We start from the raw sequence: 56772 nt of genomic DNA on the forward strand, positions 1-56772 counted from the left end.
CGTCCAGCCGGCGGGCCAGGCCGGCGACCGTCGGGGCCTCGAACAGGTCCCGGACCGCCAGTTCCACCCCGAAGGCGGCGCGCACCCGGCTGGTCAGCCGCGTCGCGAGCAGCGAATGCCCGCCCAACGCGAAGAAGTCGTCGTCGGCCCCGGCCCGTTCGATGCCGAGGACCTCGGCGAAGATGCCGCACAGGATCTCTTCGCGTGCGGTACGCGGCTCCCGGGAGCCGGTGCTCGGCGCGCTGTCGGGGACCGGCAGCGCCGCCCGGTCGACCTTGCCGTTCGGGGTCAGCGGGAGAGCGTCCAGCACCACGAAGGCGGCGGGCAGCATGTACTCCGGCAGGAGGGTGGCCGCGTGGCGCCGCAGCGCGGCCGCCGCCGGTGCCTCGCAACCGCGGGCCGGCACCACGTACGCCACGATGCGCTGGTCGCCCGGCCGGTCCTCCCGGACCAGCGCCGTGACCTGCCCGACGGCCGGATGCCCGGCGACGGCCGACTCGATCTCACCCAGCTCGATACGGAAGCCACGGACCTTGACCTGGTGGTCGACGCGGCCGACGAACTCCAGCTGCCCGTCGGCGCGCCACCGCACCAGGTCACCGGTGCGGTACATCCGCGCGCCGGCGCCGCCGAACGGGTTCGCCACGAAACGCTCCGCCGTCACCGCGGGCCGTCCGCGGTAACCGCGCGCCAGGCCCCGCCCGGCGAGGTACAACTCGCCCGGCACTCCTACCGGCAGCGGCCGCAGCCGCGTGTCCAGCACATACGCCTGGGTATTGCCGATCGGCCGGCCGATGGGGGCACCGCCCTCGCCGGTGATGTCCGCGAGGGTCGACCAGATGGTCGTCTCCGTCGGGCCGTAGAGATTGGTCACGCTCGCGGCGTGGGTGGCGAGGGTGTGTGCCAGCGGGGTGGGCAGCGCCTCGCCGCCGACGAGGATCCGCAGCCCGTGCAGCGCCTCGGGGAACTGGTCCACCAGCCCCTGCCACAGGGAGGGGGTGGCCTGCATGAACGTCGCACCGGAGGAGGCCAGCAGCGCGGCCAGACGCGGAGTGTCGCGCACCTCCTCGGAGGTGGCGAGCCGGACGGACGCGCCGCAGATCAGCGGCAGGTACAACTCCAGTCCCGCGATGTCGAACGCGATGGTGGTGACGGCGAGCAGCCGGTCCGAGGGCTGCGGAGTGAACACCTGCCGCATCGCGCTGAGGAAGTTGACCAGGTTCCCGGCCGAGACTACGACGCCCTTGGGGCGGCCGGTCGACCCGGAGGTGTAGATCGCGTACGCCGGGCTGTCCGGTGTCGTCCCGGCCGGCCGCTCGGCCCCGGTGAGGCGGCCGTCCGGCAGGTCCGCCAGCACCGCCGTGGTGTCCGGCGCGTCGAGCACCACCAACCGCGCGTCGGTGGCGGGGAGTTGGCGCGCGAGGGCCCCGGTGGTCAGCACGCAGACCGGGGCCGCGTCGGCGAAGACGTAGGCGAGGCGGTCGGCGGGGTGGTCCGGGTCGACGGGAAGGTAGGCGGCGCCGGTCTTGGCGACGGCCAGCAGCGCGACGGGAAGGTCGGCGGACCGGGGCAGTGCGAGAGCCACATAACTCTCCGGACCGACGCCATGGGTGCGCAGCAGGCGCGCCAGCCGGTTGGCGCGGGCGTCGAGTACCGCATAGCTCAGGCACACGTCCTCGCAGCGCACCGCGTCGGCATCGGGTGTCCGGTCCGCCTGGGCCTCGAACAGCTCCCGCAGGCTCGCCGCCGGCGCCTCGTGATCCGTGGCGTTCCAGGTGACGAGCTGCTGGTGGCGCTCCTCCTCAGACAGCACCGCCAACTCCCCGACCGGCCGCGCCGGATGGGCGAGTGCCGCCCGCAGCAGCCGCTCCAGCCGCCGCACCATCAGCTCGGCGCTCGCCTTGTCGAACAGCTCCGTGGCGAACTCCACCTCGACGGCGATCCCCTCGGGTTCGCCCGCGGAACTCAGCCGCTCCTCCAGGTCGAAGGAGAGATCGAACTTCGCCACCCCGGTGTCGACACCGTCCAGCTCGGCCCGCAGCCCCGGGAACTCCGGCGCGGCCTTGGCGTTGTTCTGCAGGATCAGCATCACCTGGAACAGCGGATGCCGCGCCAGCGACCGGAGCGGATTGACGATCTCCACGAGCCGTTCGAAGGGCACGTCCTGGTGGGCGTAGGCCGCGAGATCGATCTCCCGTACCCGGTCGAGGAGTTCGGCGAAGGTCGGGTCGCCGGAGGTGTCGGTGCGCAGCACGAGGGTGTTGACGAAGCAGCCGACGAGGTCTTCCAGCGCCTCGTCGGTGCGCCCGGCGATCGGCGTACCGATGGGGATGTCGGTACCCGCACCGAGCCGGGTGAGCAGCGCGGCGAGGCCGGCCTGCAGCACCATGAACACACTGCATCCCCGGTCGTGCGCCACCCGCACCAGGTCCCGGTGCAGCCCGGCGTCCCAGGACAGCGCGACACTGTCGCCCCGGTAACTGGCCACGGCCGGCCGCGGCCGGTCGGTGGGCAGCTCCAACTGGTCGGGCAGCCTGTCCAGCGTCTTCTGCCAGAAGGCGACCTGCTCGCTGATCACACTGTCCGGGTCGTCCTCGTCCCCGAGGACCTCCCGCTGCCACAGCGTGTAATCGGCGTACTGCACCGGCAGTTCGTCCCACTGCGGCGCCGTGCCCGTACTGCGGGCGGTGTACGCCACCGACAGGTCCCTGGTCAGCGGGGCGAGTGATCCCCCGTCGGCGGCGATGTGATGCACCAGCAGCAGCAGGACGTGTTCGTCCGGTGCCGTCGCGTACAGCCACGCCCGTACCGGGATGTCCCGTGTCAGGTCGAAGGCGTGCGAGGCGGCCTCCCGCAGCAGCGCGGGCAGCCGCTCCGCGGCGGTGCGGACGGTCTCGACCGCCGGACGGGACGCGTCGGCGGCGAGTACCTGCTGGTGGGGGCTGCCGTCGCGGTCGGGGAAGACGGTCCGCAGGCTCTCGTGCCGCTGCACCACGTCATGGAGCGCGCCGTGCAGCGCCATGACGTCCAGGTCGCCGGTCAGCCGCAGCAGCAGCGGCAGGTTGTAGGTCGCGCTCGGTCCCTCGAACTGCTGGAGGAACCACAGTCGGCGTTGGGCGAATGACAGCGGAATCATGGCTACTTCCCAGACCTCGATATCGGCCGCAGCGCAGGCCGTGCTCTGCGTTTGGCACCTGTTACGCGTTCGGCGAGCGCCGCCACCGTCGGCGCTTCGAATACCGCCCGGATGGACAGTTCGGCTCCCAGGTCCGCCCGTATCCGGTTGATCAGCTTGGTGGCGAGCAGGGAGTGTCCGCCCAGTGCGAAGAAACTGTCGTCGATGCCGACCTCGGGCAGTTCCAACACCGCTGCGAAGATCTCGCACAGCGACCGCTCCCGCGGGTTCCGCGGCCGCCGGCCGGTGGCCGACGCCGCGAAGTCGGGAGCCGGCAGCGCCCGCCGGTCCAGCTTGCCGTTGGGCGTCAGCGGCAGAGCCGGCAGCACCACGAACCCGGCGGGCACCATGTGCGCCGGGAGCCTGGCGGCTCCCAGGGCGCGCAGCTCGGCGACGTCCACGGCCGTGTCCCCGGCCGGCACCGCATAGGCCACCAGCCGCTTCTCCCCCGGTGTGTCCTCCCGCACCACCACCGCCACCTGGCCCACGGCCGGATGCGCGGCGAGGACGCTCTCGATCTCGCCCGGCTCGATCCGGAACCCGCGGATCTTGACCTGGTCGTCACCGCGCCCGAGGTACGCCAGCTGCCCGTCACCGCCCCACCGCACCAGGTCGCCGGTGCGGTACATCCGCTCACCCGGCGCCCCGAACGGGCAGGCCACGAACCGTTCGGCGGTCAGCCGCGGCGCACCCAGATAGCCGCGGGCCAGCTGCGCACCGGCCAGGTACAGCTCTCCGGGCACGCCGGATGGCACCGGCCGCAGCCGCGCGTCGAGCACGTACGCCCGGATGTTCCAGATCGGCGTGCCCAGCGGAGCGGTGGCCGGCCAGTCGTCGACCCTCTCCGGCAGCGTGTACGCGGTCACCAGATGGGTTTCGGACGGCCCGTAGTGGTTGTGCAGTCGCCGCGTTGCCGTACCGCACAGGTCCCGCAGCGCCGGGCCGAGAACCAGCGCCTCGCCGCCCTGGGCGAGATCGGTCAGCGCGGGCAGGCCGATGCCCTGCGCGGCGGCCTCCTCCGCCACCGCGCCGACGACCAGGTTCGGCGCGAAGAGTTCGGAGATCTTCTGCTCGTCCAGCCAGCGGGCGAACGCCGCGGCGTCCCGACGGATGTCGTCGTCCGGAATGACCAGGGTGTTGCCGTGCAGCAGCGCCGAAAGGGTCTCCTGCGCCGCGACGTCGAAGCCCACCGCGGTGAACTGCGCGGTGCGCCGGCCGAAGCCGCGCGACAGGGTCTCGGCGTGCCATGCCAGCAGGTTGGTCAGCGCGCCGACGGGCATCACCACGCCCTTGGGCACCCCCGTCGACCCCGACGTGTAGATGACGTACACGGGGTGCGAGGGCAGCAGCGGCGTGCGCCGGTCGGTGTCGCGCGGATCGTGGTCCGGCTGTGCGGCGAGCACGTCGGCCGCGTCGGACCCGTCCAGGACCAGCCGCCCTGCCCCCGCCGGCAGCCGCCCGGCGACCGCGTCGTGGGTGAGCACATACGCCGGCCGGGCGCTCTCCAGCATGTGGGAGATCCGGTCGTCCGGGTGCTCCGGGTCCACCGGCAGGTACGCCGCGCCGGCCTTGAGGACGGCGAGGATGGCCGCCACCAGGTCCGTGGAGCGCGGCAGCGCCAGCGCCACCACGTCCTCGGGTCCGACGCCCTGCCCCAGCAGGTGGTGCGCCAGCCGGTTGGCACGGGAGTTGAGTTCGGCGTACGACACCACCGTCCCCGCGTACTCCACGGCCGGTGCCCGCGGAGTGCGGGCCACCTGCTCCTGGAACAGCTCCGGCAGCGTCGTCGGCGGCAACTCGCGCGCAGTGTCGTTCACCCCGGTCAGCAGGTGCGTGCACTCGGCGGGCGAGAGGATCTCCAGCTCGCCGAGAGGCCGGGCGGCGTCCTCGACCACTGCCCGCAGCAGCCGCTCCAGCCGCTCGACCAGCGCCTCCGCGCTCGACCGGTCGAAGAGGTCGGTCGCGAACTCCAGCGCGCCCACCAGACCCGCGGCGGCGCCGTCCTCGGTGTGCCGCTCCCCGATGTGGAAGGTCAGGTCGAACTTGGCGGCGAAGGCACGGAACGGACCGTCGGTCACCTCCAGTCCGCGCATCGCGAACTCGCCCTCGGTGGTGTTCGCCAGCACCAGCATCACCTGGAACAACGGATGGTGGGCCAGGGAACGGGTGGGGTTGACGAGCTCCACGAGCCGTTCGAAGGGCACGTCCTGGTGGGCGTAGGCCGCCAGGTCCGTCTCCCGTACCCGGCCGAGGAGTTCGGCGAAGGTCGGGTCGCCGGAGGTGTCGGTACGCAGCACGAGGGTGTTGACGAAGAAGCCGACGAGATCGTCGAGGGAGCTGTCGGCGCGGCCGGCGGTCGGCGAGCCGATCGGGATGTCGGTGCCCGCGCCGAGCCGGGTCAGCAGGGTGGCGAGCGCGGCCTGCAGCGCCATGAACACACTCACCTGGTGCTCCCGGGCCAGCCGGGTCAGCCCCGAGTGCAACTCCGCGTCCCAGAAGAAGTCGACGTCCTCCCCGTGGTAGCCGGCCACCGCGGGCCGCGGGCGGTCGGTGGGCAGCTCCAGCCGGTCCGGAGCGCCCGCCAACTGCCGCTTCCAGTACGCCATTTGACGCCCGAACAGGCTGTCCGGGTCGCTTTCGTCGCCGAGCACATCGCGCTGCCACAGGGTGTAGTCGATGTACTGCACCGGCAGCGGCTCCCACCGTGGTGCGGCGCCATCACAGCGCGCCGCGTACGCCACCGAGAGGTCCAGCGTGAGCGGATCCATCGACCAGCCGTCGCTGACGATATGGTGCGCCAGCAGCACCAGGACGTGCTCCTCGGGCGCGGTGCGCAGCAGCCGGGCCCGCACCGGCAGCTCCCGCGTCAGATCGAAGGCGTATCGCGTGGTCTCGGCGACCTGCGCCGCCACCTCGTCGGGTGCCACCTCGGCCACCTCGACGACGGGCCGCGCGGCCGCACCCTCCAGTACCAGCTGGTACGGCGTGCCGTCCGCCTCCGGGAAGACGGTGCGCAGGCTCTCGTGGCGCTGCGCCACGTCCGCCAGCGCCGCGCGCAACGCCTCGACGTCCAGCGCACCCGACAGCGTCAGCACCATCGGCACGTTGTAGGTGGGGCTCGGGCCCTCCAGCTGGTGCAGGAACCACAGGCGGCGCTGGGCGAAGGACAGCGGGACCCGCTCGGTGCGCGGCCGCGGGGCCAGGGTCGCACGGGCCTCGCCCGCGCCGCTCAGCCGGGCCGCGATCCCGGCGACGGTGGGCGCCTCGAACAGGTCGCGGACGGCCAGTTCGGCGCCGAACGCGTCGCGGATACGGCTCAGCAGCCGCACCGCCGACAGCGAATGCCCGCCCAGGTCGAAGAAGTTGTCGTCGGTCTCCAGCGTGGTCAGCCCCAGCGTCCGGGCGAACAGACCGCACAGGATCTCCTCCTGCGGCGTGCGGGCCCGGCGCCGGGCCGGGGTCCGCGCCGCCCCGTCCTCGGCGGCGACCGGCGCCGCCGAGGCCATCGGCCGCAGCCGGCCGTCGGCCGTCCAGCGGACGACCACGCCGGTCGGGAACATCCGCGCCGGCGCCGCGGCGAACGGATCGGGTTCGCCGTCCCCCGGTGCCTGCCCGTACCACGTCACCCCGGACAGGTCGGCGGACTCGGGGACGGTGACGACGAGCCGGCCCGGCATTCCGGCCGGCACCGGCCGGCCCTCCGCGTCCAGGACGTACACGCCCGCCCCCGCCGGCAGCGTCTCGCCACCGGGCAGCTCCCGCACCCCGAACGCCTGGCTGCCGAGCAGTTCGGCGCGCTCGTCCTCGGGCAGCAGGCCCAGTTCGCCGACCGACCGGGCGGCATCCGCCACCGCGTCCCGCAGCAGCCGTTCCAGGCCCAGCGCAAGCGCCTCGGCCGTCTCCCGGTCGAAGAGGTCGGTCGCGAAGTCCAGCAGGCCCCGCATCCCGGCGGGCCGGCCGTCGGCGGTGGCCGTCTCCTCCAGCGTGAACTCCAGGTCGAACTTGGAGGTCTGCGACCCGATCAGCTCCAGCTCGCCGTCGAGTCCGGTGAAGGCCACCTCGGCGGGCGACGCCTCGAAGCTCAGCATCACCTGGAAGAGCGGGTGGTAGGCCAGCGAGCGGGTGGGGTTGGTGAGCTCCACGAGCCGTTCGAAGGGGAGGTCCTGATGGGCGTAGGCCGCCAGGTCCGTCTCCCGTACCCGGTCGAGGAGTTCGGCGAAGGTCGGGGCGCCGGAGGTGTCGGTACGCAGCACGAGCGTGTTGACGAAAAAGCCGACGAGGTCGTCGAGCGCTTCGTCGGTGCGCCCGGCGATCGGCGAGCCGATGGGGATGTCGGTGCCCGCGCCGAGCCGGGTCAGCAGGGAGGCGAGCCCGGCCTGGACGACCATGAACACACTCGCCCGGTGCTCCCGCGCCAGACGGGCGATACCGGCGTGCAGTTCCGCGTCCCAGGCGAGCGGGATGCTGTCCCCCTGGTAGCCGGCCTCGGCCGGGCGAGGCCGGTCGGTGGGCAGTTCCAGCACGTCGGGCAGGCCCGCCAGCTGCTTCCGCCAGTATCCGGCCTGGGCGGCGAGCGGGCTGTGCGGATCGCTCTCGTCGCCGAGGATCTGCCGCTGCCACAGCGAGTAGTCGGCGTACTGCACCGGCAGCGGCGTCCACGCCAGCTCTTCGCCCGCGCACCGCGCGGCGTAGGCCGCCGACAGATCGCGCACCAGCGGCCCCATCGACCATCCGTCACTGGCGATGTGATGCGCCAGCAGCAGCAGGACGTGCTCGTCCGGCGCCGTCTCGAACAGCCAGCCGCGCAGCGGCAGTTCCGCCGTCAGGTCGAAGACGTACCCGGCGGCCTGCCCGACCGCCTCGGCCAGCTCCCCGGCGCCGACCCGGACCACCTCCACCGGCGGCCGGGCCGCGGCGCCGTCCAGGACCAGCTGATAGGGCGTGCCGTCCACCTCCGGGAAGACGGTCCGCAGCGACTCGTGCCGGACCGCCAGATCGGCCACCGCCGCCCGCAGCGCCGCGATGTCCAGCGCCCCGCTCAGCCGCAGCCGCATCGGCACGTTGTAGGTCGCGCTGGGCCCCTCCAGCTTGTGCAGGAACCACAGCCCGTGCTGGGCGAACGACAGCGGCACCCGCTCGGGCCGCGCCATCGGCACCAGTGCCGTCACCCGTGCCCCGGCCCGGTCCGCCAGCCGGGCGGCGAGTTGCGTCACCGTCGGCGCCTCGAACAGGTCCCGCACGGACAACTCCACATCGAACGTGGCCCGAACCCGACTGATCAGACGCATCGCCAACAGCGAATGCCCACCGAGGTCGAAGAAGTTGTCATCGATCCCGGCACGCTCGACACCCAACACCCCGGCGAAAATCCCGCACAGGATCTCCTCACGCGCCGTACGCGGCTCCCGACCACCCACAGCCGCGCTGAACTCCGGAGCAGGCAACGCAGCAGCATCGACCTTGCCGTTGGGCGTCAGCGGCAACGCCGCGAGCACGACGAACGCCGACGGAATCATGTACTCCGGAAGCGACTCAGCCAACCCGGCCCGCAACCCAGCCACGTCCGCGTCCATGCCCGCACTCAGCACGACATGGGCGACGATCCGCCGATCACCGGGCTGATGCTCGCGAACGGTCACCACAGCCTGAGCAACGGCCGGCTGAGCCGCCAACGCATTCTCGATCTCGCCCAGCTCGATACGGAAACCCCGCACCTTGACCTGCGTATCGGCGCGCCCCACGAACTCCAACTGCCCATCAGCACGCCGAACAGCGAGGTCACCGGTGCGATACATCCGCGCACCAGGCTCCCCGAACGGGTTGGCGACAAAGCGGGTTGCGGTGACATCGGGTCGTCCCAAATAGCCGCGGGCCAACCGGGCTCCGGCGATGTACAGTTCGCCGGCCACACCCACCGGCGCCAATCGCAGTCGCTTGTCGAGGATGTATGCCTGGGTGTTCCAGCCCGGCCGGCCGATCGGCGGCGCCTCACTCCCCCGGAGCCGGTCGCTCGCCGTTACCCACACTGTCGCTTCGGTAGGGCCGTATCCGTTGTGGACAGCGTGGTCGGCCGACCACCGGCCGGTGACCGCGCCGGTGACCGCCTCACCGAGAGTGAGCAGCGTGCGCAGTGCGGGCAGCGGCCGCACCGGCATACTCGCCAGCGCCGCCGGCGTCGTTGCCGCATGGGTGATCCGCAGCTCCGCCAGCACCTCGGCCAACGCCTCCCCCGCCAACGGACCGGCAGGCGGAACCACCAGACAGCCACCGGAACCGAACGCCAACCACACCTCCAGCAAGGACACATCGAAGCTGGGCGAGGTCAGTTGCAGCACCCGACTGTCAGGCGTCGGCCGCCAGCGGTCAGCCATATCCGCGACGAAGGAAGCCATACCGGTGTGCGGGACGACGACGCCCTTGGGACGGCCCGTAGAACCCGACGTGTAGATGACATAGGCAGGGTGGTCCGGCCGAAGAGGGGAACGGCGGTCGGCGTCCGACGGGTCGTGTGCCGGGCCCTGAACCAGGCCGTCCCACATCATCACGGGCGGTCCGGAATCCGGCAGGCGCCCGGACGAAGCCCCGTCGGCCAGCACCAGCACCGGACCGGCATCCTGCAACATGTAAGCGATGCGCTCGGCAGGGTAGCCCTGGTCGACAGGCAGGTAGGCGGCGCCGGTCTTCCAGGTGGCGACGATCGCGACGACCATGGCCAAGGAGCGTGGTAGCGCGAGCGCCACGACGCGCTCGGGGCCCGCGCCCCGACGGATGAGTTCATGCGCGAGGCGGTTGGCGCGGGTGTTCAGTTCCGCGTAGGTCAGGGCCGTTTCGCCCTGCTCAAGGGCCGGCGCATCCGGCGTCCGCGCCACCTGCGCCTGGAACAGATCCGGCAGCGTCGCCGGGGCAATCGCACGGGCAGTGTCGTTCCAGCCGGTGAGCAGCTGGTCGCGCTCGGCGGGAGAGAGGATGTCGAGGTCGCCGATGGGCCGGGCGGCGTCCGTGACGACGGCGTGCAGCAGCCGCTCCAGGCGGCCGGCCAGGGCCTCGACCGTCGCCCGGTCGAAGAGGTCCGTCGCGAACTCCACCACCCCGCGCATCCCGGCCGGTTGCCCTTGCGCGCCGCGCTCCTCGGTCACTTCGAAGGACAGGTCGAACTTGGCGGACGTGACGGTCGTCGGGCACCTGCGCACGGTCACACCGGGCAGGTCGGGCGCGGTGTCCTCGTTCTGGAACGCCAGCATCACCTGGAAGAGGGGGTGGTAGGCCAGCGAGCGGGTGGGGTTGGCGAGCTCCACGAGCCGTTCGAAGGGGAGGTCCTGGTGGGCGTAGGCCGCCAGGTCCGTCTCCCGTACGCGGTCCAGGAGTTCGGCGAAGGTCGGGGCGCCGGAGGTGTCGGTACGCAACACGAGCGTGTTGACGAAAAAGCCGACGAGGTCGTCGAGCGCTTCGTCGGTGCGCCCGGCAATCGGCGAGCCGATGGGGATGTCGGTGCCCGCGCCGAGCCTGGTCAGCAGGGAGGCGAGCGCGGCCTGGACGACCATGAACACACTCGCCCGGTGCTCCCGCGCCAGACGGGCGATACCGGCGTGCAGTTCCGCGTCCCAGGACAGCTCGACCACGTCACCCCGGTGTCCGGCGACGGTGGGCCGCGGCCGGTCGGTGGGCAGCTCCAGGCGGTCCGGAAGCCCCGCCAAGGTCTTCTTCCAGTAGGCGATCTGGCCGGACAGGGCGCTGTGCGGATCGTCCTCGTCGCCGAGGATCTGCCGCTGCCACAGCGTGTAGTCGGCGTACTGCACCGGCAACGGCGTCCACGCCGGCTCCTCGCCCCGGTGCCGGGCCGTGTACGCCGTCGACAGATCACCGATCAGCGGGTCCGTCGACCAGCCGTCGCCAGCGATGTGATGCGCCAGCAACAGCAGCACCCACTCGTCGGGTGCCGTCTGGAACAGCCAGGCCCGAAGCGGGATTTCGGCCGCCAGATCGAACCGGTACCCGGCGGCCTCGGCAAGTGCCTCCGGCAGGCTCCCGGTGTCCGTCCGCACGACCTCGACAACGGGCCGGGCGGCCGCACCGTCCAGCACCCGCTGGTACGGAGTGCCGTCCTCCCGGGGGAAGACGGTCCGCAGGCTCTCATGGCGCGCCACGAGGTCGGTCAGTGCGGCCCGCAGCGCGCCGACGTCCAGGGCACCGGTCAGCCGCAGGGCCACCGGGAGGTTGTAGGCCGCCCCGGTATCGCCCAGCTGGTCCAGGAACCACATCCGGGCCTGTGCGAACGACAGCGGCACCCGTGCGGGCCGTGCCACCGGCGCCAGCGCCGCCCGCGCACCGGCCGCGCCCGCCAGCTGGCCTGCGAGCTGGGCGACCGTCGGCGCCTCGAACAGGCCCCGGATGCCCAGTTCGACGTCGAACGTGGCCCTGATGCGGCTGGTGAGCCGTGTCGCGAGCAGGGAGTGACCGCCCAGCTCGAAGAAACTGTCGTCGATACCGATCTGCTCCACGCCCAGGATCTCGGCGAAGAGCCCGCAAAGGATCTCCTCGCGGTCGTCGCGGGGCCGGCGCCCGGCGGCCACGGGCGCGGCGTCCGGTGCCGGGAGCGCCCGGCGGTCGACCTTTCCGTTCGGATTGAGCGGGAAGGAGTCCAGCTGTACGAAGGCGGACGGCACCATGTACGGGGGCAGCGCCCGGGCCGCCCGGTCACGCAGGCCGGTCACGTCCAGCCGCTCGCCGTCGCGTACCGGCACCACATAGGCGGTGATCCGCTGGTCTCCGGGGCGGTCCTCACGCACGATGACGACGGTCTGGGCCACACCGGGATCCCCGCCGAGCACGGACTCGATCTCACCCAGCTCGATGCGGTAGCCGCGTACCTTGACCTGGAAGTCGGTCCGGCCGAGGTACGCCAACTGCCCGTCCGGCCGCCATTTCACCAGGTCCCCGGTGCGGTACATCCGCTCGCCGGGCGCACCGTACGGGTGGGCGACGAACCGCCCCGCGGTCAGGTCCGGGCGGCCGAGGTAACCGCGCGCCATGCCCCGCCCGGCGATGTACAGCTCCCCCGGTACGCCCACCGGGACCGGCCGCAGCGCGTCGTCCAGGACGTGCATCCGCATATTGCCGATCGGCCGTCCGATGGGGGCCGCGCCCTCGCCGGTGACGTCGGCGAGGGTCGACCAGACCGTGGTCTCGGTCGGGCCGTAGAGGTTGGTGACGCTCGTGGCCAGCTCCGTCATCCGCCGGGACAGGGCGGGCGGTACCGCCTCCGCGCCGACGAGGATCCGCAGCCCGTGCAGCGCCTCGGGGAACTGGGCCACCAGCCCCTGCCACAGGGAGGGGGTGGCCTGCATGAACGTCGCACCGGAGGAGGCCAGCAGCGCGGCCAGACGCGGGGTGTCGCGCACCTCCTCGGAGGTGGCGAGCCGGACGGACGCCCCGCAGAGCAGCGGAAGGTAGAGGTCGAGTCCTGCGATGTCGAACGCCACCGTGGCGACGGCGAGGAAGCGGTCCGAGGGCCGGGGCGTGAACTTCTTCTGCATCGCGGCAAGGAAGTTGACCAGGTTCGCGCCGGTGATCACCACGCCCTTGGGGCGGCCGGTGGAGCCGGAGGTGAACAGGGCGTACACAGGTGTTGCCGGGGACCAGTCGGCCGGCCGCTCGTCCGCGCCGAGGTCGCCGGCCGGCAGCTCCGCGAGAGCGGCGCCGGTGTCCGCGTCGTCGATCGCGAGGAACGGGGCGTCGGTCTGCGGCAGTTGGGACGCGAGAGCCTCGGTGGTGAGCACGCACACGGGTGCGGCGTCGGCGAAGACGGAACCGATCCGGTCGGCGGGGTGCTCCGGGTCGACGGGCAGGTAGGCGGCGCCGGTCTTGACCACTGCCAGCAGGGCGGCGGGCAGGTCGACGGTGCGGGGGAGGGCGACCGCGACGTAGCGCTCGGGGGCGGCGCCGTGCCGGATCAGCAGACGCGCCAACGCGTTGGCGCGGGCGTTGAGTTCGGCATAGCTGAGCAGCTCGTCCCCGCAGCGCACCGCGTCCGCTTCGGGCGTCAGGGCCACCTGCGCCTCGAACTGCTCCCGGAGGCTCGCCGTGGGCGCCTCGCAGGCGGTCGCGTTCCACTCGGCCGGCACCGGCCGGGGCGCCGCCGTGCCGGCGTCGGGCAGCCCCTCGCCCGGAAGATCCAGACCATGCATCGATGCTTCCGACATGCCGCCGACTCCTTGTGCCGTCCGTATCGAGGCCATGGGTGTTCACGGAAATTGGGAATGGGCCCCGCGATTTTTCGCCGTTTCTTCGCCGGCAAACACGCGAAAGGAACCCGTGACGTCAGGGGTACGACGTCATGAGTTCCAGTTCACCAGCTGATCGAAAAGGTAGGAGGCTCAGCTTTCGTCTTGTTATCGCGGCCGCTTCGCATCCATGGGCCCACCTGCCAGGGTCCGCTCCCCCGCCGCACCCCGGGCCCGCCGCCCGCGGCCACGGGCGGAATTGCCGCCGGCGTCGATAGTCCAGCGATAAAGGCATTTCCTAGCCTCTTCCCTGCCGGGTGGGATGTGCCGGTGCCCTCGCGCCCCGCAGTCCGCCGGCGGCGCAGCAGGCCCCCACCGCACCCACAGCCGAGAGGACCCGACCTCCCATGACCGTGCTCGACGAGATCATCGACGGTGTACGCGAAGACCTCGACACACGACAACGTCGGGTCACCGAAGCCGAGTTGCGCGACCGGGCGGCAGCGGCGCCCGCACCGCTGGACGCCGTGACGGCGCTGGGCTCCACCGGCGTGCAGATCATCGCCGAGGTCAAGCGGGCCAGTCCGTCCAAGGGACCGCTGGCGGCCGTCACCGACCCGGCCGGCCTGGCCCGCGACTACGTGACGGGCGGCGCCGCGGCCGTCAGCGTGCTCACCGAACGGCGGCGCTTCCACGGCTCGCTCGCCGACCTCGACGCGGTCCGTGCCGCGGTCCGCGTCCCCGTCCTGCGCAAGGACTTCATCGTGACGCCCTACCAGCTGTGGGAGGCCCGGGCACACGGCGCCGACCTGGTGCTGCTGATCGTGGCCGCGCTGCCGTCCGGGCTGCTCGGTGAACTGCTCGGACAGGCCCGGGAGTTGGGCATGACGACGCTGGTGGAGGTGCACGACGAGACCGAGACCGATCGGGCGCTCTCCGTCGGCGCCGAGGTGATCGGCGTCAACGCCCGTGATCTGAAGACCCTTCAGGTCGACCGCGACACCTTCGCCCGGCTCGCGCCCGGCATCCCGCGGGGCGTGCTGCGCGTCGCGGAATCCGGCATCCGTGGCCCCGAGGACGTCGCCGCGGTGGCCGCCTGCGGCGCGGATGCCGTGCTGGTGGGAGAGGCCCTGGTCACCGCGGACGGGCCGCACGCCGCGCTGGCCGCCCTGCGGGCAGCGGTCGGGCACTGACCACTGCGCGCGGCGGCCGGACCGGGGTGGGGCGGGGCGGCGCACCGCGGGATCACGGGCGTGCACCGAGGGCGTCCGCCGTCCGCGCCGTCGCGGCTCACCGGGAGGCGGCCAGCTTCGTGGAGACGGCGGCCCAGCGCTCCAGCGCCTCCGCCGCCGCCCCCGAGTCGATCGCCCGGGCGCCCCGCTCCATCCCGGCCCCGATCCGCTCCGCCACCGGGCCCTCCGAGGTCTCCAGCGCCGCGAACCCCGCGGCCGACGACAGCAGCACGGCATCGCGCACCGGACCCCGCGCACCCGCAAGGAGCGCCCGCGCCACCGCCGCGTTGTGCGCCGCGTCACCGCCGCGCAACGCCCCGGCCGGTGCATGGTCGATGCCGACGTCGCGCGGGTCGAACGCCTCCTCGCGCACCCGCCCCTCGCGCACCGACCAGACCGTGGAGGTCGTGGTGACCGTCAGCTCGTCCATCCCGTCATCGCCGCGGAACACCAGCCCGCGCGCCCCGCGCCGGGCCAGCACCCCGGCCAGCAGCGGCGCCAGCCGGGCATCGGCCACCCCGACCGCCTGCGCCGTCGGCCGGGCCGGATTGGTCAGCGGGCCCAGCGCGTTGAAGACCGTCGGAATGCCCAACTCCCGCCGGGTCGCGGCGGCATGGCGGACCGACGGGTGGAACAGCGGCGCGAAGCAGAAGGTGATGCCGGCCTCTGTGGCCACCCTGGCGACCTCCTCGACCGGCAGGTCCAGGGCCACCCCGAGCTGTTCGAGGACATCGGCGGAGCCGGCGGCGGACGACGCGGAGCGGTTGCCGTGTTTGACCACGCGGACGCCGGCCCCGGCCGCGACGATCGCCGACATCGTGGAGATGTTGACGCTGTGCGAACGGTCACCACCGGTGCCGACGATGTCCAGCGTCGGCCCGGGGACCTCCAGCGGGACGGCGTGCGCGTACATCGCCCGCACCAGCCCCTCGACCTCGCCGACCGTCTCGCCCTTCGCCCGCAGCGCCACCAGCAGCCCGGCCAGGTGCGCGGATGCCGCCCGGCCGAGCATCACCTCGTTCATCGCCCACGCGGTGTCCTCGGCCGTCAGATGCTCGCCCGCCAGCAACGCCGTCAGCAGCATCGGCCAGGTCCGCTCTCGGCCATCGCCTGTGGTCACCGCTTGTCCCCTCTCCTGCGCACCCGGCCATTTTGTGCCGCACCGTCACACCGCGCCCAGACCAATTGCCATGAGTGATTCCAGTCCACTTGGGGGAGCCGAAGAAATGGCCTGGCACGCCTTGATCGATGTGTCCCGGGAATCCGAAGAACCGCTCACCGCCCAGATCGAGGGCACGTTGAGAGAGGAGATTTCCACCGGTGTACTGCGTCCCGGTACCCCGCTGCCGTCCAGCAGGCAACTCGCCGCGGACCTCGCCGTCTCCCGCAGCGTCGTCGTCGAGGCGTACGGCCGGCTCATCGCCGAGGGCTATCTGGAGGCCGTCCGGGGCTCCGGAACACGCGTCGCCGCGCATCTGACGCCCACGCCCGCCCTGCCGACCCTCCTCGACGACGGTCCGGTGCCCCCGGCCCGCTGGGATCTGCGCACCGGCACCGCGCATCTCGCCGGCTTCCCGCACCGTGAATGGCTCGCCTCCTACCAGCACGCCGTCCGGTCCGCCGCCCCCGGCACCATGGACTACCCTCCGCTGTCCGGGGCGGCCGCGCTGCGGGAGGAACTGGCGCGCTACCTCGGCAGGGCGCGCGGGGTGCTCACCACCCCGGGGCAGGTCATGGCCGTCTCCGGCTTTGCGCAGGCGCTCGGCCTGCTGTGCGCCGTGCTGGCCGAGCAGGGCATCGACCGGCTCGCCATGGAGGACCCCTGCCACCACCGGCAGCGGCAGTTCGTCCGGGAGGTGGGGCTGCGGCCGGTGGCCGTCCCCGTCGACGCCGAAGGCTTGGACGTCGAGGCGCTGGCCAGGACGGGCGCACGGGCCGTGCTGGTCACCCCCGCCCACCAGTTCCCCACCGGCGCCACCCTCTCCGCGGCCCGCCGGGAGGCGCTGATCCGCTGGGCCCGCGACCAGGACGCCTGGATCATCGAGGACGACTACGACGGCGACCTGTGGCTGGAGCACGGCACCCGCCCGCCGGCGCTGCAACGCCTCGCCCCCGAACGCGTCGTCTACGGCGGCACGGCCAGCAAATCCCTCGCGCCCGGCCTTCGCTTCGGCTGGCTCGCGCTGCCTGCCCGGCTGCTGGCACCCGTGGAACGGATGCGGTCCCATCGCGACCTGGGCTCGGACGTGCTCACCCAGCTCGCCTTCGCGGCGTTCCTGGGCGCGGGCCACTTCGACCGCCATCTGCGCCGCCAGCGCGCCCGCTACCGCGTCCGCCGCGAAAGCCTGGAGCAGTCCGTACGCCGCTTCCTGCCCGGTGTGCGCACCCTCGGCTCGGCCGTCGGGCTGCACGCCTATCTGCGGCTGCCGCGCCGGACGGACGAGGCCGCGCTCGTCGAGCGGGCGCTGCGCCGCTCGGTGCTGGTGCGCGGCGGCCGGCGCTACCACGCCCGGCCCGAACAGGCCGCCCCGGCCCTGGTGGTGGGCTACACCGCGGTGCCCCGTACCGGCATCGCGGAGGCCCTCCAGGAACTGGGGACGGCCTATGCGGAGCTGTTCGCAGCCGGCCGGGCCGATGGCTGCGCCTGACGTGCCGCGCCGGAACCGGCCGCGGTGATCCGCCGGTCAGCGCACCCCGGCGGCCAGGAAGTTCTCGAAGAGCTGTGGTCCGCCGTCGGTCATGATGCTTTCCGGGTGGAACTGCACGCCCTCCACCGGCAGGCTGCGGTGCCGCAGGCCCATCACATAGCCGTCGTCCTCGGCCGTCGCGGTCTCCTCCAGCGCATCGGGCAGCGGCCGGGACACGATCAGCGAGTGATAGCGGGTCGCCACCAGGCTGTTGCCCAGCCCGCGGAAGACCCCCGCGCCGTCGTGCCGCACCGGGCTGGTCCGCCCGTGCATCAGATGGCCGGCCACCTCCACCCGGCCGCCGAACGCCAACGCGATCGCCTGGTGCCCCAGACACACCCCCAGCAGCGGAACCTCACCGGCGAACCGGTGGACCAGCTCCACATGCCCGGACGCCGCGGGATGCCCGGGACCCGGCCCCAGCACCACCATGTCCGGGCGCCCCGCCGCCAGTTCGTCCGGGGTACGGGTACCCGAGCGCACCACCTCCGTCGTCATCCCCAGCGTCCGCAGATACTGGTCGATGATGTGCACGAAGCTGTCGTAGGCGTCCACGATCAGTACCTTCATGACAGTTCCTCACCGGTCAGCGCCCAGTGGGCGGCGCCCATCTTCGCCAAGGTCTCGTCCCACTCCGCCTCGGGCACCGACTCCGCGACGATCCCCGCCGAGCTCTGTGTGGAGTACGTCCGCCCGTCGTGCACGATCGTGCGGATGCACAACGCGAGCGAACTCCATCCGCCCACGTCGATCAGCCCGACCGCGCCCGCGTAGATCCCGCGCGGCTGCTGCTCGATCCCGTCGATGATCTCCATCGCGCGCAGCTTCGGCGCGCCGGTCATGGTGCCCGCGGGGAAGGTCGCGCACAGCGAACGCCACACGTCCGCGTCCGGCTCCAGCCGCCCGGCGACCGTCGAGACCATGTGGAAGACGTGCGAATACGCCTCCACCGTCATCAGTTCGTCCGCCACCAGGGAACCCGGCCGGCAGACCCGGCCGATGTCGTTGCGGCACAGATCGACCAGCATCACGTGCTCGGCCTGCTCCTTGGTGCTGGCCAGCATCTCCTTGACCCGCCGCGCGTTCTCCTCGTCCGTCGCCGCCTGCCGCGTGGTGCCGGCGATCGGCCGCATCACGATCGTGTCGCCCACGGTACGGAAGAACAGTTCGGGGCTGGCCCCGATGAGGGTGTCACCGGCGCGCGGCGCCAGGTACATGTACGGCGACGGATTGCGCGAACGCAGGCGCCGGTAGACCTCCACGGGGGTGAGCGCGGTGTCGACATCGATCCGGTGACCGATCTGGATCTGGTAGATCTCCCCGACCCGGATGTGCTCAAGACACTGCCGCGCCCAGTCCAGGAAGGTGTCCCGGGCCACGCTGTCGCGCACCGAACGGGGCGCCGGCGCCGCGGGGCACACCCCGGAGCCGTCCGCCGGCTCCCGCGCCGCCGCCGCTGCCAGCGCGGCGACGTCGGGGGCCGCCGCATACGGGTACGGGTAAGGGAAGGCGTCCGAGCGCGCCGTGCGGTGCCGCGGCCGCGCCCCGTCCCTGTCGTACCAGACCGTGTCGCGGATCAGCGTGAACGTCATGTCCGGGCCGCCACGGGAGACCTCCCGGTCCGGCAGCACGTCCATGTGCCAGGCCGCCTCGTACGCCAGCGCCGTCAGAAAGCCGAACGCGTAGGCGTCGCCGGGTACCTCACCGCTGACCTCGAACCGCCGCTGGACCCGCCGCATCAGGTCCCAGACCTGCCCGGGGCGCGTGAACCGGCGGCGTGCCACCGCCCCGTCCCCGTCCGCCCCGTCCGGCGTCATCCCCACGGCTCCGGCCGCCGCCAGGATCGCCTCGCGTAACGGTGCCGCGCCCGCACACTCGACATGGCCGGCGAACACCCGTATCTCCGCGAGCCGGCCGTAGCCGACCACCGCCGTGCCACGGTCCGCCGCCGGCCCGGCCGGGCTCTCGAAGAGGAAGACCTCCTGCTGCCCGAGTTCCCCGGCCAGAGCGGTGTACAGGGACAGCGGAGCGTGCGGCTCCAGCTCCGTCTCCGTGATCCGCACCCGCACCCGCGGGCCGGGGTCCGCGCCCGCGCCCACCGGTCCGCGGGCCTCGGCGCGTGTCGTCGTTGTCATGGTCTCCGTCCTCGACATCCGGTTCCGCGCCCCGGCCATACCGGTTGCCGGGACGATGCCGACAACCCAAACACCCGGCCGTGCAGGGCGACCAGACCAATTGGCGAGGGCCGGTGCAGTCCACTCCGCGGATTCTTGACCGCCTTCGGCGGGCGGGGTTGGAATGCACCCCGCATCCCGAGCCCCGCCCGCCGCCACACCCGCAGCGGAGCTCCCTCCCGCGTACGGACCTCCCGCACCCGGACTTCCCACGTACGACCATCCCGCCCACGAAGGTTGCGATGCCTCCCTCTCCCCGCGCGCATTCCCCCGCCACCGCCGCCGATTCCGCCACCGCCGGGCATTCCGCCGCCGCCGACTCCTGGCGCCGACTGCCCGCCGCGCAGCAGCCCGCCTGGCCCGACCCCGCGGTGCTGCGTGAGGTCACCGGCGACCTCGCCCGGCTGCCCGCTCTCGTTCTCGCCGAGGAGTGCGACCGGCTGCGCGGCCGACTGGCCGCCGTCGCCCGCGGCGAGGCGTTCCTGCTGCACGGCGGCGACTGCGCGGAGACCTTCGCCGGCGCCACCGCCGACGCCGTCAACGCCAAGCTGCGGACCCTGCTCCAGATGGCAGTGGTCCTCACCCACGGCGCCGCCCTGCCCGTCGTCAAGGTCGGCCGGATCGCCGGCCAGTACGCCAAGCCCCGCTCCCGGCCGACCGAGACCCGCGGCGGCCGCACCCTGCCCGCCTACCGCGGCGACGCCGTCAACGGCCCCGGCTTCACGGCCGCCGAACGCACCCCCGACCCGCGGCGCCTGCGCCGCATGTACGACGCCTCCGCGGCCACCTTGAACCTCATCCGGGCCTTCACCACCGGCGGCCACACCAGCCTGACCCAGGCCCACGCCTGGAACCGCGGCTTCGTCACCGACTCACCCGCCGGCCGCCGCTACGTGGCACTCGCCGACGAGATCGAGCGGTCCCTGCGCTTCATGACGGCCTGCGGGGTCAGCGCCCACGAGCTGGACACCGCCGAGTTCTACGCCGGCCACGAGGGCCTGCTGCTCGACTACGAAGCGGCCCTGACCCGCACCGCGGGGCACGACGACCGCGTCTACGCCGGCAGCGGCCACCTGCTGTGGATCGGGGAGCGCACCCGCGCCCTGGACGGCGCGCACGTCGAGTACTTCTCCCGCATCCACAACCCCATCGCCGTCAAACTCGGCCCGGACGCCACCGCGGACGACGCACTCGGCTACGTCGACAAGCTCAACCCCCACCGGGTTCCGGGCCGGTTGACGTTCGTGGTCAGGATGGGCGCGGACGCCGTCCGCCACCGGCTGCCCGACCTCGTCGAGAAGGTCACCGCCGAGGACCCGGCCGTGGCCTGGGTCTGCGACCCCATGCACGGCAACACCTTCGTCACCCCCGGCGGCCACAAGACCCGCCGCTTCGACGACATCCTCAGTGAGACCCGGACCTTCTTCGCCGTCCACCGCGCGCTCGGCACTCACGCCGGCGGCCTGCACATCGAATTCACCGGCGACGACGTCACCGAATGCCTCGGCGGCGGTGACGCCCTCCTCGCCGACGACCTCCACCGCCGCTACGAAACGGCCTGCGACCCTCGGCTCAACCACCGTCAGTCCCTGGAACTCGCCTTCCGTGTCGCCGAGATGCTGCGCACCCGGTCCACTCCGCCGACCCCTTGAAGCGGCCGGCCGTCACCCCCTCCCGGCGCTGGCCGGGAGGGGGATTTCGCCGGCTCTAACGACGCTGATAGTCCAGCGATAAGGACTCCTCCTAGCGTCACTTCCACCAGGTGGGATCACTCGGTGATTTCGCGATCCGACAGATGTCCGGTGTGGGGTGCAGACTCGTGAGGGACAGCGCAGGCGGTCAGGCCGGCGGCAGCAGGGCGGAGGACGAGCTCCCCGTACTGCCTCCGGACCTCGCGGCCGGAATCGACCGGCTCGCCGAGGAATCGGCCGTCGACGGTCCGACGATACGGCTCGCGGTACAGGCCAAGGTGGCCGCCGCGGTCACCGGCTTCCATCAATGGCAGGTCGGGGAGGGCACCTGGCGCGACCTGATCGCCTGGGCCGCCACCGAGCAGGGCCGCGAGCAGGCCCGCGCCGCATGGCAGGCTGCCCGGGCCCAGGAATACGTCGGCGCCGAACGCCTCGCCGCGTACCTGGACCGCGCGCTGCGCCGGCTGACCGCGGCCCCGGACGCCGCGCACCACCTCGACAGCCTGCTCTCTCCGTCCGAACTCGCCCAGCAGCTCGACGAGTTCGCCGGCCCGGTCAGGGAGCTTCCCGGCCTGCGTTGCCACGAGCTCTTCGAGGAGCGGGTGCGCCGCCACCCCGACGCGATCGCCGCCGTCCAGGGGGACCGCAGCTGGACCTACGAGGAGCTCAACCGCCGCGCCAACATCCTCGCCAGGTCCCTGCACCGGCGCGGCCTGCGCGCCGAGGACGTCGTGGCCGTGGTCTGCGAACGCAACCTGGAGTGGCTCGCCGCCGTCCTCGCCGTCTTCAAGGCGGGCGGCTGCTACCTGCCGCTGGAGCCCCGGTTCCCGGCCGAGCGGATCGCCACCGTCCTGGCCCGGAGCAAGGCGCGCTGGGTGCTGGCCGAACGCGGCATCCCGCACCTGGAGGAAGCGCTCGCCGGACGCGAGGACATCCGCGCCGCCTTCATCGACGAGGTGGTGGCACAGGGCGGTCCGGACCACGACCTCGGACTGCCGGTCGCCGCCGACCAGCTCGCCTACATCTACTTCACCTCCGGCTCCACCGGCGAGCCCAAGGGCGCCATGTGCGAGCACAACGGCTTCCTCAACCACGTGCTGGCCAAGATCGAGGACCTGGGCATCGAGGAGGGACATGTCGTTGCGCAGACCGCTCCCCAGTGCTTCGACATCTCCCTGTGGCAGCTGGTGTCCGCACTGCTCGTCGGCGGCCGCACCCACATCGTCGAACAAGAGGCGGTCCTCGACGTCCGCCGTTTCATCGACACCCTCGCCGCCGGCAGCATTCAGGTGGCCCAGCTCGTCCCCTCCTACCTGGAGGTGGTGCTCTCCACCCTGGAGGAGGAGCCCCGTGCGCTGCCCCGGCTGCGCTGTGTCTCCGTCACCGGCGAGGCACTGAAGAAGGAGCTGGTCCAGCGCTGGTTCGCGGCCTTCCCCGATGTGCTGCTGGTCAACGCCTACGGCCTCACCGAGACCTCCGACGACACCAACCACGAGGTCATGGACCGGGTACCCGACGCCCGTTCGGTCCCGCTGGGCAAGGCCGTGCGCAATGTGCGGGTGTACGTGGTCGACGAGCGGCTGTCCCCGGTACCGCTCGGCGTACCCGGCGAGATCGTCTTCTCCGGCGTCTGCGTCGGCCGCGGCTACATCAACGACGAGGCCCGCACCAAGGCGGCCTTCGGCCAGGACCCGCACCGGCCCGGGGAGCGGCTGTACCGCTCCGGTGACTTCGGCCGCTGGCTGCCCGGCGGCACCCTGGAGTTCCTCGGCCGCCGCGACGCCCAGGTCAAGATCAACGGCTTCCGCATCGAGATCGGCGAGATCGAGAACCGGCTGCTCCAGATACCCGGCGTCCGCGACGGGGCGGTCGTCGTCACCGGAAGCCCCGAACGGCGCGCCCTCGTCGGCTACTTCACCGCCTCCGGACCGCTGCCCACCGAGGAGGTGCGCCGGGCGCTGGCCGCCGCGCTGCCCGACTACATGGTCCCCCAGCACCTCCACCATCGCGCCGAACTGCCCCTCACCGACAACGGCAAGACCGACCGCAAGGCGCTGGCCCGCATGGCGGAGGAGGCGGTGCAGCAGGCCGGCGCGGACGCCTCCGGCGCACCGGCGACCGCCACCGAACGCCGCGTCGCGGCACTCTGGTCCGAACTGCTCAACGTCCCGCCGGCACGCATCGGCCGCGACTCGCGCTTCGCCGAACTCGGCGGCACCTCCCTGACCGCGATCCGCCTCGCCGTCGCCCTGGACCGGGTGGTGACGGTCAAGGACCTCGCCGACACCCCGACCGTCGCCGAGGTCGCCGCCCTGGTCGACCGGAAGGCCGGCGCGGCGTCCGGTACCGAGGAGGCCGAGGAGACAGCCCCCTCGCCGGCCGCGGACCGTACCGCCGACGGCCCCCGGCCCGTCCGGTCCGACGGCGGCCTGGCGGTGCTGACGGTGTCCCCCGGCGCCGGCGCCACCTGGGCCGAGCGGCACCGGCCCGCCGTACACGCCGCCGTCGCCGAACACGGTGCCGTCCTGCTGCGCGGCCTCGGTGTCACCACACCGGCCGATGTGGCCGCCGTCGCCACGGCCCTCGGCGTCGAGGCGATGACCGAACGAGAGCGGTTCGCCCCCCGCGCGGACCACGGCGGCGGCGTGTACGGATCCTCGGAGTGGCCCGCCGACGAACCGATGTGCATGCACCACGAACTGAGCTACGCCACCGAGGTCCCCGGCCTGCTCCTCTTCGGCTGCCTCACCGCACCCGAGAGCGGCGGCCGGACCGGGGTGGCCGACTCCCAGGCGGTGCTGCGCGCGCTCCCCGCCGACCTGGTCGACCGCTTCACCCGCGACGGCTGGCTGCTCACCCGTATGTACCACGACATCGGCGTCTCCTGGGCGGAGGCGTTCGGCACCGAGGACCGTGCGCAGGTCGACGCGTACTGCGCCGCCTCCGGCCTGGAGCACACCTGGCTGCCGGACGGCCGGTTGCGCACCCGGCAGCGCCGCGCCGCGGTCGTCCACCACCCGCGGACCGGTACCGCGGTGTGGTTCAACCAGGCGGCGTTCCTCAACGAGCGGACGCTCGACCCGGTCGTTCGCGACTACCTCGTCGACGTGTACGGCCCGGAGGGCCTGCCGTTCAACACCGCCTACGGCGACGGCGCCCCCCTCGACACCGGGACCGTCGAGACGCTCAACGCGGCCTACCGCGACGCCACCGTGAGTGAACCCTGGCAGGACGGCGACGTCCTGCTGGTCGACAACCTCCGCATGGCCCACAGCCGCGACCCCTACCAGGGGGCTCGCGAGGTCGTGGTGGTCCTCGGCAACCCGGTCCGGGTCGACGGCCATGTCCTTTCCTGACCCCTCACACGTGGAGTCCTTGATGTCCCCTTCCGCCACGGCGCCCAGCTTCGCCGTGATCTCCGGCGGCCAAGTGCACCGCGCCCTCGAAGGCCGGCACCGCGAGGTCGTCGGGATCGTCGAATCCGCCTACCGCACCCACGGTGCCGGCGACACCGTCAACCCGCCCTCCTACTTCCTGCGCTTCCCCGACCGCCCCTCGTCCCGGATCATCGCGCTCCCGGCGTCGGTCGGCGGCGACACCCGGGTCGACGGGATCAAGTGGATCTCCAGCTTCCCCGAGAACGTCGCCGCGGGCATTCCACGCGCCTCCGCCGTTCTCATCCTCAACGATCACGACACCGGCTACCCGCTGGCATGCCTGGAAAGCTCCATCATCAGCGCCACCCGCACGGCCGCCTCGGCCGCGCTGGCCGCCGACCGGCTCAGCCGGGGACGCGAACGCCCCCGGCGGATCGGCTTCTTCGGCGTCGGCCTGATCGCCCGATACATCCACGACTACCTGGCGGCCACCGGCTGGACCTTCGACGAGGCCGGGATCCACGACCTGTCCGCCGAACACGCCGGCGGCTTCGCCGACTACCTCAAGGGCGCCACCGGCGACGGCACCACCGTCACCGTGCACGAGCGCGCCGAGGACCTGGTCCGCGGCAGTGACCTGCTGGTCTTCGCCACCACCGCGGGCGCCCCCCACGTCAGCGATCCCGCCTGGTTCGCCCACCACCCGCTCGTTCTGCACGTCTCGCTGCGCGATCTGTCCCCCGAGGTGGTCCTCTCGTCGGCCAACGTCGTGGACGACGTGGAGCACTGCCTGAAGGCCAACACCTCGCTGCACCTGGCCGAACAGCGGGTGGGCAACCGTGACTTCGTCGACGGCACCCTCGACGACGTCCTCACCGGCCGCCTCACCCCGGCCACCGACCGGCCGGTGATCTTCTCCCCGTTCGGGCTCGGCGTGCTCGACCTCGCGGTCGGCAAACACGTCTACGACACCGTCCGCGCTGCCGGGGAACTACCCATCGTCGAGGACTTCTTCCATGAGTTGCGCCGCTACGGCTGACGCACCCGCGCCCTTGGAACACACGCCCATGCGGGAGGTGCTGTGCCGGTAATTTCGGCTCCGCAGGAATTCAACGAGGACGATCTCTACGTGGACCTGCGGGCCTCCCTCGGTCTGCCCTTGTACCTCAAATGCGAGGGGTTCAATTTCTCCGGCTCCATCAAGCAGAAGGCCGCCCTCGAAATGATCGAGGCGGCCGAGAAGGAGGGCCGGCTCACCGACAGGTCCGTGATCGTGGAGTCGTCCTCCGGCAACCTCGGGGTCGCGCTCAGCACGATCGCGGCGAACAAGGGCTACCGCTTCGTGTGCGTCACCGACACCCGCTGCAACGCGGCCACCAGACAGCTGATGGAGGCGCTCGGTGCCGAGGTGCACACGGTCGGCGAACCCGATCCGGAAGGCGGCTTCCTCGCCACCCGGCTCGCCTACGTCCGCGCACTGTGCGACAGCGATGAGCACTACGTCTGGCTCAACCAGTACGTCAACGAGGACAACTGGCGGGCGCACCACCGGCTGACCGCCCCGCAGATCGCCGAGCGGTTCCCCGCACTCGACGTGCTCTTCGTCGGCGCCGGTACCACCGGAACGCTGATGGGCTGCGCCCGCTGGTACCGGGAACACCGCCCCGCCGTCCGCGTCGTCGCCGTCGACAGCGTCGGCTCGGTCACCTTCGGCGGGCCCGCCGCGGCCCGGATGATCCCGGGCCTGGGTGCCGGTGTGCGACCGCCGTTGCTCGACGAGTCCCTCGTGGACGATGTCGTGCAGGTCCCGGAGGCCGAGACCATCCGCGCCTGCCACCGCATGGTCGGCCAGGGGTTCCTGTTCGGCGGCTCCACCGGGACCGTCGTCGCGGGCGCCACCCGCTGGCTGACCGAACACGCCGCCGACCGCGGCGACATCACCGCCGTCGCCATCTCACCCGACCTGGGCGAGCGCTACCTCGACACGGTCTACCGGGCCGATTGGGTGCGTCATGTCTACGGCCCGACGGCGCTCGACATGGGTGAGGCCGCGCTCGCCGGGCCGGCCTGACCCGCCCCGTCCGCACCACGCACCACGCACCACCGAGAACACCGGAGAGACACACCATGACCAACCCGTTCGAGAACCCCGAGGGCCGCTACCTGGTCCTGATCAACGACGAGAACCAGTACTCCCTGTGGCCCGCGTTCGCCGAGGTGCCGGCCGGCTGGAGGGTCGGCCAGCAGGAGGCGAGCCACGAGGAGAGCCTCGCCTACATCGAGGAGCACTGGACCGACATGCGTCCGCGCAGCGTCGCCGAGGCGATGGGCTGATCAGGATGACGGTGACAGCAAAGACCGGCGTGCGACCGCAGACGGTGACGGTCGACGCCGAGGACGCGCAGCTGACCGAACGCATCGCCGGGCGCCTCGTCGAGCCGGCCGGTGCCCTGATCGACAGCCCGGACTGGCTGGCGCGGGCCCGGCGGGCCTGGCCCGAACTCCCGGCCGGCCTGACCCGCGGCCTGCGCGAGTTCCGCAGGGACTCCGGCCGCACGGGCACGCTGCTGGTCCGGGGGCTTCCCCTGGGCCAGGTGCCGCCCACCCCGGTCGAGCCCGGCTCCGTCCAGCGCGACGCCACCGTCGCCGCGGCGGTCCTGGCCATGATCGCCTCCGGGCTGGGCGACCCCGTCGCCTACCGCCCGGAGAAGACCGGCGCGATCGTCCAGAACGTCGTGCCCGTACCCGGACAGGAGGACTACCAGAGCAACGCGGGCTCCGTGCTGCTGACCTTCCACACCGAGAACGCCTTCCACCCCCACCGTCCCGACTTCGTGATGCTGCTGTGCCTGCGGGCCGATCACGAGCGGGTGGCGGGGCTGCGCACCGCGTGCATCCGCGAGGTGCTGCCGCTGATCAGTGAGGAATCCCGGCAGGCCCTGTTCTCCCGGGAGTTCGTCACCGCACCGCCGCCCTCGTTCGGCCTGGACGGCGCCGGTACCGCACCGCACGCGGTGCTCACGGGAGCCCCCGACGACCCGGACATCTGCGTCGACCTGGCGGCCACCGAACCGCAGACACAGCGTGCCAAGGTGGCGATGCACGAGTTGCAGGAGCTCTTCGACCGCACCGCGCTGAACGCGTCGCTGGGCCCGGGCGAACTGGCCATCGTGGACAACCGCGTGACCGTCCACGGCCGGACCGCCTTCCGGCCGCGCTACGACGGCCAGGACCGCTGGTTGCAGCGCACCTTCGCCGTCACCGACCTGCGCCGCTCCCGCGGTATGCGGGACACCGACGGCTACGTGCTCGACTAGCGTCCGGCACACTGCGAAGCGGTGGGCGCGGCCGTCCGATGACGACCGCGCCCATCGCGTGGGTGCCGGCGTACCGGCCCGGGACGGCGAAACGGATCAGCCGCAGCGGCGGGACTCCATCGGAGCCACCAGCAACGTGGTCAGGTCCTGGCTGAGTTGGTCCATCCCCCACAAGGCGGCCTGGTCGATCACGGAGATCAGCGCGAGCCGCTCCACCGCGAACCAGTCGGCCGCCGAAGCCGTCAGTTTGTCCAGGACGGCGGGGTCCGGCATCAGCTGCCATATCGAGCCGGTTTGCTGCCCCGTGTGGTGGTCCCGCTCCCGCCACCGGGCGTGCTCGGCGATCGCCAGCCAACTGCGGAACGCCCTGCCGAGCGCCTCGCGTTGTTCCAGTGCGTTGCCCTCCCGCTGGGCGACCTCCCGTGCGTACAGCCGCGAGAGATTACGAAAGCGGTAGCGCGGCTGCCCCGTGACGTCGAAGCCCATGGTGTGCAGCAGCTGGGCGTCGACCAGCTGCTCCATCAGGCCCTCCGCGGTGTCGATGTTCTCGTCCAGCAGGGCCGCGCCGACCCAGCCCGCGAAGTTCGGCATCTCCAGCAGGGCCAGCCGCTGGTAGAGCTCCGCGGCGTTCGCGGGCAGCGCGCGGTAGCTCCGCTCGAAGCTGGAGCGGATCCGCAGGTCGCCTGCGCTGAGTTCGTCCAGCCGATGCTGCTCGTTGGCGAGCCGGGAGACCAGATGGCCCACCGACCAGTGCGGTTTGGCCGCCAGCTTGGCCGCCGCGATCCGGACCGTCAGCGGCAGCCGGTCGCACAGCTCGACGAGCCGGTCGGCGTCCGCCTTGGCGAACCGGACCCGCTCCTCCCCGATGATCCGCTCCAGCAGACCGGTGGCCTCCTGCCGGGTCAGCTCATCGAGGTCGATGCGGAGTGCGCCGTGCCGGACCACCAGCTGCTCCAACTGGCAGCGGCTGGTGACCACTACGCAGCAGCGCGGGCTGCCCGGGATCAGCGCGCAGATCTGATCGAAGGTGAGGACGTCGTCCAGGACGATCAGCACCTTCCGGTCGACCAGCAGACTGCGGTACAGCGCGACCCGCTCGTGCACGGCGGCCGGGACGTCCGCCTCCGGGACACCCAGGGACCGCAGGAACCAGCCGAGCACGGCCTCGGGAGATGCGGGCAGTCGGCTCTCGTCGTGCCCCGTCATGTCGGCGTAGAGCAGTCCGTCGGGGAAGCGGTCGGCGACGCTGTGCGACCAGTGCAGGGCCAGGCCGGTCTTGCCCACCCCCGCGCTGCCGGTGATCAGCGCCGCCGGGAGCGACCGCTCCCCGCCCTCGTGGTCGACAAGTCCGTCCAGCAGGGCCAGTTGGCTCAGACGTCCGCTGAACGCCGGGACATTCGCCGGGAGTTCGAGCGGAATCTGACGCTCCTCCGGAGTGGCCCTTACGGCCGTCACCGGCGGGGCCAGCGACGGGTCGTCACGGAGGATCGCGTCGTGCAACTGCTGGAGTTCCGGCCCCGGTTCCAGCCCGAGGTCCTCGATGAAGCGTGCCCGGCCCTCCCGGAACGTCTCCATCGCCTCGGCCCGGCGGCCGACGCGGTACTGGGCGAGCATCAGCGCGCCGCGCGACCGCTCCCGCAGTGGATGGTCACGTACGACCGTGACCAGGTCCGGGATCAGTTCCCGGTAGCAGCCGTGCTCCAGCTTGGCCGCGACATAAGCGTCGTAGGTGGCGAGCCGGAGCTCCTCCAGACGCGCCGTCTCGTCCTCGACGAGTGCCCCGGCGACGCCCGCCAGGGCCGGCCCCCGCCACAGGGCCAGTGCCTGTTCGTAAGCGTGTGCCGCGTCCGCGACGCGGTGTTCCTCCAGGGCTTTCTGTGCCGTGGCGGTGAGCTGGTCAAACTCCACCGAGTCCACGTAGTGGTTCTCCAGGGCGAGCAGGTAGCCGGGGTGCGCGGTGACGATGACATCGGCGTCGGAACCCTCGGCTTTGAAGCGTTTGCGTAATGCGGCGATGCAGATTGCCACCTGGGTACGTGCGGTGGCGGGCGGACTGCCGTTCCACACCGTCTCCATTAGCGTGTCAACGGACACAATTCTCCCGGGATTTAACAGGAGAAGCGCCAAGATCGTCCGCTGCCGAGCGCCACCGATGGCTATCCGGCGGCCACCCATCGTCACCGCGAGCGCACCCAGGATTTTGAACTCTAACCGTTCCCCCACGACTCCCCCAGAAGTATGTCGGGCCGCGTACTCACGAACGCGTGTACGCCTCGGTCATGTTACTCAAGTTCTTCATGTGGTGATGATTAACCACTGAGGATGCGGAGAGTGATCGCTTCCGTTTCTCCCCGGAGGTGACATTCACTTCTGGAAGGCATCGAAAAGGTGTCGGCGCTACGGACCGCCGGCAACTCAAGTGCGCCGCATACAGGGGCTTTTGGACGGCTGGCCGGCCGACTGCGGGAGACCTCGGGTGCAGCCTCACGGCAGCGCGAAGCCGCCTCGACTTCACCCGGGAAGGGCTACAGACCGTCAGCGCGACCAAATTCCCGACCTCGGAAGGGGAATCCCTGCGCGCCGACGTCAACCAGTTCCACGAAAAGTCGGTTGCGGACCTGGCAAATTCATGGGAGAGGGCTCAAAAAATCCGCTCGACCTGGCGGCGCCATCCTAGAGAAACCGCTTATCGTCTTCGTATTGGCTTTCATTGGCCGATCAGTCCCCGGCCCGCACAAGACCGGTCTCATACGCGAAGACCACCGCCTGTGTACGGTCCCGCAATCCCAGCTTCACCAGGATGCGGCTGACGTGGGTCTTGACCGTCTGCTCCGCGATGACCAGACGCTCGGCCAGCTCGGAGTTGGACAGACCCTGCGCGATCAGGCAGAGCACCTCGGTCTCCCGTCCGGTGAGCTTCGCCACCCGGCCGCGCCGCAGTGTGCGCGGCGATCCCCCCCTGGCGAACTCCTCGATCAGCCGCTTGGTGACGGTGGGAGCGAGCAGCGCACCTCCCATGGCCACCGTGCGCACCGCTTCGGCGAGTTGCTGCGCCGAGGAGTCCTTCAGCAGGAATCCGCTCGCGCCGGCGCGCAACGCCTCGTACACGTACTCGTCCTCATCGAACGTCGTCAGCATGACGATCTTGACGTCCGGGGAGCTCTGCGTTATTCGATGGGTCGCCGCAAGACCGTCGAGCACCGGCATCCTTATGTCCATCAGGACCACGTCCGGGCACAGCACGGCGATGCGGTCGATCGCCTCCTGGCCGTTCACCGCCTCGCCGATCACATCGATGTCCGGCTGGGCATTCAGCAGGATGCCGAAGCTCTCCCGGATCAGTTTCTGGTCGTCCGCAATCAGCACCCGGACCGTCATACGCCCTCACTCCTGCTCACTGGTGGGCAGGGAAGCCATGACCTCGAACCAGCCGTCTTCGCGTGGCCCGATCCGCACGGAGCCGCCGAGCATGGACACTCTCTCCCAGATGCCCAACACACCGTGCCCCGTCCCCTTTTGACCTGTCGCGGCGGCCGCGCTCGGACTGTTGGCCACCCGTATCCCGATACCGCTGGAACCGTAGGACAGCTCCAGTTCGGCCCGGCACCCCGGCGAGTGCCGCAGCGCATTGCTCAGCGCCTCCTGGGTGATCCGGAACGCCGACAGCTCCACCCGGTGCGGCACCGGCCGCGCCTCGCCGGAGATCACGGTGTCGATGCGCAACCCCGCCGCCCGGACATTGTCCACCAGCTCATCGATGTTCTCCAGCGTCGGCTGCGGTGCGTAACGGGCCTGCGGACTCTCGTCCGCTGTCCGCAGCATCCCCAGGATGTGCCGGAGTTCGGTGAGCGCGCCCACCGCGTTCTCCCGGATGCTCGCGAAGCTGTCGGCCAGCTCCGGCGGGGGCTCGGCCACCCGGTACGGCGCCGCCTCCGCCTGCGCCGCGACGACGGACATGTGATGGGCGACGACATCATGCAGCTCACGGGCGATGCGGGTGCGCTCCTCCAGCAGCGTCCGCCGGGCCCGTTCGAACTCCGTCAGGGCCTCCTGCTTCCGCAGCTCGCGGCGCGCCTGGCTGCGCCCCCGCACGGCAGCGACGGCCGCCAGTCCGCACGCCGAGAACAGCGCCAGCGGCGCCAGATCGCCGACGAACGACGGCGGCGAGAGGACAACGGTCAGCACCCCGCCGAGCAGCAGGGTCAGCAGCCACTGTGCGAGAGACACCCCGGTCCGCACCCGGCAGGCGACCAGCAGCGTGACCACCAGGTGCGCCATCAGCCCCGGCTCCGTCCACGGCCACGGCACCCCGGCCGGCGCCGCCGAGTCCACGACGGACACGCCGATCGCGTACGGCAGCGACGCCGCGAGGGACAGCCACCAGGCGGCCACCGGTCGGAACAGCGCAACCACCAGTGGCAGCGCCTGCGCACCGGCGACGGGCACGGCGGCCCACCACGGCAGGCCCAGCCGGTCCGCGACGATGAGCGTGCCGGCCGCGGCCAGATCCGCCGCGACGAGCGCGGTGAACACGAGCGGCAGATGCCGCACGCCCCGGCGCTTCGTGCCCTGGAAGGGGGGTGCGGTCCGGCGGGAGGTATCGCACAACTCGCGTCCCGTCGAACGGAGAACGGCCCCGAGGCGCCGCCCACGCGGGTGCGCTCCCGGCCCTGTCGGTACGTTCGGGTATTCCGGTGTCACCCGCCCCATGGTACGGACGGCCACGGACACCGCGGTCGGCCACCGACGCGATAGGCCCCGGGCGCTCCGCCGCGATACCCGCCACGCGGTAAAGGATGCGATAGTTCCCCGATAAACCTACCTCCTAGAATTTTCCTCGCCCTGAGCGAAGCCGCCCGTTCCCTCCGCGATCCAGGCGGACGGCCGGGCCGCAGGAGGCATCCCTGCGAAATTTGCAGGCATATGTTTTTCAATTCGTGGACCAATGCGGGAAGTCCTCCAATCCCATGCATTGAATCCGCCAAGCACAGGTAGGTGGAGGCGCATGACGCTTACTCAGGAAGATCCTTCCAGTGCCGCCCTGCACATCGAAGGGCAGCGAGATCTGCGGATCTTCACCGAGACTGCGGACTGGCTGCGCTCGTTCCTCACCCGTTCCCATCCGGAACTCGGCCGTAGAGGCGCGGTCTGTCCTTTCATGGAGCAGTCACTGAAGCTGGGGCGCACCGCGCTCAGTTCGGTCGATGTGAGTGGCACCCGTAGCGAACGGCGGCTCACCAACACGGTGCGCTCCGCTCTGCGGCGCCTCGGTAACGGCGACGCCGCCGACGATGTGTACAACGCTTTCGTCATGGTGCCGGTGGGCGCGGACCTTGAGATCCGTCATGAACTTGTCCGCACGGTTCAGCAGGAAGTGAAGGCCGAAGCGGTCGCCGCCGGAAAGATGGTGGGGGAGTTCTTCCCCGGCCATCCGATGCGCGGAATCCACAGCGATGCATTCCGCCCGCTGGTCAGCCCCCACCCGATACTCGCCGTCCGCATGATGGTGATCACCGACATCCTCTTTCTGACCTTCCCCGAGATACCCGCGGCGGACCGGCTCTCCTATCTGAAGGTCTGGCACGGCCTGTTCGGCGAGCAGACCGCCGGGCCCTGGGCGGACCTGTACGAGAAGGCGTTGGCCGCGGCCGAAAAGGAACTCCTGTGAGCGAGGGCACCCTTGTGGACAGGGCCGGCCCGGAAGGCAGCCTGGGCGCCGAACCGGATATCGACCGGGAACGGCAGCGCCTCACCGGCCTCTTCGACATCGCACCCAGCCGGGTGCTGTACGCCGTGTGCACCCTCGGTGTGGCCGACGGTGTGCCCCCCGAAGGCATCACCACCGACGAACTCGCCGCCCGCCTGGGTACGGACCCCGACCCGTTGAGCCGCCTGGTCCTGGCCGCCGAAACGCTCGGCGTGTTCCGGGTGGAGGCGACCGGGACGGTGCACCTCACCGTGGCCGGCACCCTGCTGCGGGCCGACGCGCCGAGCAGCCTGCACGCCGAATTCTCCGACAACGCCCTGTTCACCGCCTGGGGCCCGTTCGCCGAGACGGTCCGCACGGGCCGGCCGAGCTACGAACTCGCCACCGGCACCCCGATCTTCGACAGCATGAGCGGCGACCCCGGGGCCCTGGCGTCCTTCCACGAGCACATGTGGATGCGGGCCCGCAGGCTCTACCGCCCGCTGCTGCCCTTCCTGTTGCAGCGGTGCACCCGCCGGGTGCTGGACGTGGGCGGCGGCACCGGAGGTCTGGCCACGCTCCTGCTGGACGCCGACGACACCGTCGAGGTCGCCGTTCTGGACCTCCCGGAGGTGATCGCCCTGGTACCCCCGGAGACATCCCGCCACTACGGTGACCGCTTCTCCCTCGTGGGCGGCGACGTACGACACGGCGTCCCGGAGGGCTACGGCACCCACCTCCTGGGCAGTGTGCTGCACGACTGGCCCGACGAGCGGGCGGCCGCGATCCTGGGCCGCTGCGCCGAGGCGCTCGACGCCGACGGGGAAATCGTCCTTCTGGAAAGGGTGCTGGCCGACACCGGCCCTGACCCGCGCCGGATGGGCGACATCTGGATGATGGCCATGGCCGGCGGCCGGGAACGCACCCGTGCGCAGTGGGCCGGTCTGGCCCGCACCGCAGGTCTCGCCCTGCGTCACATCCACGACGCCGAAGGCGAGTTGTCGGCGATCGTTCTCGGACGCGGGGCCTGAGAACCACCGCGGCGACGGATCGGCGAACGGGCAGGGTCATGACCGGCCTCTTCCGAAGGACGGACCGGTATGTCATACCCCGGTCCGTCCTTCGCCGCACGTCATACCTCAGAGCTACCCGCGAAGATGGCTCCTGAGCGTGACGCCCTTCCCGGCCGCGAGATTTAGGTTCGAGTCAGCCGTGCTCAGCAGAGTCAGGCATGGAACGAGCAGGACTCATGGAGAGGAACGGCACAGTGCGAGCTGCCAGGTGGCGGAGGATCGGGCTGACGGTGGCCCTCGCCGCGGCCATCGTGGGATCGGTCACCGCCGGCACCTCGTCACCCGTCCCCGGTACCCCCGCCCCGCCCCGCCTACCCCCAGTACAGGCGCGGACGTTGGACGAGCGGTACGCGGCGAACCGCGATTACCTCGCGGCCGCCGAGCACGCAGCCCACCGCCTGGGCGACTCCTACCGGGAAGGCCATCTGCATCAACTACGCGCATCGGGACGTCAGTTGCTCTCCTTCGACGCCCGGGGCGACGGGCAGGCCGTCGAAGTGCTCGGCGACCTCGCCACCGCCGACCGGATCGTCGTGCTCGTCCCGGGCTCGGACACCACCCTCGACACCTTCGACTACCTCGGCTCGCGGCACGCCTCCCTCGCCGGCGGCGCCCACGCCCTCCACGACGAGATGCGGAGGCTCTCCCCCTCCTCCGTCGCCGTGGTCGCCTGGTACGGCTACCACGCCCCCCGCACCATGAGCCGCGACGTCGCCACCACCGCCCGCGCCGAGGAGGGCGGCCGCCGCCTGATCGCCCTGCTCGGGGGGTTGCGGACCGCCAACGCCCATGCTCCCGTCACCTTCCTGTGCCACTCCTACGGCTCGGTGGTGTGCGGCAGCGCCCTCAGCGGTATGGACACCCGGACGTCCGCCGGGCTCGCCGGCGTCGCCGTCTTCGGCAGCCCCGGCACCGGCCTGCGCTCCACCGCCGACCTGCCTGTCCGCGTCCCCCTGTGGGCAGGCCGAGGTACCCAGGACTGGATCGCCCGGGCGCCGCATGTCAGCCTGAGCGCCTTCGGCACAACCCTCGGCTTCGGCACCGACCCGACCTCCCCCTCCTTCGGCGCCCGCCCCTTCGCCGCCGGGAACAGCGGCCACAGCGGCTATCTGGAGCCCGGCAGCCTTCCACTGCGCAATCTCGCCCTGATATGCCTCGGCCGCGGCTCGGCGGTGTCCGGTGGCTGAGCTGCGACTGCCCCCCGCCGGGGAATCCCGGCAGACCCACGTCATCGATCGGGTCGAGCCCGGCCCGCGCCCGGCCGGCCGGCTGCACCGGGCCGTGCTCCGCATCGACGCGGCGACCCCGCCGAAGCGCGACCGGGCGATCGACGTCTTACGGGCCCTGTCCATCGTCGGCGTCGTCCTCGGACACTGGCTGGTCACCGCGATCGTGCTGCACACCGACAACCACCTGCTCGGCGCCAGCCCGCTCCACGACGTGCCCGCCCTGACCCCGCTGACGTGGGTGCTGCAACCGCTGGCGGTGTTCTTCTTCGTCGGCGGACGGGTCGCGGCCCAGGGATACGCCACCGCCCGCCTGCGCAAGGTCCGTTACCGGCCCTGGCTCGCCCGGCGCGTCCGCAGGCTGACCCGCCCCACGGTGCCGCTGCTCTCCCTGTGGGCGCTGGTCCTGGCGGGCATGGCGGCCACGGGCACCGCCCACGAGACGATCCACACCCTGCTCAACCTCGTCGTCTCGCCGCTGTGGTTCCTGCTGGTCTTCGGTGTGCTGACCGCCGCAACCCCGCTGCTGTACCGCCACGGCGCCAGGATCGCCGTCGGGGCCGGTGCGGTGGTGGCTCTCCTGGACATCGCGCACTTCGCGAGCGGCGGCGCGGCCTGGGCCGAGCAACTCCGCGACGTCAACACCCTCGCCGGCTGGCTGGTCCCGTACTGCCTGGGCGCCGCCTGGTCCGCCGGCGCGTTCGCCCGCCGCCGGTCCGCCGTCGCACTGCTCATCGGCGGCACCCTGGCCACCGCCGGGCTGATCCTGTGGGGCGGCTATCCCGCCTCCATGGTCGGCGTACCGGGCTCGGAGCTCTCCAATCTCAATCCGGTCTCCCTCGCCGCCGTCACCTTCGGTCTGGCGCAGTGCGGCGGCGCCCTGCTGCTGTGCCGCCCGCTGCGACGGGCGGTGGCGGCCCCCCGCCCCGGCCCCGGGGTACCGGCGGACGCTCAACTTCGGGCCCGCCCCGGCCAGTTCCTGTGGTCGGCGGTGACGTCGCTGAACTCCTCGGCGATGACGGTGTTCCTCTGGCACCAGACCGCCATGCTCGCCGTGACCACCCTCACCCTGGGGCTCGGCGAACCGCTCTTCGCTCTGCACACCAGCCCCGGCACCCTGGCATGGGCGGCTGTCCGCTCTGCCTGGATGCTGGTCTTCGCCGTCGCACTCCTCGCACTGTGCGCGGCCTTCCGGCAGGTGGAACGGGATGCCTCGCGCACCGCGCCCGACAGGCAAAACGGCACGGTAGCGTGAACGGACGCTTCAGAAGTGTGATCACCTTTGTCCGTAAGGAATATGACGACCCGTCCGACCGACGGTCCCGCCCGCTGGAGGAATAAATGGATTCCATAACCACCGACCACATCCGCACGCTCTACCAGAAGTACGAGGACGACCTGCGGGCGGTACGCGACGCCCGGCGCCAGTTCCTCCGCGACCGCGGCAAGTCGATGAAGGCGCAGCTCGACGACTACGAGGCCGAGATCACCTACCTGCTGCTGCGCGATCTGCGCCCCGATGTGGTGGTGGAGATCGGCACCTTCTACGGCTGGTCCACGATGTGGATCCTCAGCGCCTTGCGGGACAACGGAGCGGGCCACCTCTACTCGTTCGACATCGTCGACAACGTCGTGCGCAACGTTCCGGCCGAACTCTCCAAGGACCGCTGGACGTTCACCAAGGGCGATGTCCGCGAGCACCTCGGCAAGGTCCCCGCCGAGGTGGACTACCTCTTCATCGACGCCGACCACGGCGCCCGGTTCGCCCACTGGTACATCGACAACCTCTTCCCGGCCGTCCCCGCGGGCACGCCCACCAGCGTCCACGACGTCTTCCACGGCCGGCGCCCCAAGCCGTTCAGCGAGGGCTCGGTCATCGTCAAGTGGCTGGCCGAGAAGAACATCGAGTTCTTCACGGCGTCCACCGCCAAGGCGCCCGAGGTGACGCGGGAACTCGCCGAGGTCAAGAGGGAGCTGGGTCTCGACGAGCCGGTCCGGGACAGCGACCACAACCCGATGATCTACTTCACCCTGCCGTAGCAGCGGGCGGGCGGCCCCCAACGGGCCGCCCCTGCCGCCCCCTTGGCAGACGCCGGCCGCCGCAGCGGGAGTCACGTCCCGCCGCGGCAACCGGCGTCTGTCCGTACGGGGCTCGCACGACGTCCGAGGTCAGGACACGATGTCTCCGCGCCGCAGACCGGAGCCGGCCGGCACGTCCGCCGGGTCGCCGCCCACGCTCACGGCCTTGTTCTCCCCGTCCACGAAGACGACCCGCGGCTCCAGCTTGCGGGCGGCCTCGTCCTCGACCGATGCGTAGGAAATGATGATCACGAGGTCACCGGGGCTGATCAGCCGGGCCGCGGCACCGTTGATGCCGATGATCCCGGAGTCCCGCGGCCCCTCGATGACATACGTGGACAATCGCGCGCCATTGTCGATGTCCACGATGTCCACCTTCTCCCCGGGGAGCAGGTCGGCGGCCTCCATCAGATCGGCGCTCACCGTCAGCGAACCCACATAGTGCAGATCCGCCTGGGTGACGGTCGCCCGATGGATCTTCGACTTCATCATGGTCCGGTACACGTGCTTCCTCATTTCTGCGCTGGACGGCGCGAATGACAGTGCACAGCTCCCGGTGCCGGACACCGGGAGCTGAGAAGGAAAAGGGGAGGAGCGGCGGGACCGTACCGGCTCACAGCAAGGCGGCGAGCCGGTCGCTCATGTCCCGCACCACGTCCCGCTCATGCGGCACGAGAAAGAAATGGCCGCCCGAGAAGGCGCGCGTTTCACACCCAGCGGTGGTGAGGTTCGACCAGGCCCGCACATCGTCCGGCGACGGACCGGGGTCGTCGGTGGCGAAATAGGCGGTGACGGGAACGTCCACGGCCGGCGCCTTGGGGCCGGCCGCGTACGCCTCCAGCAGCTGGTAGTCCGCACGGATCGGCGGCAGGACCAGGTCCCGCAGCTCGGGATCCTGCAACAGCTCCGCCCCGGGACCGCCGAGACCGGCCACCCTCGCCAGCAGTTCGTCGTCGGCCAGCTCGCCGGCGCCCGTCCGTCGCAGCCGGTCGGGCGCGGCCCGGCCGGAGACGAAGAGCGCCCGCGGGGTGCGGGCGCCGCGTGCGGCGAGCAGCGCGGTGACCTCATGGGCCACCGAGGCCCCCATGCTGTGCCCGAAGAACACCGTCGGCACGTCCATCACCGGCACCAGCGCATCGGCCAGCCGCCCGGCGAGCTCCGCCATCGAGTCGTGGCACGGCTCGGCTATGCGCTCCTCACGGCCGGGATAGCGCACCGCGCTCATCTCCCAGTCCTCCGGCGCCCACTGGTGCCAGTTGCGGAAGAAACTTGCCGTGCCCCCCGCGTGCGGGAAGCAGATCAGCCGAATCCGGGGCGCGGCCACCGGCCGGTGCGTACGCAGCCAGGGAGTGCCCGACGACAAGGCAGAGGAAAGAGCCATGCGCGCACGGTAACGACCGCCCCTATCGGCGCCCTATCGCCTGCCCAACCCGCATGACCGGGCACCGTGCCCGCCGGTGCCCCGGGCCGCGCACCCGGACACGACGCCGTCACATGCCCGGCGAGGCTCCCGGCACTCACGTCGGCGGCGGCCATGAAGCCTCGATAACGAAAGAAAACCCGGCCCGCCTAGCTTCGCCGCAGGTACAGCGGTCCGCCGCCTGGAGGGGTGCGGCTGACACGATCCAGCTCGCCTCTTCGACCAGCTGGTTCCGGTTCTTCGACGCAGGAGTTTTCATCGTGATCAAGTCAGTTGTCATTGTCGGCGGCGGCACCGCGGGCTGGATGAGCGCCTCCTATCTGAAGGCGGCGTTCGGGGACCGCCTGGACGTAACCCTGGTGGAATCCGACCGGGTTGGCACGATCGGCGTCGGAGAGGCGACGTTCAGCACCGTCAGGCATTTCTTCGACTACCTCGGCCTGGACGAGTCGGAATGGCTCCCGGAGTGCTCGGGTTCCTACAAGCTGGGAATCCGGTTCGAGAATTGGCGCGAGCCCGGCCACCACTTCTACCACCCGTTCGAGCGGCTGCGGACCGCCGACGGCTTCACCCTCGCCGACTGGTGGCTGCGCGAGGGCGACCGCAGCGAGCCCTTCGACCGCTCCTGCTTCGTCACCCCCGCGCTGTGCGAGGCCCAGCGCTCCCCGCGGATGCTCGACGGCTCGCTCTTCGCCGGCGAACTCGACGGCTCGCTGGGCCGCTCGACGCTGGAGGAGCAGCGCGACCAGTTCCCCTACGCCTACCACTTCGACGCCGCGCTGCTGGCGAAGTTCCTGACCAAGTACGGGACCGACCGCGGTGTCCGGCATGTCGTCGACGATGTGCTCGACGTCTCGCGCGACCAGCGCGGCTGGATCAGCCATGTCACCACCCGCGAGCACGGGGACCTGTCCGGCGACCTCTTCATCGACTGCACCGGCTTCCGCGGCCTGCTGATCAACCAGACCCTGGAAGAGCCCTTCGAGTCCTTCCAGGACGTCCTGCCCAACAACCGCGCGGTGGCCCTGCGCGTCCCGAAGACGGACCAGGCCACGACCGGTATGCGGCCCTACACCACCGCCACCGCGATGGAGGCCGGCTGGATCTGGACCATTCCGCTGTTCGGCCGCAACGGCACCGGCTACGTGTACTCCGACGAGCACTGCACGCCCGAGGAGGCCGAGCGCGCCCTCCGTGCGTTCGCCGCCCCCGGCCAGGACGACCTGGAAGCCAATCACATCCGCATGCGCATCGGCCGCAACCGCCGCTCCTGGGTCAACAACTGCGTTGCCATCGGCCTGTCCAGTGCCTTCGTCGAGCCGCTGGAGTCCACCGGGATCTTCTTCATCCAGCACGGCATCGAGCAGTTGGTGAAGAACTTCCCGGACGCGCACTGGGACCAGTCCCTGATGGACGACTACAACAACCGGGTCGCCCACGTCCTGGACGGCGTCAAGGAGTTCCTGGTCCTGCACTACCGGGCGGCGCAGCGCGACGACACCCCGTACTGGAAGGAGGCCAAGGTCCGCGCCATCCCGGACGGCCTCGCCGAGCGCCTGGAGCTCGCCTCCGCCCGCCTGCTCGACGAGCGCACCATCTACCCCGCCTACCACGGCTTCGAGCAGTACTCGTGGATCACGATGCTGCTGGGCCTGGGCCACGAGCCGGCCCGGCCGCGCCCCGCGCTCGCGCACATCGACCCGGCCGGCGCACGCGCCGAGTTCGCGACCCTCAAGGCCGACACCCAGCGCCTGGTCGACAACCTCCCCAGCTGCTACGAGTACCTCGCGTCCCTCAACGCGCGTCGCTGACCCAGCAGTTCCCCACCTGCCGCCGACGCCTGTCACCGCCGTACCGGTCACAGGCGTCGGCGCGCTCCCGCTCCACCGCACACCCCACGTCAACGGCGCGGGGTCACCCCGCCGCACCCTCCCGAAGGGCGACCGAGCATGGCCAGCCGCCTGTCCGCATCCCGCGCCGCAGTACCCACCGCTTCGCACCCCCTCCCGTGGCAGTCCCGGGACACCACCGGGACACCGGTGCCGCCCGACGGCTTCCGCTCGCTGATGAGCGCCTTCCCGGCGGGCGTCGCGGTGGTCACCACCTATGGTTCCGACGGCGAGCCGCGCGGCCTGACCTGCACCTCCCTGGCCAGTGTCACGGCCGAGCCACCGATCCTCTCGATCTGCCTGACCACCCGCGGCGAGACCCTCCAAGCCCTGTGCGACCGCGGCGCGTTCGCGGTGAACCTGCTGCACGACCGCGCACGGCACACCGCCGAGGTGTTCGCGAAACCGGTCGCCGACCGGTTCGCCCACACGGAGTGGCAGCCCTCGCCCGAGGTCGGTATGCCGTGGCTGACCGACGACGCCTTCGCGACGGCCGAGTGCGAGGTGACACACCTGGCGGAGGTCGGCGACCACACGCTGGTCCTGGGCCTGGTCACCGGCGTTGTCCGGAGGGCGGGGGCACCACTGCTGTACGGGGCGCACCGGTTCGCCTCCTGGCCCGGCGGCGAACTGCCCGGACTGCACCACAGCACCGCGCTGTCCACCGTCGCCGCGGGCGCCCCGGACGCGTCGGGCTGACCGCGGTGGTGCACCACGCGCAGGGCGGTCGGGGCACTCCGGCCGCCCGCTGTGCCCCTGCTCGCAACGGAACCGATAGGGAAGGAGTGAGATTCGTGTCTGGACGCCGCCGGGAAGTCCCTCAGGGCGTGGGTGCTGGGCCTCGTCGGGGAGGTGGTGCGGGCGGGCCGGTCGAGCCGGTCCGCAGGTGCCTGGCGGCGGCCCATTCGGACCTCGCGCTGACCAACGGCGATGCGCGCGCCTTCGTACGATCCGGGTTCCTTCCGCCTCCCCCGCACGGGTGGCAGCGGCCGGCGGCCGCACCGGACCTGGCCGATCAGCGGGGAGCTGCCGGATGACGTCACTGACCATGGCGACCGGAGTCCTCGCGCCGCTGCCGCCGAACTCGCTACTGCTGTTCCTGCTTCAGGTAGGCGCTCTGCTCGGCCTGGCGCTGGCGCTGGGCCGGCTGGCCCAGCGCCTCGGCCTGCCGACCGTCGTGGGGGAGCTGGCCTCGGGTGTCCTGCTCGGCCCCTCCTTCCTGGCCCGCGCCGCGCCGGACCTGGCCGGATGGCTCTTTCCGCCGGATGCCCTCCAGATGCATCTACTGGACGCCGTGGGACAGCTCGGCGTCCTGTTGCTGGTCGGCTTCACGGGTATGCACCTGGACCTGAAACTGGCCCGAAGGCACGGCCGCACGGCCGCGACTGTCGGCGCCGCCGCCCTCCTGCTGCCGCTGGGGCTCGGCGTGTGGCTGGGCTATGTGATGTCCGGCCGGCTCAAGCCGCCGACCGTCGACACCACGGTCTTCGCCTGGTTCATCGGTGTCGCCATGTGCGTCAGCTCGATCCCGGTCATCGGCCGGGTGCTCGTCGACATGAAGCTGATACACCGCACCGTCGGCCAGATGATCCTGGTCGTCGCCACCATCGACGACGCGGTCGGGTGGCTCCTGGTGTCCGTCGTGACGGCCATGGCCACCACCGGCGTCGGATCTCATGAAATTGCCACCCTCCTGTGGCACCTGGCCGCCCTCCTCCTCGTCCTGTGCACCGTCGGCCGCTGGACGGTGCGCCGGGTGTTGCACTGGGCCGGCCGCTCCGGATCCGGCGGGGCCACCATCGCCGTGACCGTCATCCTGCTCGTGCTGTCCGGCGCGGGTGCTCAGGCCCTGGGCTTCGAGGCGGTGTTCGGCGCCTTCCTGTGCGGCATCCTCATCGGCGTCTCCGGCTCGGAGGACCAGACACGGCGGCTGGAGCCGCTCAACACCACGGTGCTGTCCTTCTTGTCACCACTGTTCTTCGCCCTCGCCGGACTCCGGATCGACCTGACGTCACTGGCCGACACCACGATCGCGCTGTGGGGTCTGGCCGCACTCGGCATCGCCGTGACCGGGAAGTTCCTCGGCGCCTTCGTCGGCAGCGCCGTCGGACGACTCGGCCGCTGGGAGTCCCTGGCGCTCGGTGCCGGCATCAACGCACGGGGGGTCGTCCAGATCGTGATCGCGGTCATCGGCCTCCGCCTCGGCCTGCTCACCCCGGCGATGTACAGCATCATCGTGCTGATCGCCATCCTCACCCCGCTCATGGCACCGCCCATCCTCCGGTTCGCCATGCGGCGGGTCGAGCAGACGGCCGAGGAGAAGCTGCGCGCGACTCCGGCCCTCCGCGGCCTCAGCGGGACCGAGGTACCCGCCAACGTGCCCGAGCGCGCGGCCGCCGACAGCGCCGGCGGAACCTAGAAGTCACCGTCCGGCCGACCGGTCCTGAGCCGCGAAATACGGAGCCCCTCGGGCGGTGGAACGGGGGCCGTCCGCCCGCCGCTCGGGGGATGGTTCGGCGGGCGGATCCGGCCGGCGGGCGCCCGACCGCCGGCTTCGGCCCCCGTGCCTAAGAGTCAACTCCTTTCCGTCCGTTGATGACAGTGTGTGAATGCGCCATCTCGGTGCGCCCGCTTCGCACCCCGTGCGAATCGCTCACGCCGCGTCACTTCGCACGGGGTGTGAACCGCTGACCCGTATCTCCCCGCCGCACACGCTCCCGCCTTCCCTCCCAGCGCAGTTGACTGGTGCGGGTAACCACCCGACCGCCACCAGGAGAAGGAAAGAGGAGCGGAACGTGACCGCCCACCGGGACCCCGATCCGATCGCCGCCGACTTAGCGGAGCTCAGACGCCTACTCGACGTACGCACCGCCACCGTCGACGGCCAGCTCAGGTTGCAGGCCCAGCGCTGCGAGCAGAACACGCGTGACGCGGACGAACTCCAGGCCCGCATCACGCGGTTGGAGAGCCGCCGCTGGCCACTCCCCTCGCTCGCCGCGCTCACAGGGCTCGCGGCGCTGGCGGCCGCCCTGTGGCAGGCGTCCGGGCGCTGACGCCGGGCCGGCCTCAGCCGAGCCGGATGTGGTGGAGCATCAGCAGCGCCGCGGACATGTTCGCGGCCGGCACCTCCCCCCTCAACACCATGTCGGGCACCAGCTTGAGGTCCACCCACTCCCGCCGGTCCGACTCGAAGTCGTCCTCCGGGGCGCCGAGGTACTCGGCACGGTCGGACCAGTAGATGTGGTGCCGCGCATCGGTGAGGCCGTTGGACGGCTCCACCGTGAGGAGGTGGTGGAGGGGCCCGGGTCGCCACCCGGTTTCCTCCTCCATCTCCCGCGCGGCCGCGGCGGCCGGTTCCTCCCCGTCCTCCACGACGCCGGCGGCCAGCTCCCAGCCCCAGCTGTCGGTGATGAACCGGTGCCGCCACAGCAGCAGCACCTCATTGGCCTCGTTGACCGTGGTGGCCACCGCGACCGGCCGCATCCGGATCAGGAAGTGATCCAGATGCCGGCCGTCGGGGAGGGCCACATCGGCCAGGTTGACCCGGAACCAGGGATTCGCGTAGACCGGCTTTTCGCTGAGATTGTTCCAACGCACGTAACTGCCACCTTCCGCTGTTGGGCCGGCAAGGTGACACGAGCCCGGTCACAGCGGAACGCGCAGCACCTCGTCGATGAGATCGGCAGCCTCGTCCGTCGCGGAGCTCCCGGTCTCCGCCAGATGCTCGCGCACCGCTCGCAGCCGGTCCCGCAGGCGTTGCGACTCCATGCCCCGGGCCTGCTCCGTCATCTCCGCGGCATTGGCCACGGCCCGGTCCGCGTCCCCTTGGCGCAGCTCGATATGGGTGAGCATGGCCAGCCGGTGCACCCGGCCGCGGTCATGTGCGGGGGTGTCCACGGCGGCGTCCGCCTGCTCCCGGGCGGCCCGCAGGTCCCCGAGGCTGAGCAGCGCCTCCGCCACTTGTACGTTCACCAGGCCCGGCTGCACGTAGCCCGTCTCGGCGGGCTCCAGCCCGGGGCGGATCCGGTCCGCCGCCGCCTCGGCCCGCCGGATGCAGTCCAGCGCGCCGGTGCCGTCGCCCAGTCGCGCGTACGCCTTGGCCTGCATGGCGTGGAGGTCGGCGGAGAGCGCCGGGGTGAGCTGTCCGCCCGCGGTGCGCAGCGCCGCCTCCGCGAAGGCGACCGCCTGGCGGTATTCCCGTACGAAGAGGGACTGGTTGACCAGCAGCGCGATGATGTACGCGCCGAGTCCGCGGTCCCCGCTGGCCTTTGCCAGCCGCAGCGCCTGATGGAAGTAGCGCTGGGCCAGCCCGAGAGCGTCCGAGTCGTACGCGCAGATGCCCGCGACGGCCACCAGCCCACCGGTCGCCCGGTGCAGCTGACGCCCCGTCGCATCGCTGTAGCTGCCCCGCAGCAGCGGCGCCGCCTCGGTGTTGAGGAATCCGACGATGCGTCCTCTGGTAGCGATACCACCCGCCTTCCGGTACATCTGCTCGTAGTGGGTCCGCGCGGCCCGCAGCATCTCGATGTCGGCCATCCCGACCCGGGTCACCCCGTCGCGCGAGACGTCGAAGTCCTCCGGCGGGTTCTCCCACTCCCACACGGGGATGATCGCCGACGTCCCGGTGAGCGCGGGCGCCGCGACCACGTGCGGCCGCTGCTGCTCGTCGGACCGCCACAGCGCGGTGGCCCGCTCGACGAACCCCGACAGCGGGGTACCCGGATCCTGGCGCGTGCCCGGCCCGCTGAGCCCGATGTCGGCCAGGCCCACCGGCCGGCGCAGCCGTTCGCCGAGGATCTCGCAGATCAGGTCCGGGACCTGCCCGCGCGGCCGCTGCCCCTTGAGCCACCGCGCCACCGCGGTGTGCTCGTAGCGCAGCGCGAGCCCGCGCCGCCGCCCGAGGTGGTTGATCCGCGCCGCGAGCCCGGCGTGTGAGATACCGGCCTCGTCCAGGATCGCGTCGAGCAGCGTGTTGGGCTCCATGCCTCGCCCCCCAGGGACGTACGGACTCCGTAAGTCCAGCGTAATCAGGGGGAGTTCACACGGGGTGCGAACCGGACGCGGCGAACGGGCCCGCCCGCCCGCGGGAAACAGGACGGGCCCCCGCCCACCACCGTGGACAGGGGCCCGCACCAGGCACGAGGCCGGCGGTCAGGGGCGTCAGCCGCGCAGGGCCGCGCCGACCCGCTCGACCGCGACGGCGACCGCCGCGTCCCGGGCCGCGGTGGCCTCCTCGGCCGTCAGCGTCCGGTCGTCCGCCCGGAACCGCAGCGCGTAGGCCAGCGACTTCTTGCCGGCACCCACCTGCTCACCGGTGAAGACGTCGAACAGCCGCACCGACTCCAGCAGTTCGCCGGCGCCGTCCCGGAGGGCGGTCTCGACGTCCGCCGCGGCCACCGAGTCGTCGACGATCAGCGCGACGTCCTGCGTGGCGACCGGGAACGTGGAGATCCGCGGCGCCTGCAACGCACCGGACGCGGCCCGCTCCAGCCGGTCCAGGTCGATCTCCATCGCGCTGGTGCGCTCCGGCAGACCCAGGGCCTTGACGACCCGCGGGTGCAGCTCACCGGCGTTGCCGACGAGCACCTCCTCGCCGTCGACCAGGGCGAGCAGCGCCGCACACCGGCCGGGGTGCCACGGGGCGTGCTGGTCCTGGCGGACGATCAGCTCGACGCCCGCCTCCCGGGCGACGGTGCGGCCCGCCTCGACGGCATCGGCCCACCCGGTCGGGTAACCGGAACCCCACCAGCCGGCCTGCTCGCGGGCGCCGGCCAGGACCACCGCGGCCCGGCGCGGCTGCTGCGGCAGCGAGGCGTCCAGCGAGGCGATCTCGTCGTCGGTCGGCCGGCGGTCCACCACCAGGCGGCGGGCCGGCTGCTCCTGTCCGGTCGCCCGGAACACCGGACCGGTCTCGAAGAGCGCCAGGTCGTGGTTGCCCCGCCCGTAGTTGCGGCGCAGCGAGCCCAGCAGCCCGGGGATCAGGGTCGTGCGGAGGTCCGGCTCCTCGTCCGACAGCGGGTTCACCAGGGTGACCGCGTCGCGCCGCGGGTCGTCCGGCTCGATGCCGAGCTGGTCGAGGACGGCGGAGCCGGTGAACGGGTAGTTCAGCGCCTCGACGTACCCGGCGCCGGCCAGCACGCGGCCGACCCGGCGGTGCAGTCGCTGACGCTCCGTCAGCCCACGGCCGGCGGGCGGCAGCGGCAGCGTGGAGGGCAGGTTCTCGTAGCCCTCCAGCCGGATGACCTCCTCGGCCAGGTCGTTCGGGTCGCTGAGGTCCGGGCGCCAGGACGGCACGGTGACCACCAGCTCGTCCTGCCCGTAGACGTCACAACCCACCTGCTGGAGGCGGCGGACGACGGACTCCCGCCCGTAGGTCACACCCGCGACCTTGTCCGGGTGGTTGGCCGGGATGGTGATCGTCCGCGGCCCGCGCGGCGAGACGACCCCCGTGACGCCCTCTTCGGCGGTGCCACCGGCGAGCAGCACCAGCAGGTCCACGGTCCGCTGCGCCGCCGCGGCCGCCGCCTCCGGGTCCACCCCGCGCTCGAAGCGCTTGGCGGCCTCCGACGACAGCTTGTGGCGGCGGGCGGTCCGGGCGATGGTGATCGCGTCGAAGTGCGCGGCCTCGATCACCACGTCGGTGGTGCCGCGCAGCCGCCCGGTCTCCGGGTCGGTGACCGGCGCGGCGATCTCGGTGTTGGCGCCGCCCATCACACCGGCCAGCCCGATGGGGCCGCGGTTGTCGGTGATGACCAGGTCCTCGCCGGTCAGCACCCGCTTGGTGCCGTCCAGGGTGACCAGTTCCTCGCCCGGGGTGGCGCGGCGGACGCCGATCGGACCGTCGACGGTCGTCCGGTCGTAGGCGTGCAGCGGCTGGCCCAGCTCCAACATCACGTAGTTGGTGATGTCCACGGCGAGCGAGATCGGCCGCATCCCGGCCTTCTGCAACCGGCGCTGCATCCAGATCGGGGTACGGGCCTCCGGCTCCAGGCCGGTCACCGTGCGCGCGGTGAAGCGGTCGCAGCCGATGGGGTCGGCGACCTGGACCGGGTAGCCGCCGGCGTTCGGCGGCGGCACGTCCAGCAGCGCCGGGTCGCGCAGCGGCAGCCCGAAGGCGATGGCCGCCTCACGGGCCACCCCGCGCATCGACAGGCAGTAGCCGCGGTCCGGCGTGACGGCGATGTCCAGCACCTCGTCAACGAGCTCCAGCAGCTCGATCGCGTCGGTGCCCACCTCGGTCTCGGGCGGCAGCACGATGATGCCGCCGCTGCCGTCGTCGCCCATGCCCAGCTCGTCGCCGGAGCAGATCATGCCGTGCGACTTCCGGCCGTACGTCTTGCGCGCGGCGATCTTGAAGTCACCGGGCAGCACGGCGCCGGGGAGGACGACCACGACCTTGTCGCCGATCGCGAAGTTCCGCGCACCGCAGACGATCTCCTGCGGCTCACCAGTACTGTTGGCCCGGCCGACGTCCACCGTGCAGAAGCGGATCGGCTTCTTGAAGCCCTCCAGCTCCTCGATGGTCAGCACCTGGCCGACGACCAGCGGACCCGTCAGGCCCTCGCCGAGCCGCTCCACGGTCTCGACCTCCAGGCCGACCGTGATGAGCTTCTCCTGTACCTCGCGGCCGGTCGTCGTCGCCGGCAGGTCGACGTACTCCCGCAGCCAAGAAAGCGGGACCCGCATCAGATCTCCATCCCGAACGGCCGGGTGAACCGGACGTCGCCCTCGAACATGTCGCGCATGTCTTCCACGTTGTGCCGGAACATCAGCATCCGGTCGATTCCGAACCCGAAGGCGAAGCCGCTGTACTTCTCGGGGTCGACACCGCAGGCGACCAGCACCTTGGGGTTGACCATGCCGCAGCCGCCCAGCTCGATCCAGCCCTCGCTGGAGCAGGTACGGCAGGGCCGGTCGGGGTTGCCCACGGACTCGCCACGGCACACGTAGCAGACCATGTCCATCTCGGCGGACGGCTCGGTGAACGGGAAGTAGTTGGGCCGCAGCCGGGTCTTCATGTCCGGGCCGAACAGCGCCCGGACCATGTGGTCCAGGGTGCCCTTGAGGTCCGCCATGGTCAGGCCCTCGTCGACGGCGAGCAGCTCGATCTGGTGGAAGACCGGGGAGTGCGTGGCGTCCAGCTCGTCGGTGCGGTAGACCCGCCCCGGGCAGACGACGTACACCGGCGGCTCGCGGTCGACGAGCGTACGGGCCTGCACCGGCGAGGTGTGGGTGCGCAGCACCACGCCCGACTCATCGCCTTCGGTGCCGTTGCCCCGGACGAAGAAGGTGTCCTGCATCTGGCGCGCCGGGTGGTCCGGCACGAAGTTCAGGGCGTCGAAGTTGAACCACTCCGCCTCGACCTCGGGGCCCTCGGCGACCTCGTAGCCCATGGCCACGAAGACGTCGGCGACCCGCTCCATGAAGGTGGTCAGCGGGTGCCGGGCGCCGGCCGGGACCCGGTCGTACGGCAGCGTGACGTCCACCGCCTCCTCGACCAGGACACGGGCGTCGCGTTCCGCCTCCAGCTCTTCCTGGCGGGCCTTGAGCGCCTGGTTGACCCGGCCGCGGGCCTGACCGACGCGCTTGCCGGCGTCCGCCTTGGCGTGCGGGGGAAGGGCGCCGATCTCGCGGTTGGCCAGGGCCAGCGGCGAGCGGTCGCCGGCGTGCGCGATCCTCGCCTCGCGCAGCGCCTCCAGGTCGTCCGCGGCGGCGATGGCGGCCAGCGCCTCGTCGACCCGTCGGGCGATCTCTTCCGGTTTCAGGGCTTCGACCTCGACAGGGTCGTACGACTTATTGGGTGCGGACATCTCTTCCCGTGCTTCCGGTGGTGTGGCTTGGCGCGGCTCGCTTCGCCTCGGCTCTGCGCCCGCGTGTCCGCGATGCCTGTGCGCCAAAGGTGCCAAAGGTCAAGTCTAAGGGGCGGGCCGCCGGCGGCCCGTCCGCCCCTGGGTGCGGGGCGCCCGCCGCTTCCCCTCTGTCCCTCCTGTCGCCCGCCGCCACTCTTGCATGACGCTTCGCGACAGCACTATTTCAAGAAGGCCGGGGCCGCGACGGGCAGGCTAAATCGGAACTGGGCGCCGCCGGCCGGGGCCCGGCCGACCGTGATCGTGCCGCCGTGGGCCTCGACGATGCCCTTGACGATGTAGAGGCCCAGCCCGGTGCCACCGCGCTTGCTGCCCCGCCAGAAACGGGTGAACACGCGGCTCATCGACTCCTCGGGGATACCGGGGCCCTCGTCGCTCACGGTGACGCACGTCCCCTCTCCGCCGCTGGTGTCCTTCGCCAGTCCGACCTCGATGGTGACCGTTCCCTCACCGTGGCGCACCGCATTTTCCAGGAGGTTGCCCAGCACCTGGTCCACCTTGTCCGGGTCTGCCCACAGATCGGGCAACGGTTCCCTCATCCGGATCAGGAAGCGGTCCGGCCGCTGGCCCGCGGTGGCCTGCGCCTGTACGTGCCGCCGGACCGCGGCGATCATGTCGACCCGCTGCCGGCGGACCTCCAGCCGCCCGGAGTCGATCCGGGAGATGTCCAGCAGCTCGGCGATCAACCGGGTGACGCGGTTGGCGTCGGCGTCCACCGTCTCCAGCATCAGCCGCTTCTGGTCGTCGGTGAAGCGTTCCCACTTCTGGAGGAGGGTCGCCGTGAACCCCTTGACGGAGGTCAGCGGCGAGCGCAGCTCGTGGGCGACGGTGGCGATCAGCTCGGCGTGGCTCAGCTCGGTGCGCCGCCGGGCCTCGGTGCCGCGCAGCGCGATCACCAGCCGCCGCACCGGTCCGGTGGGCGCGCTGCGGACGTAGCGGGCGGAGACCAGCACCTCGCGGCCGCCCAGCAGCAGGTTCCGCTCCGGCTGGCCCCGGCGGATGGCGAGTCCCCCGTACGGGTCGGTCAGCTGCCACCAGCGACGGCCTTCGAGGTCCTGCAACGGCAGGGCGTCCCCGACCGGGCGGCCCAGCGCGGCCGGCGGTTCGATACCGGTGATCCGGGCGGCGGCGGCGTTGAAACAGATCACCCGGCCGCGCTCGTCGGCGACGACCAGACCGTCGGGGAGGTCGTCGGGGGTCAGCCCGAGCAGCTCCGCGTCCGCGCCGGAACCCTCGGGCGGGCAGCCGTCAGCGGCGGCAGTCCTGGCCGAAGTCCTCGCCGTCATCGCCGTGTTACCCCCTTCCGGGCCGGAGCTGGCAAGACTACTAGCTCGGCCCGGCCCGGCCGGCGGGATCGCGACTACGCCCCTCCGGCGGGTGACGTCGCGCGACAACCTCCGGTGGTGCGCTGGGCGCGTGCGGAGGCGTACAGGCACACCGCGGCGGCGGTCGCGAGGTTGAGGCTCTCGGCCTTGCCGTGGATGGGCACCCGCACGACGGCATCGGCCAGCGCCCGGGTCTCCTCGGGCAGCCCCCATGCCTCGTTGCCGAAGACCCAGGCGGTCGGCCCGCCCATGACGCCGGCGTCCAGCTCCGCGTCCAGGTCGCGGTCGCCGGCCCCGTCGGCCGCCAGGATCCGCACCCCGACGCCCTGCAACCCGGTCACCACCTGCTCCACCGGCACGCCCACCGCGACCGGCAGGTGGAACAGCGAACCCACCGACGCCCGCACCGACTTGGGGTTGTAGAGGTCCACGGAGGCGTCGGTCAGCACCACCGCGTCGGCGCCCGCGGCGTCCGCGCAGCGCAGCACCGTACCGGCGTTGCCGGGGTCACGGACGTTGGCCAACACCGCGACCAGCTGCGGGCGGGCGGCCAGGATCTCCTCGAACGGCGAGTCCAGGAACCGGCAGACGCCCACCAGCCCCTGCGGCGTGACGGTCTGGGAGACGTCCGCGACGGTCCTGTCGTCGGCGAAGTGCACCGGCACCCCCGCCGCCCGGGCGGCCTCGACGATCTCGGCGTGCCGCTCGGCGGCCTCGACGGTGGCGAACAGCTCGATGAGGGTGGGCGCTCCGCCGGCGCGATGCGCGACGGCCTCCCGGACGGCCTGCGGCCCCTCGGCGATAAACCGGCGTTCCTTGCCCCGGAAGTGGCGCCGGGCCAGCCGCCGGGCGGCGGCGACTCGCGGGGAACGCGGGGAGATCAGCTCGGGAGTGCCCATGGACGGCGGCTCGCTTCTTTCGTTCGGTGCGGGGGCCCGGTGCGGGCGAATGGGGTCTCCCCTGCTCAGGGGCCCCTGCCCGAACGAAGTCGAGAACTCGGGGGAGGAGCTGAGCGCTTGGGGAAGGGCCCGGAAACGCGGCGGACCCGCAGGCCGGGGCCCGCGGGTCCGCAATCACAACGTCGTCACGACGTCACAACGCTGTCAGGCTGGGATTCAGGCAGCAGCCTTCGGGGCGTTGACATCGCTCGGCAGCGCCTTCTGCGCAGCCTCGATCAGCGCGGCGAACGCACCGGCGTCGGTGACCGCGAGGTCGGCGAGGATCTTGCGGTCCACCTCGATGTTGGCGGCCTTCAGACCCTGGATGAAGCGGTTGTAGGTCATGCCGTTGGCGCGGGCAGCGGCGTTGATGCGCTGGATCCACAGCTGACGGAAGTCGCCCTTGCGCTTCTTGCGGTCGTTGTAGTTGTAGACGAAGGAGTGGGTCACCTGCTCCTTGGCCTTGCGGTACAGGCGGGAGCGCTGACCGCGGTAGCCGCTGGCCTGCTCCAGGATCGCCCGGCGCTTCTTGTGAGCGTTGACTGCCCGCTTGACGCGTGCCACTTGTTAACTCCTTGTAGCGGGGCCGTGGTTGTTCGTCACACGGCCCGAATCGACGTGGGGTCCCGGTCGGGTCGGTGCGCTCCACCTGTGCGGCGGAGCGCCCCGGCTCACTTGCCGAGAAGCTTCTTGATCTTCGCGGCGTCGCCCGGGGCCATCTCGGCGTTGCCGGTGAGGCGACGCGTCACGCGGGACGACTTGTGCTCGAGCAGGTGGCGCTTGCCGGCGCGCTCGCGCAGCACCTTGCCGGAGCCGGTGACCTTGAAGCGCTTGCTGGCACCGCTGTGCGTCTTGTTCTTCGGCATGCGCCGTTCTCTCCTCGTCAGTGGCGCTCCCACCGGCGAAGACCGGCATACGGGAGCGTCAGATGTATCGGTTGTTCCGGGGCTGGCGCCCCGGCCTGAATCCGGGGCAGCTCACCCAAGAGCTCACGCCTCGGCGTGCTCCTCGGTGGGCTCCACAGCGGGCTCCTCAGCGGACTCCGCGGGAACCCCACCCTGACGCTCCGCCTTGCGGGCGGCCTGCGCCTCACGGGCCTCGGCCATCGCCTCGGTCTTCTTCTTGTGCGGACCGAGGACCATGATCATGTTCCGGCCGTCCTGCTTCGGGTTCGACTCGATGAAGCCGAGGTCCTGGACGTCCTCCGCGAGCCGCTGGAGCAGTCGGAAGCCCAGCTCGGGGCGGGACTGCTCGCGACCACGGAACATGATCGTGATCTTGACCTTGTCACCCTGCTTGAGGAACCGAACGACGTGACCCTTTTTGGTGTCGTAGTCGTGCGGGTCGATCTTCGGCCGGAGCTTCATCTCCTTGATGACCGTGTGCGCCTGGTTCTTGCGCGCCTCACGGGCCTTCATAGCCGACTCGTACTTGAACTTTCCGTAGTCCATGAGCTTGCAGACCGGCGGACGGGCGTTCGCCGCCACCTCGACGAGGTCGAGGTCGTACTCCTGCGCAAGCTCCAGGGCCTTGGCAAGCGGCACAATGCCGACCTGCTCGCCACTGGGACCGACGAGTCGCACCTCGGGGACGCGAATCCGGTCGTTGATGCGGGGCTCGGCGCTGATGGATCCTCCTCGGTAGCACCACGCGACGGCCTGGCGGACTGCCGCGTAACGTCTGTTCGGTGTGACCAACCGCGCCGGTACATCAAAAAATGCCCCGACGGGACACAGGCGGGGCTCCACGTGGATCAGGAGCACCGCCGCGAAATCTCCGCGGGGCGCAGCCGGACCGTTGACCCGCCAACCTGAGATCGGTCGGGTGGGAGATCGGAGCCTCCACTTGTGGGCCGGTCACTGAGGTGTCCGGCCGGTCGCAGCAACCAGAATACACGAGTCAAGGGGTGACCCCACACTTTTGTGCTGACGCATGGAGGTCTCCCGTCCGCACTCCATCGCCCGACGCGCCCCGGGGCCACACCACCTCGGCCCCGAGGCACCTCCGGGGCACGGGGCCACCGGACGGGGTCATAGGCTGGAGGGCGACCCCTCCAGCAGGAAGTGAAGCCCCAGCACATGAGCGAGCAGACCCACCAGCAGCCGGCCACGCCGGAGACCGCCGGCCCGGCGCAGCCCGACTTCGAGACCATGACCCGGGACATCGCGGAGGTGCCGGCGGTTGAGGTGATCACCACGGTCGCGGTGCACCTGATGAGCTCGGCGGCGGTCAACCTCGGACTCGCCGAGGACGGCGCGGACCACAAGGACCTGGACGAGGCCCGCAAGCTCATCCACGCGCTGGCCGGGCTGGTCACCGCCAGCGCCACCGAGATCGGCTCCTACCACGCGGCGCCGCTGCGGGACGGTCTGAAGTCGCTCCAGCTCGCGTTCCGCGAGGCGTCGGTGGTGCCCGACGAGCCGGGCGAGGGCCCGGGCGAGAAGTACACCGGGCCGGTCTACGGCTGAGCCCGGCGGGCGGCCCCGCGCATCGACGACGAGCCCCGGCCCGGTGTGGCCGGGGCTCGTCGTCGTACGCGGGCCAGGACCAGCGCCTCAGACGCGGTCGCCGGGGGCCGGTTCGTCCGGCTTGGTCGGCTCGCCGCGGGCGGTCCGGTCGGCGATCACGACGGGCTCCTGCGGCGGGTGGGTGATCTGGTGCACTACCGCCGCCAGCGCGCCGCCGATCAGGGGCGCGAGGATGAACAGCCACACCTGGGTGATGGCCGCACCGCCCGCGAAGAGGGCCGGGCCGAGGCTCCGCGCCGGGTTCACCGAGGTGCCGTCCAGCGGGATGCCGATGAGGTGGACGGTGGCCAGGGCCAGACCGATCGCCAGACCGCCGAAGCCCAGCACCGCCACTTTGTGGGTGACGCCGAGCACCACGAAGACGAACAGGAACGTCATCACGATCTCGGCCACGAACGCGCCGCCGAGGTTGATGTGCACCGCCGAGCGGTCGCCCCAGCCGTTCGTACCGAAGGCCGCGTGGGTCTGGAGTCCCGGTACCTGCTTGGCGACCAGGAAGAGCAGGGCGGCGCCGACGATGCCGCCGAGGATCTGCGCGATCCAGTACTCGACGGCCGTACGGACCGTGATGCGCTTGGCCAGCAGCATGCCGAGCGTCACCGCGGGGTTGATGTGGCAGCCCGAGATCGGGCCGAGGGCGTAGGCAAGCGCCAGCATGACGAAACCGAAGGCCAGGGCGATGCCGAAGGTACCGATGTATTCGCCGGCCAGCACTGCCGCGCCGACGGCGAAGAACACCAGGAGCAGCGTGCCGAGGAATTCGGATACGACCGTGCGGGTCTCCGTGGTCTCCATGGGCTCTCCTCGCGTGGATCTTGAGCTCTCCTCGCATTGTGCGGCCCGGAGGACGAAGCCGCCCGTTGGGCGCGGGCGCCGCCAGGCCCCGGGAGAGTCCCGCGAAGGCCGGCCCCGCGGCCCGGCTCCCGGCGGATCAGCGCTGGTACAGCAGCTCCCCGGAGGCTTCGGCGCCGGGCGGCAGGAGGGCCAGGTCGAGGCCGCGGACCAGCCGGGCGCGGAGGGTCTCGTCGGTGGCCAGCGCCTGCGCCAACCGCTGGGCGGCCTCGGCGGGGACGGCACCGGTGGCGAGGCCGAGGGCGAGGGTGCCGTCGGTGTCCGCGGACGGCGTCAGCCGCGCGAGGACGACCGCGGGCTCGGCGGCGAGGAGGGCTCGCAGCGCCTCGGTGACGGCCGGGTCGGCGAGCGGGTCGGCGGTGGTGCGGCCCTCCGCGAGGGCCCGTAGGGCGGAGCCGGTGAGCTGGTAGGTGACCGGTCCGGCCAGGTCGATGACAACGGTGTCGGCCTGTTCGTGCGCGGCGGCCAGCAGGGCCTGCCGGAGCGGCACGGCAACCGGGCGGGCGTCCGGGCGCCAGCGCTGGAGGGTCTCCATGGAGGTGAAGGCGGGGAGCGCGCGGCGACCGTCGGGGGCGGTGAGGGTGGGCACCGCCATGTCGCTGGTCTTCTCCCGGCGCAGCCCGTCGGGGCCGGTCTCGACCTCACCGAGGACCGCCACGACCGGGACCAGGAGGCGGGCGTCGGCCAGAACGGCCAGCAGGGCGGGCTCGGTGCCGGGGTCCGTCGCGTACGCCGCGAGCGCCGCGGCGAGCGCGGGGGCGGCCGACCCGTCGTCGTCGGCGAAGCCGGGGTTGGGGATGTTCTTTTGCACCCCGCGAGACTATCCACGCCCAGTACCCCGAACCACGCCCGCCCCCATGCCCTCCCCTCTCATCCCCCTCACCCACCACAACGGGAGGTGTCGGGGCTGTGGGGCTGGGGGGTTACGGTCGGTAAGGGAAGAAGTGCGGGCCCCGCAAACCCCACAGAACCGGGAACAGCCCCAACCCGCCCGCGCGGCCGGCCCGCCCCCCGCA

Annotated in this window: 39 protein-coding genes (1 of these 39 cut by a window edge); 18 read left to right on the plus strand and 21 right to left on the minus strand. The window is 71.7% G+C overall.

From position 1 onward, the window contains the following. Positions 1 to 3136, minus strand: the 5' end (the start) of a protein-coding gene (locus tag ACFVT2_RS24040) for an amino acid adenylation domain-containing protein (RefSeq protein WP_390021233.1). The gene continues 4700 nt to the left of window position 1, outside the view; 3136 of the gene's 7836 nt are visible here — the first part of the coding sequence; its start codon is at positions 3134 to 3136; its stop codon lies off the left edge, out of view. Positions 3137 to 3138: 2 nt separating this feature from the next. Then, positions 3139 to 13374, minus strand: coding sequence for an amino acid adenylation domain-containing protein (locus ACFVT2_RS24045; protein ID WP_390021234.1), 10236 nt, complete (start codon positions 13372 to 13374; stop codon positions 3139 to 3141). A 428-nt stretch (positions 13375 to 13802) separates the two neighbouring features. Here ACFVT2_RS24045 and trpC point away from each other — a divergent pair, with 428 nt between their 5' ends. After that, the gene (gene trpC / locus ACFVT2_RS24050; RefSeq protein WP_390021236.1) at positions 13803 to 14588 is read left to right on the plus strand and encodes an indole-3-glycerol phosphate synthase TrpC; all 786 of its coding nucleotides are present in this window, start codon (positions 13803 to 13805) and stop codon (positions 14586 to 14588) included. A 97-nt stretch (positions 14589 to 14685) separates the two neighbouring features. Here the strand turns inward: trpC and trpD are convergent, their stop codons facing one another. Next, positions 14686 to 15711: an anthranilate phosphoribosyltransferase gene (trpD, locus tag ACFVT2_RS24055; RefSeq protein ID WP_390021286.1), complete on the minus strand. Its 1026-nt coding sequence runs from the start codon at positions 15709 to 15711 to the stop codon at positions 14686 to 14688. Positions 15712 to 15853: 142 nt separating this feature from the next. Here trpD and ACFVT2_RS24060 point away from each other — a divergent pair, with 142 nt between their 5' ends. Then, positions 15854 to 17275, plus strand: coding sequence for a PLP-dependent aminotransferase family protein (locus ACFVT2_RS24060; protein ID WP_390021237.1), 1422 nt, complete (start codon positions 15854 to 15856; stop codon positions 17273 to 17275). Positions 17276 to 17311: 36 nt separating this feature from the next. Here ACFVT2_RS24060 and ACFVT2_RS24065 read toward each other — a convergent pair whose 3' ends face one another. Further along, positions 17312 to 17884 (minus strand): anthranilate synthase component II, encoded by a 573-nt coding sequence (locus ACFVT2_RS24065; protein WP_390021239.1) that lies wholly within the window; start codon positions 17882 to 17884, stop codon positions 17312 to 17314. Beyond that, entirely contained in the window at positions 17881 to 19449 is a 1569-nt protein-coding gene (locus ACFVT2_RS24070) for an anthranilate synthase component I family protein (protein ID WP_390021240.1), read from the minus strand. Before ACFVT2_RS24070 ends, ACFVT2_RS24065 begins: the two co-directional genes overlap by 4 nt. A gap of 281 nt (positions 19450 to 19730) precedes the next feature. Between ACFVT2_RS24070 and ACFVT2_RS24075 the strand changes: the two genes are divergently transcribed. From ACFVT2_RS24075 to ACFVT2_RS24100, 6 genes are all read left to right on the plus strand, one after another. Further along, entirely contained in the window at positions 19731 to 21140 is a 1410-nt protein-coding gene (locus ACFVT2_RS24075; protein WP_390021242.1) for a class II 3-deoxy-7-phosphoheptulonate synthase, read from the plus strand. Between the two features lie 167 nt (positions 21141 to 21307). Continuing rightward, positions 21308 to 24535 (plus strand): amino acid adenylation domain-containing protein, encoded by a 3228-nt coding sequence (locus tag ACFVT2_RS24080; protein ID WP_390021244.1) that lies wholly within the window; start codon positions 21308 to 21310, stop codon positions 24533 to 24535. A gap of 22 nt (positions 24536 to 24557) precedes the next feature. After that, complete coding sequence (gene sbnB / locus ACFVT2_RS24085) at positions 24558 to 25595, plus strand: 2,3-diaminopropionate biosynthesis protein SbnB (protein WP_390021245.1); 1038 nt, start codon at positions 24558 to 24560, stop codon at positions 25593 to 25595. A 42-nt stretch (positions 25596 to 25637) separates the two neighbouring features. Next, positions 25638 to 26627 (plus strand): 2,3-diaminopropionate biosynthesis protein SbnA, encoded by a 990-nt coding sequence (sbnA, locus tag ACFVT2_RS24090; protein WP_390021247.1) that lies wholly within the window; start codon positions 25638 to 25640, stop codon positions 26625 to 26627. A 56-nt stretch (positions 26628 to 26683) separates the two neighbouring features. Next, entirely contained in the window at positions 26684 to 26890 is a 207-nt protein-coding gene (locus tag ACFVT2_RS24095; RefSeq protein WP_390021249.1) for an MbtH family protein, read from the plus strand. 5 nt (positions 26891 to 26895) lie between these two features. Beyond that, positions 26896 to 27873, plus strand: a complete 978-nt coding sequence (locus tag ACFVT2_RS24100) for a TauD/TfdA family dioxygenase (protein ID WP_390021251.1) — start codon at positions 26896 to 26898, stop codon at positions 27871 to 27873. A gap of 96 nt (positions 27874 to 27969) precedes the next feature. Here ACFVT2_RS24100 and ACFVT2_RS24105 read toward each other — a convergent pair whose 3' ends face one another. The 3 genes from ACFVT2_RS24105 to ACFVT2_RS24115 form a co-directional block, all read right to left on the minus strand. After that, on the minus strand, positions 27970 to 30048 hold the full coding sequence (locus ACFVT2_RS24105) for a BTAD domain-containing putative transcriptional regulator (protein WP_390021288.1): 2079 nt from the start codon (positions 30046 to 30048) through the stop codon (positions 27970 to 27972). A 543-nt stretch (positions 30049 to 30591) separates the two neighbouring features. Next, a complete protein-coding gene (locus tag ACFVT2_RS24110; RefSeq protein ID WP_390021252.1) occupies positions 30592 to 31251 on the minus strand; it encodes a response regulator in 660 nt (219 codons plus the stop codon). Between the two features lie 6 nt (positions 31252 to 31257). After that, on the minus strand, positions 31258 to 32424 hold the full coding sequence (locus tag ACFVT2_RS24115; protein ID WP_390021254.1) for a sensor histidine kinase: 1167 nt from the start codon (positions 32422 to 32424) through the stop codon (positions 31258 to 31260). Positions 32425 to 32878: 454 nt separating this feature from the next. Here ACFVT2_RS24115 and ACFVT2_RS24120 point away from each other — a divergent pair, with 454 nt between their 5' ends. The 5 genes from ACFVT2_RS24120 to ACFVT2_RS24140 all read left to right on the plus strand — a co-directional run bounded on the left by ACFVT2_RS24120 (position 32879) and on the right by ACFVT2_RS24140 (position 37898). Continuing rightward, positions 32879 to 33541 (plus strand): DUF6875 domain-containing protein, encoded by a 663-nt coding sequence (locus ACFVT2_RS24120; RefSeq protein WP_390021255.1) that lies wholly within the window; start codon positions 32879 to 32881, stop codon positions 33539 to 33541. Beyond that, positions 33538 to 34590 carry a methyltransferase gene (locus ACFVT2_RS24125; RefSeq protein WP_390021256.1) on the plus strand — a complete coding sequence of 351 codons (1053 nt, stop codon included), beginning with the start codon at positions 33538 to 33540 and terminating at the stop codon, positions 34588 to 34590. The genes ACFVT2_RS24120 and ACFVT2_RS24125 overlap by 4 nt, the downstream gene beginning before the upstream one ends. A 236-nt stretch (positions 34591 to 34826) precedes the next feature. After that, positions 34827 to 35819, plus strand: coding sequence for an alpha/beta hydrolase (locus ACFVT2_RS24130; protein ID WP_390021257.1), 993 nt, complete (start codon positions 34827 to 34829; stop codon positions 35817 to 35819). Beyond that, a complete protein-coding gene (locus ACFVT2_RS24135) occupies positions 35812 to 37113 on the plus strand; it encodes an acyltransferase (protein ID WP_390021258.1) in 1302 nt (433 codons plus the stop codon). The genes ACFVT2_RS24130 and ACFVT2_RS24135 overlap by 8 nt, the downstream gene beginning before the upstream one ends. Positions 37114 to 37199: 86 nt before the next feature. Beyond that, the gene (locus ACFVT2_RS24140) at positions 37200 to 37898 is read left to right on the plus strand and encodes a class I SAM-dependent methyltransferase (RefSeq protein WP_390021260.1); all 699 of its coding nucleotides are present in this window, start codon (positions 37200 to 37202) and stop codon (positions 37896 to 37898) included. Positions 37899 to 38027: 129 nt separating this feature from the next. On the opposite strand, the gene panD is transcribed toward ACFVT2_RS24140, so the two are convergent. Both panD and ACFVT2_RS24150 read right to left on the minus strand, forming a co-directional pair. Beyond that, the gene (gene panD / locus ACFVT2_RS24145) at positions 38028 to 38441 is read right to left on the minus strand and encodes an aspartate 1-decarboxylase (protein WP_390021290.1); all 414 of its coding nucleotides are present in this window, start codon (positions 38439 to 38441) and stop codon (positions 38028 to 38030) included. 109 nt (positions 38442 to 38550) lie between these two features. Next, the gene (locus tag ACFVT2_RS24150; protein ID WP_390021261.1) at positions 38551 to 39318 is read right to left on the minus strand and encodes a thioesterase II family protein; all 768 of its coding nucleotides are present in this window, start codon (positions 39316 to 39318) and stop codon (positions 38551 to 38553) included. A 299-nt stretch (positions 39319 to 39617) separates the two neighbouring features. On the opposite strand from ACFVT2_RS24150, the gene ACFVT2_RS24155 reads away from it, so the two are divergent. The 4 genes from ACFVT2_RS24155 (at position 39618) to ACFVT2_RS24170 (ending at position 44299) form a co-directional block, all read left to right on the plus strand. After that, entirely contained in the window at positions 39618 to 41168 is a 1551-nt protein-coding gene (locus tag ACFVT2_RS24155) for a tryptophan halogenase family protein (protein ID WP_390021262.1), read from the plus strand. A 138-nt stretch (positions 41169 to 41306) separates the two neighbouring features. Next, complete coding sequence (locus tag ACFVT2_RS24160) at positions 41307 to 41945, plus strand: flavin reductase family protein (protein ID WP_390021263.1); 639 nt, start codon at positions 41307 to 41309, stop codon at positions 41943 to 41945. A gap of 334 nt (positions 41946 to 42279) precedes the next feature. Then, positions 42280 to 43665 (plus strand): cation:proton antiporter, encoded by a 1386-nt coding sequence (locus tag ACFVT2_RS24165; RefSeq protein ID WP_390021264.1) that lies wholly within the window; start codon positions 42280 to 42282, stop codon positions 43663 to 43665. Between the two features lie 376 nt (positions 43666 to 44041). Beyond that, positions 44042 to 44299 carry a hypothetical protein gene (locus ACFVT2_RS24170; RefSeq protein WP_390021266.1) on the plus strand — a complete coding sequence of 86 codons (258 nt, stop codon included), beginning with the start codon at positions 44042 to 44044 and terminating at the stop codon, positions 44297 to 44299. 13 nt (positions 44300 to 44312) lie between these two features. Here the strand turns inward: ACFVT2_RS24170 and ACFVT2_RS24175 are convergent, their stop codons facing one another. The 9 genes from ACFVT2_RS24175 to infC form a co-directional block, all read right to left on the minus strand. Then, the gene (locus ACFVT2_RS24175) at positions 44313 to 44843 is read right to left on the minus strand and encodes an NUDIX domain-containing protein (protein WP_390021267.1); all 531 of its coding nucleotides are present in this window, start codon (positions 44841 to 44843) and stop codon (positions 44313 to 44315) included. A gap of 48 nt (positions 44844 to 44891) precedes the next feature. Next, on the minus strand, positions 44892 to 46229 hold the full coding sequence (locus ACFVT2_RS24180; RefSeq protein ID WP_390021268.1) for a transcriptional regulator: 1338 nt from the start codon (positions 46227 to 46229) through the stop codon (positions 44892 to 44894). 177 nt (positions 46230 to 46406) lie between these two features. Further along, positions 46407 to 48932 carry a phenylalanine--tRNA ligase subunit beta gene (gene pheT / locus ACFVT2_RS24185; RefSeq protein WP_390021269.1) on the minus strand — a complete coding sequence of 842 codons (2526 nt, stop codon included), beginning with the start codon at positions 48930 to 48932 and terminating at the stop codon, positions 46407 to 46409. After that, the gene (pheS, locus tag ACFVT2_RS24190) at positions 48932 to 50056 is read right to left on the minus strand and encodes a phenylalanine--tRNA ligase subunit alpha (RefSeq protein WP_390021271.1); all 1125 of its coding nucleotides are present in this window, start codon (positions 50054 to 50056) and stop codon (positions 48932 to 48934) included. The genes pheT and pheS overlap by 1 nt, the downstream gene beginning before the upstream one ends. Before the next feature lie 218 nt (positions 50057 to 50274). Further along, complete coding sequence (locus tag ACFVT2_RS24195; RefSeq protein ID WP_390021273.1) at positions 50275 to 51399, minus strand: ATP-binding protein; 1125 nt, start codon at positions 51397 to 51399, stop codon at positions 50275 to 50277. 74 nt (positions 51400 to 51473) lie between these two features. Next, entirely contained in the window at positions 51474 to 52337 is an 864-nt protein-coding gene (locus ACFVT2_RS24200; RefSeq protein WP_390021274.1) for a TrmH family RNA methyltransferase, read from the minus strand. A 216-nt stretch (positions 52338 to 52553) separates the two neighbouring features. Next, positions 52554 to 52940: a 50S ribosomal protein L20 gene (rplT, locus tag ACFVT2_RS24205; protein WP_390021275.1), complete on the minus strand. Its 387-nt coding sequence runs from the start codon at positions 52938 to 52940 to the stop codon at positions 52554 to 52556. A 107-nt stretch (positions 52941 to 53047) separates the two neighbouring features. Continuing rightward, the gene (gene rpmI / locus ACFVT2_RS24210) at positions 53048 to 53242 is read right to left on the minus strand and encodes a 50S ribosomal protein L35 (protein WP_016576627.1); all 195 of its coding nucleotides are present in this window, start codon (positions 53240 to 53242) and stop codon (positions 53048 to 53050) included. Positions 53243 to 53365: 123 nt separating this feature from the next. Beyond that, positions 53366 to 54073, minus strand: coding sequence for a translation initiation factor IF-3 (infC, locus tag ACFVT2_RS24215; RefSeq protein WP_390021277.1), 708 nt, complete (start codon positions 54071 to 54073; stop codon positions 53366 to 53368). 381 nt (positions 54074 to 54454) lie between these two features. Between infC and ACFVT2_RS24220 the strand changes: the two genes are divergently transcribed. Next, positions 54455 to 54844, plus strand: coding sequence for a DUF1844 domain-containing protein (locus tag ACFVT2_RS24220; RefSeq protein ID WP_390021279.1), 390 nt, complete (start codon positions 54455 to 54457; stop codon positions 54842 to 54844). An 87-nt stretch (positions 54845 to 54931) separates the two neighbouring features. On the opposite strand, the gene ACFVT2_RS24225 is transcribed toward ACFVT2_RS24220, so the two are convergent. Together ACFVT2_RS24225 and ACFVT2_RS24230 are read right to left on the minus strand one after the other, a co-directional pair. Next, the gene (locus tag ACFVT2_RS24225; RefSeq protein ID WP_390021280.1) at positions 54932 to 55699 is read right to left on the minus strand and encodes an MIP family channel protein; all 768 of its coding nucleotides are present in this window, start codon (positions 55697 to 55699) and stop codon (positions 54932 to 54934) included. Positions 55700 to 55835: 136 nt separating this feature from the next. Beyond that, the gene (locus tag ACFVT2_RS24230; protein ID WP_390021282.1) at positions 55836 to 56567 is read right to left on the minus strand and encodes an SseB family protein; all 732 of its coding nucleotides are present in this window, start codon (positions 56565 to 56567) and stop codon (positions 55836 to 55838) included. Between the last annotated feature and the right edge of the window lie 205 nt (positions 56568 to 56772).

Source organism: Streptomyces sp. NPDC058000, from assembly GCF_042886435.1.
Lineage (GTDB): Bacteria > Actinomycetota > Actinomycetes > Streptomycetales > Streptomycetaceae > Streptomyces.

What these genes read in the sequence shown, in the direction of transcription:
- ACFVT2_RS24165 (WP_390021264.1), top strand. Translation starts at nt 42,280, where the DNA reads ATGACGTCACTGACCATGGCGACCGGAGTCCTCGCGCCGCTGCCGCCG.
- ACFVT2_RS24220 (WP_390021279.1), top strand. Translation starts at nt 54,455, where the DNA reads ATGAGCGAGCAGACCCACCAGCAGCCGGCCACGCCGGAGACCGCCGGC.
- ACFVT2_RS24100 (WP_390021251.1), top strand. Translation starts at nt 26,896, where the DNA reads ATGACGGTGACAGCAAAGACCGGCGTGCGACCGCAGACGGTGACGGTC.
- ACFVT2_RS24140 (WP_390021260.1), top strand. Translation starts at nt 37,200, where the DNA reads ATGGATTCCATAACCACCGACCACATCCGCACGCTCTACCAGAAGTAC.
- ACFVT2_RS24105 (WP_390021288.1), bottom strand. Translation starts at nt 30,048, where the DNA reads ATGGGTGGCCGCCGGATAGCCATCGGTGGCGCTCGGCAGCGGACGATC.
- ACFVT2_RS24225 (WP_390021280.1), bottom strand. Translation starts at nt 55,699, where the DNA reads ATGGAGACCACGGAGACCCGCACGGTCGTATCCGAATTCCTCGGCACG.
- pheT (WP_390021269.1), bottom strand. Translation starts at nt 48,932, where the DNA reads ATGCGGGTCCCGCTTTCTTGGCTGCGGGAGTACGTCGACCTGCCGGCG.
- ACFVT2_RS24060 (WP_390021237.1), top strand. Translation starts at nt 15,854, where the DNA reads ATGGCCTGGCACGCCTTGATCGATGTGTCCCGGGAATCCGAAGAACCG.
- ACFVT2_RS24120 (WP_390021255.1), top strand. Translation starts at nt 32,879, where the DNA reads ATGACGCTTACTCAGGAAGATCCTTCCAGTGCCGCCCTGCACATCGAA.
- ACFVT2_RS24075 (WP_390021242.1), top strand. Translation starts at nt 19,731, where the DNA reads ATGCCTCCCTCTCCCCGCGCGCATTCCCCCGCCACCGCCGCCGATTCC.
- trpD (WP_390021286.1), bottom strand. Translation starts at nt 15,711, where the DNA reads ATGCTGCTGACGGCGTTGCTGGCGGGCGAGCATCTGACGGCCGAGGAC.
- ACFVT2_RS24110 (WP_390021252.1), bottom strand. Translation starts at nt 31,251, where the DNA reads ATGACGGTCCGGGTGCTGATTGCGGACGACCAGAAACTGATCCGGGAG.
- pheS (WP_390021271.1), bottom strand. Translation starts at nt 50,056, where the DNA reads ATGTCCGCACCCAATAAGTCGTACGACCCTGTCGAGGTCGAAGCCCTG.
- sbnB (WP_390021245.1), top strand. Translation starts at nt 24,558, where the DNA reads ATGTCCCCTTCCGCCACGGCGCCCAGCTTCGCCGTGATCTCCGGCGGC.
- ACFVT2_RS24195 (WP_390021273.1), bottom strand. Translation starts at nt 51,399, where the DNA reads ATGACGGCGAGGACTTCGGCCAGGACTGCCGCCGCTGACGGCTGCCCG.
- ACFVT2_RS24150 (WP_390021261.1), bottom strand. Translation starts at nt 39,318, where the DNA reads ATGGCTCTTTCCTCTGCCTTGTCGTCGGGCACTCCCTGGCTGCGTACG.
- ACFVT2_RS24065 (WP_390021239.1), bottom strand. Translation starts at nt 17,884, where the DNA reads ATGAAGGTACTGATCGTGGACGCCTACGACAGCTTCGTGCACATCATC.
- ACFVT2_RS24180 (WP_390021268.1), bottom strand. Translation starts at nt 46,229, where the DNA reads ATGGAGCCCAACACGCTGCTCGACGCGATCCTGGACGAGGCCGGTATC.
- ACFVT2_RS24200 (WP_390021274.1), bottom strand. Translation starts at nt 52,337, where the DNA reads ATGGGCACTCCCGAGCTGATCTCCCCGCGTTCCCCGCGAGTCGCCGCC.
- rpmI (WP_016576627.1), bottom strand. Translation starts at nt 53,242, where the DNA reads ATGCCGAAGAACAAGACGCACAGCGGTGCCAGCAAGCGCTTCAAGGTC.
- ACFVT2_RS24070 (WP_390021240.1), bottom strand. Translation starts at nt 19,449, where the DNA reads ATGACAACGACGACACGCGCCGAGGCCCGCGGACCGGTGGGCGCGGGC.
- ACFVT2_RS24045 (WP_390021234.1), bottom strand. Translation starts at nt 13,374, where the DNA reads ATGTCGGAAGCATCGATGCATGGTCTGGATCTTCCGGGCGAGGGGCTG.
- ACFVT2_RS24160 (WP_390021263.1), top strand. Translation starts at nt 41,307, where the DNA reads ATGGCCAGCCGCCTGTCCGCATCCCGCGCCGCAGTACCCACCGCTTCG.
- trpC (WP_390021236.1), top strand. Translation starts at nt 13,803, where the DNA reads ATGACCGTGCTCGACGAGATCATCGACGGTGTACGCGAAGACCTCGAC.
- ACFVT2_RS24095 (WP_390021249.1), top strand. Translation starts at nt 26,684, where the DNA reads ATGACCAACCCGTTCGAGAACCCCGAGGGCCGCTACCTGGTCCTGATC.